This is a genomic window from Streptomyces lucensis JCM 4490 (assembly GCF_014650035.1).
Lineage (GTDB): Bacteria > Actinomycetota > Actinomycetes > Streptomycetales > Streptomycetaceae > Streptomyces > Streptomyces lucensis.
Window position 1 is genome coordinate 57,672 of sequence record NZ_BMUE01000007.1, and the last position, 55,985, is coordinate 113,656.

General features: G+C 71.3%; 51 protein-coding genes and 4 pseudogenes (2 of these 55 cut by a window edge). 33 read left to right on the plus strand and 22 right to left on the minus strand.

Annotated features, from left to right (window positions below; all coding sequences use genetic code 11):
* Nucleotides 1-768 carry the 3' portion of a LysR family transcriptional regulator gene (locus tag IE177_RS17425; protein WP_190016278.1) on the plus strand. It extends 150 nt beyond the left edge of the window, so 768 of the gene's 918 nt are visible here — the last part of the coding sequence; its start codon lies off the left edge, out of view; it ends in the stop codon at nt 766-768.
* Here the strand turns inward: IE177_RS17425 and IE177_RS34835 are convergent.
* A pseudogene (locus IE177_RS34835) lies at nt 765-1,102 on the minus strand (mycothiol transferase); the annotation flags it as partial. The gene IE177_RS17425 and the pseudogene IE177_RS34835 overlap by 4 nt on opposite strands.
* 250 nt (nt 1,103-1,352) lie before the next feature.
* Here IE177_RS34835 and IE177_RS17435 point away from each other — a divergent pair.
* The gene (locus IE177_RS17435) at nt 1,353-2,435 is read left to right on the plus strand and encodes a DUF8094 domain-containing protein (protein ID WP_190016279.1); all 1,083 of its coding nucleotides are present in this window, start codon (nt 1,353-1,355) and stop codon (nt 2,433-2,435) included.
* Nucleotides 2,436-2,473: 38 nt separating this feature from the next.
* A complete protein-coding gene (locus IE177_RS34840) occupies nt 2,474-2,872 on the plus strand; it encodes a GNAT family N-acetyltransferase (RefSeq protein ID WP_268253174.1) in 399 nt (132 codons plus the stop codon).
* 20 nt (nt 2,873-2,892) lie between these two features.
* On the opposite strand, the gene IE177_RS17445 is transcribed toward IE177_RS34840, so the two are convergent.
* Nucleotides 2,893-3,762, minus strand: a complete 870-nt coding sequence (locus IE177_RS17445) for a class II glutamine amidotransferase (RefSeq protein WP_190016280.1) — start codon at nt 3,760-3,762, stop codon at nt 2,893-2,895.
* 270 nt (nt 3,763-4,032) lie between these two features.
* Nucleotides 4,033-4,935, minus strand: coding sequence for an NAD-dependent protein deacetylase (locus IE177_RS17450; protein WP_190016281.1), 903 nt, complete (start codon nt 4,933-4,935; stop codon nt 4,033-4,035).
* Between the two features lie 157 nt (nt 4,936-5,092).
* Between IE177_RS17450 and IE177_RS17455 the strand changes: the two genes are divergently transcribed.
* Together IE177_RS17455 and IE177_RS17460 are read left to right on the plus strand one after the other, a co-directional pair.
* Nucleotides 5,093-5,407, plus strand: coding sequence for a hypothetical protein (locus IE177_RS17455; protein WP_190016282.1), 315 nt, complete (start codon nt 5,093-5,095; stop codon nt 5,405-5,407).
* 267 nt (nt 5,408-5,674) lie between these two features.
* Nucleotides 5,675-6,613 carry a L,D-transpeptidase gene (locus IE177_RS17460; protein WP_190016545.1) on the plus strand — a complete coding sequence of 313 codons (939 nt, stop codon included), beginning with the start codon at nt 5,675-5,677 and terminating at the stop codon, nt 6,611-6,613.
* A gap of 159 nt (nt 6,614-6,772) precedes the next feature.
* On the opposite strand, the gene IE177_RS17465 is transcribed toward IE177_RS17460, so the two are convergent.
* Nucleotides 6,773-7,336, minus strand: a complete 564-nt coding sequence (locus IE177_RS17465) for a Dps family protein (RefSeq protein ID WP_190016283.1) — start codon at nt 7,334-7,336, stop codon at nt 6,773-6,775.
* Nucleotides 7,337-7,716: 380 nt separating this feature from the next.
* Here IE177_RS17465 and IE177_RS17470 point away from each other — a divergent pair, with 380 nt between their 5' ends.
* Entirely contained in the window at nt 7,717-8,052 is a 336-nt protein-coding gene (locus IE177_RS17470) for a WhiB family transcriptional regulator (protein ID WP_190016284.1), read from the plus strand.
* 127 nt (nt 8,053-8,179) lie between these two features.
* Entirely contained in the window at nt 8,180-9,553 is a 1,374-nt protein-coding gene (locus IE177_RS17475) for an FG-GAP-like repeat-containing protein (protein WP_190016285.1), read from the plus strand.
* A 120-nt stretch (nt 9,554-9,673) separates the two neighbouring features.
* Here the strand turns inward: IE177_RS17475 and IE177_RS17480 are convergent, their stop codons facing one another.
* The gene (locus IE177_RS17480; protein WP_190016286.1) at nt 9,674-10,513 is read right to left on the minus strand and encodes a hypothetical protein; all 840 of its coding nucleotides are present in this window, start codon (nt 10,511-10,513) and stop codon (nt 9,674-9,676) included.
* Nucleotides 10,514-10,597: 84 nt separating this feature from the next.
* Nucleotides 10,598-11,878, minus strand: a complete 1,281-nt coding sequence (locus tag IE177_RS17485; RefSeq protein WP_190016287.1) for an MFS transporter — start codon at nt 11,876-11,878, stop codon at nt 10,598-10,600.
* Nucleotides 11,879-12,012: 134 nt separating this feature from the next.
* Between IE177_RS17485 and IE177_RS17490 the strand changes: the two genes are divergently transcribed.
* The 4 genes from IE177_RS17490 (at nt 12,013) to IE177_RS17505 (ending at nt 14,416) form a co-directional block, all read left to right on the plus strand.
* Nucleotides 12,013-12,948 (plus strand): LysR family transcriptional regulator, encoded by a 936-nt coding sequence (locus tag IE177_RS17490; protein WP_190016288.1) that lies wholly within the window; start codon nt 12,013-12,015, stop codon nt 12,946-12,948.
* A gap of 116 nt (nt 12,949-13,064) precedes the next feature.
* Nucleotides 13,065-13,274 carry a hypothetical protein gene (locus tag IE177_RS17495; protein WP_190016289.1) on the plus strand — a complete coding sequence of 70 codons (210 nt, stop codon included), beginning with the start codon at nt 13,065-13,067 and terminating at the stop codon, nt 13,272-13,274.
* Between the two features lie 199 nt (nt 13,275-13,473).
* Nucleotides 13,474-13,971 carry a hemerythrin domain-containing protein gene (locus IE177_RS17500; RefSeq protein WP_190016290.1) on the plus strand — a complete coding sequence of 166 codons (498 nt, stop codon included), beginning with the start codon at nt 13,474-13,476 and terminating at the stop codon, nt 13,969-13,971.
* Nucleotides 13,972-14,023: 52 nt separating this feature from the next.
* Nucleotides 14,024-14,416, plus strand: coding sequence for a DUF2267 domain-containing protein (locus IE177_RS17505; RefSeq protein ID WP_190016291.1), 393 nt, complete (start codon nt 14,024-14,026; stop codon nt 14,414-14,416).
* 66 nt (nt 14,417-14,482) lie between these two features.
* On the opposite strand, the gene IE177_RS17510 is transcribed toward IE177_RS17505, so the two are convergent.
* The 4 genes and pseudogenes from IE177_RS17510 to IE177_RS17520 all read right to left on the minus strand — a co-directional run bounded on the left by IE177_RS17510 (nt 14,483) and on the right by IE177_RS17520 (nt 16,387).
* Nucleotides 14,483-14,908, minus strand: coding sequence for a DUF6003 family protein (locus tag IE177_RS17510; RefSeq protein ID WP_190016292.1), 426 nt, complete (start codon nt 14,906-14,908; stop codon nt 14,483-14,485).
* 140 nt (nt 14,909-15,048) lie between these two features.
* Nucleotides 15,049-15,797 (minus strand): annotated as a pseudogene (locus tag IE177_RS17515) (serine protease).
* On the minus strand, nt 15,784-15,954 hold the full coding sequence (locus IE177_RS34845; protein ID WP_229816089.1) for a hypothetical protein: 171 nt from the start codon (nt 15,952-15,954) through the stop codon (nt 15,784-15,786). The pseudogene IE177_RS17515 and the gene IE177_RS34845 overlap by 14 nt, the downstream one beginning before the upstream one ends.
* 58 nt (nt 15,955-16,012) lie before the next feature.
* Nucleotides 16,013-16,387, minus strand: a complete 375-nt coding sequence (locus tag IE177_RS17520) for a winged helix-turn-helix transcriptional regulator (protein WP_190016293.1) — start codon at nt 16,385-16,387, stop codon at nt 16,013-16,015.
* Between the two features lie 96 nt (nt 16,388-16,483).
* Here IE177_RS17520 and IE177_RS17525 point away from each other — a divergent pair, with 96 nt between their 5' ends.
* The 3 genes from IE177_RS17525 to IE177_RS17535 all read left to right on the plus strand — a co-directional run bounded on the left by IE177_RS17525 (nt 16,484) and on the right by IE177_RS17535 (nt 18,300).
* Entirely contained in the window at nt 16,484-17,365 is an 882-nt protein-coding gene (locus tag IE177_RS17525; protein WP_190016294.1) for an NAD(P)-dependent oxidoreductase, read from the plus strand.
* A 123-nt stretch (nt 17,366-17,488) separates the two neighbouring features.
* Nucleotides 17,489-17,668, plus strand: coding sequence for a hypothetical protein (locus IE177_RS17530; protein ID WP_190016295.1), 180 nt, complete (start codon nt 17,489-17,491; stop codon nt 17,666-17,668).
* 50 nt (nt 17,669-17,718) lie between these two features.
* Nucleotides 17,719-18,300 (plus strand): hypothetical protein, encoded by a 582-nt coding sequence (locus IE177_RS17535; RefSeq protein WP_190016296.1) that lies wholly within the window; start codon nt 17,719-17,721, stop codon nt 18,298-18,300.
* A 148-nt stretch (nt 18,301-18,448) separates the two neighbouring features.
* Here IE177_RS17535 and IE177_RS17540 read toward each other — a convergent pair whose 3' ends face one another.
* The gene (locus tag IE177_RS17540) at nt 18,449-18,862 is read right to left on the minus strand and encodes a thiol-disulfide oxidoreductase DCC family protein (RefSeq protein WP_190016297.1); all 414 of its coding nucleotides are present in this window, start codon (nt 18,860-18,862) and stop codon (nt 18,449-18,451) included.
* A 277-nt stretch (nt 18,863-19,139) separates the two neighbouring features.
* Between IE177_RS17540 and IE177_RS17545 the strand changes: the two genes are divergently transcribed.
* The 3 genes from IE177_RS17545 (at nt 19,140) to IE177_RS17555 (ending at nt 23,355) form a co-directional block, all read left to right on the plus strand.
* Nucleotides 19,140-20,951, plus strand: coding sequence for a stealth family protein (locus IE177_RS17545; RefSeq protein ID WP_190016298.1), 1,812 nt, complete (start codon nt 19,140-19,142; stop codon nt 20,949-20,951).
* A gap of 464 nt (nt 20,952-21,415) precedes the next feature.
* Nucleotides 21,416-22,027, plus strand: coding sequence for a DinB family protein (locus IE177_RS17550; protein WP_190016299.1), 612 nt, complete (start codon nt 21,416-21,418; stop codon nt 22,025-22,027).
* 176 nt (nt 22,028-22,203) lie between these two features.
* Nucleotides 22,204-23,355 (plus strand): S1 family peptidase, encoded by a 1,152-nt coding sequence (locus tag IE177_RS17555; protein ID WP_190016300.1) that lies wholly within the window; start codon nt 22,204-22,206, stop codon nt 23,353-23,355.
* Between the two features lie 48 nt (nt 23,356-23,403).
* On the opposite strand, the gene IE177_RS17560 is transcribed toward IE177_RS17555, so the two are convergent.
* Nucleotides 23,404-24,084: an adenosylcobinamide amidohydrolase gene (locus tag IE177_RS17560; protein ID WP_190016301.1), complete on the minus strand. Its 681-nt coding sequence runs from the start codon at nt 24,082-24,084 to the stop codon at nt 23,404-23,406.
* Between the two features lie 132 nt (nt 24,085-24,216).
* Here IE177_RS17560 and IE177_RS17565 point away from each other — a divergent pair, with 132 nt between their 5' ends.
* The 5 genes and pseudogenes from IE177_RS17565 (at nt 24,217) to IE177_RS17580 (ending at nt 28,976) form a co-directional block, all read left to right on the plus strand.
* The gene (locus IE177_RS17565; protein WP_190016302.1) at nt 24,217-24,474 is read left to right on the plus strand and encodes a hypothetical protein; all 258 of its coding nucleotides are present in this window, start codon (nt 24,217-24,219) and stop codon (nt 24,472-24,474) included.
* A gap of 191 nt (nt 24,475-24,665) precedes the next feature.
* Nucleotides 24,666-25,439, plus strand: a complete 774-nt coding sequence (locus IE177_RS17570; protein ID WP_190016303.1) for a L,D-transpeptidase family protein — start codon at nt 24,666-24,668, stop codon at nt 25,437-25,439.
* A 131-nt stretch (nt 25,440-25,570) separates the two neighbouring features.
* A pseudogene (locus tag IE177_RS34850) lies at nt 25,571-25,894 on the plus strand (DUF6193 family natural product biosynthesis protein); the annotation flags it as partial.
* A 123-nt stretch (nt 25,895-26,017) separates the two neighbouring features.
* Nucleotides 26,018-26,335 (plus strand): nuclear transport factor 2 family protein, encoded by a 318-nt coding sequence (locus tag IE177_RS17575; RefSeq protein ID WP_190016546.1) that lies wholly within the window; start codon nt 26,018-26,020, stop codon nt 26,333-26,335.
* A gap of 484 nt (nt 26,336-26,819) precedes the next feature.
* A complete protein-coding gene (locus tag IE177_RS17580) occupies nt 26,820-28,976 on the plus strand; it encodes a SpoIIE family protein phosphatase (protein WP_190016304.1) in 2,157 nt (718 codons plus the stop codon).
* Nucleotides 28,977-29,067: 91 nt separating this feature from the next.
* Here IE177_RS17580 and IE177_RS17585 read toward each other — a convergent pair whose 3' ends face one another.
* Nucleotides 29,068-30,249 (minus strand): beta-ketoacyl-[acyl-carrier-protein] synthase family protein, encoded by a 1,182-nt coding sequence (locus IE177_RS17585; protein ID WP_190016305.1) that lies wholly within the window; start codon nt 30,247-30,249, stop codon nt 29,068-29,070.
* A gap of 602 nt (nt 30,250-30,851) precedes the next feature.
* On the opposite strand from IE177_RS17585, the gene IE177_RS17590 reads away from it, so the two are divergent.
* Nucleotides 30,852-31,598: a dienelactone hydrolase family protein gene (locus IE177_RS17590; protein WP_190016306.1), complete on the plus strand. Its 747-nt coding sequence runs from the start codon at nt 30,852-30,854 to the stop codon at nt 31,596-31,598.
* A gap of 199 nt (nt 31,599-31,797) precedes the next feature.
* Nucleotides 31,798-32,874 carry a fatty acid desaturase family protein gene (locus IE177_RS17595; RefSeq protein WP_190016307.1) on the plus strand — a complete coding sequence of 359 codons (1,077 nt, stop codon included), beginning with the start codon at nt 31,798-31,800 and terminating at the stop codon, nt 32,872-32,874.
* 15 nt (nt 32,875-32,889) lie between these two features.
* Here IE177_RS17595 and rph read toward each other — a convergent pair whose 3' ends face one another.
* On the minus strand, nt 32,890-35,487 hold the full coding sequence (gene rph / locus IE177_RS17600; RefSeq protein ID WP_190016308.1) for a rifamycin-inactivating phosphotransferase: 2,598 nt from the start codon (nt 35,485-35,487) through the stop codon (nt 32,890-32,892).
* A 485-nt stretch (nt 35,488-35,972) separates the two neighbouring features.
* Here rph and IE177_RS17605 point away from each other — a divergent pair.
* From IE177_RS17605 to IE177_RS17615, 3 genes and pseudogenes are all read left to right on the plus strand, one after another.
* A pseudogene (locus IE177_RS17605) lies at nt 35,973-36,572 on the plus strand (LysR substrate-binding domain-containing protein); the annotation flags it as partial.
* A 384-nt stretch (nt 36,573-36,956) separates the two neighbouring features.
* Nucleotides 36,957-37,973, plus strand: coding sequence for a zinc-dependent alcohol dehydrogenase family protein (locus IE177_RS17610; RefSeq protein ID WP_190016310.1), 1,017 nt, complete (start codon nt 36,957-36,959; stop codon nt 37,971-37,973).
* 199 nt (nt 37,974-38,172) lie between these two features.
* Complete coding sequence (locus IE177_RS17615; protein WP_190016311.1) at nt 38,173-38,373, plus strand: hypothetical protein; 201 nt, start codon at nt 38,173-38,175, stop codon at nt 38,371-38,373.
* A 97-nt stretch (nt 38,374-38,470) separates the two neighbouring features.
* On the opposite strand, the gene IE177_RS34860 is transcribed toward IE177_RS17615, so the two are convergent.
* A complete protein-coding gene (locus IE177_RS34860; protein WP_229816090.1) occupies nt 38,471-38,902 on the minus strand; it encodes a hypothetical protein in 432 nt (143 codons plus the stop codon).
* Nucleotides 38,903-39,040: 138 nt separating this feature from the next.
* On the opposite strand from IE177_RS34860, the gene tap reads away from it, so the two are divergent.
* Complete coding sequence (tap, locus tag IE177_RS17625; protein WP_190016312.1) at nt 39,041-41,221, plus strand: telomere-associated protein Tap; 2,181 nt, start codon at nt 39,041-39,043, stop codon at nt 41,219-41,221.
* Between the two features lie 9 nt (nt 41,222-41,230).
* Complete coding sequence (gene tpg, locus IE177_RS17630; RefSeq protein WP_190016313.1) at nt 41,231-41,788, plus strand: telomere-protecting terminal protein Tpg; 558 nt, start codon at nt 41,231-41,233, stop codon at nt 41,786-41,788.
* 316 nt (nt 41,789-42,104) lie between these two features.
* Here tpg and IE177_RS17635 read toward each other — a convergent pair whose 3' ends face one another.
* Entirely contained in the window at nt 42,105-42,491 is a 387-nt protein-coding gene (locus IE177_RS17635; RefSeq protein WP_190016314.1) for a VOC family protein, read from the minus strand.
* Between the two features lie 103 nt (nt 42,492-42,594).
* On the opposite strand from IE177_RS17635, the gene IE177_RS17640 reads away from it, so the two are divergent.
* On the plus strand, nt 42,595-43,380 hold the full coding sequence (locus IE177_RS17640; RefSeq protein WP_190016315.1) for a TetR/AcrR family transcriptional regulator: 786 nt from the start codon (nt 42,595-42,597) through the stop codon (nt 43,378-43,380).
* 57 nt (nt 43,381-43,437) lie between these two features.
* Here the strand turns inward: IE177_RS17640 and IE177_RS17645 are convergent, their stop codons facing one another.
* The 3 genes from IE177_RS17645 to IE177_RS17655 form a co-directional block, all read right to left on the minus strand.
* On the minus strand, nt 43,438-45,291 hold the full coding sequence (locus IE177_RS17645) for an ATP-binding cassette domain-containing protein (protein WP_190016316.1): 1,854 nt from the start codon (nt 45,289-45,291) through the stop codon (nt 43,438-43,440).
* 459 nt (nt 45,292-45,750) lie between these two features.
* Entirely contained in the window at nt 45,751-47,274 is a 1,524-nt protein-coding gene (locus IE177_RS17650) for a chitinase (protein WP_190016317.1), read from the minus strand.
* Between the two features lie 247 nt (nt 47,275-47,521).
* Entirely contained in the window at nt 47,522-47,923 is a 402-nt protein-coding gene (locus IE177_RS17655) for a DoxX family protein (RefSeq protein ID WP_190016318.1), read from the minus strand.
* A 426-nt stretch (nt 47,924-48,349) separates the two neighbouring features.
* Between IE177_RS17655 and IE177_RS17660 the strand changes: the two genes are divergently transcribed.
* Nucleotides 48,350-49,057, plus strand: a complete 708-nt coding sequence (locus IE177_RS17660) for a lytic polysaccharide monooxygenase (protein ID WP_190016319.1) — start codon at nt 48,350-48,352, stop codon at nt 49,055-49,057.
* Between the two features lie 149 nt (nt 49,058-49,206).
* On the opposite strand, the gene IE177_RS17665 is transcribed toward IE177_RS17660, so the two are convergent.
* Nucleotides 49,207-49,713, minus strand: coding sequence for a hypothetical protein (locus IE177_RS17665; protein WP_190016320.1), 507 nt, complete (start codon nt 49,711-49,713; stop codon nt 49,207-49,209).
* A gap of 300 nt (nt 49,714-50,013) precedes the next feature.
* On the opposite strand from IE177_RS17665, the gene IE177_RS17670 reads away from it, so the two are divergent.
* A complete protein-coding gene (locus IE177_RS17670) occupies nt 50,014-53,541 on the plus strand; it encodes an nSTAND1 domain-containing NTPase (RefSeq protein ID WP_229816091.1) in 3,528 nt (1,175 codons plus the stop codon).
* Between the two features lie 613 nt (nt 53,542-54,154).
* Here IE177_RS17670 and IE177_RS17675 read toward each other — a convergent pair.
* Entirely contained in the window at nt 54,155-54,655 is a 501-nt protein-coding gene (locus IE177_RS17675) for a MarR family winged helix-turn-helix transcriptional regulator (RefSeq protein WP_190016322.1), read from the minus strand.
* 78 nt (nt 54,656-54,733) lie between these two features.
* On the opposite strand from IE177_RS17675, the gene IE177_RS17680 reads away from it, so the two are divergent.
* On the plus strand, nt 54,734-55,579 hold the full coding sequence (locus tag IE177_RS17680; RefSeq protein WP_190016323.1) for an SDR family oxidoreductase: 846 nt from the start codon (nt 54,734-54,736) through the stop codon (nt 55,577-55,579).
* Nucleotides 55,580-55,702: 123 nt separating this feature from the next.
* Here the strand turns inward: IE177_RS17680 and IE177_RS17685 are convergent, their stop codons facing one another.
* Nucleotides 55,703-55,985: the end of a quinone oxidoreductase family protein gene (locus IE177_RS17685; protein WP_190016324.1), read on the minus strand. Its footprint extends 695 nt past the window's final position; 283 of the gene's 978 nt are visible here — the last part of the coding sequence; its start codon lies off the right edge, out of view; it ends in the stop codon at nt 55,703-55,705.

Consider the following 55,985-nt stretch of genomic DNA (forward strand, 5'->3'; position numbering starts at 1 on the left):
TCCAACAGGTCGGTCACGCCGACCGAGGTGGGCCGGGCGGTCCTGCCGCATGCCCGCGCCGCACTGGCCGCGGCGGAGGCGGTACGGCAGACGGTGGACGCGTACACGGGCCTGCTGCGCGGCCGGGTCACGCTCGGGCTGGTGTCCGGGGCCACCGGCCACACCTTCGACATCGCCGCCTTACTCGCGGACTTCCACGACGACCACCCCTCGGTCGACCTGGCGCTCACCGAGGACACCACGGAGCGGATGCAGGCTGCGCTCCTGGCCGGCGAGCTGGACCTCGCCGTCCTCGGGCCGGCGGACGCGGTGCCACCGCCCGGAGTGGCCTTCCGGACGGTGATCGACGTGCCGCTCGTTGCCGCTGTCGCGCCCGGAGTCCCGTTCTTCGACCGCATCGACGGCACGAGCGTCCCGCTCGCCGATCTCCGCGACAGGCCGCTGATCTGCCTCCCGCACGGAACCGGCGTGCGCGCGGCGCTGGAACGCGGATGTTCGCAGGCGGGGTTCCGGCCCCGGGTCGCCTTCGAGGCGGCAGCCCCGCATCTTCTCGCACGGCTCGCCGCACGGGGCCTCGGCATCGCCGTGCTGCCTGCCGAGGAGGACGGATCTACCGTCGACGCCCGGGTCCGCACCCTGCGGCTCGTCCGGCCCGAGATCCGCGCTCGTATCGCGCTCGCCTGGCGGGCCACCGGTCCCGCGAGCCCCGCGGCCCGGGTACTCCTCGACCGGCTGCGCGAAGCCCTCCCGAAACCGCCCGAAGCCTAGATCGGACCGTGCGAGCACCGTGTGTGCTCCGCGTCCGCGGAGCCCGGGACGCTACTGCCCCCCCGGCCGTCGATGCACTCGCGCAGCAGATCGGCCTGCCCGCAATGCCGGGCGTACTCCTCGACGCGGTGGACCCACAGGCCCGGACGGCGATGCCATCGGGACCCACCCGCGCGCCGAGATCCGGGTACCCGGCCGGAACCGCGTCGGTGACCGCCTGTTCGCGGGCGAGGTCGGCGCATGCGCCCTCGACCGGCTCCGGTCGCGCGACGGCATCGTCGAAGTCTCCGTCACGCGCTCCGTACAGTTTGGATCCTCGCCAGGATCGGTCCACATGTCGGCACGGACACTCGCCTTGGTCCACCGCTCGGGCACGTCGCTCACCATGCGCATGGTTCTCCAGAAGCGGCTCGGCAGGCGAGTGGATGTCGACGCGAACAGGGCCGGAGAGCAACGGTCCGGTTCCGCGGTGGGGTGGAGTTGCGGCGCGGGTGAGCGCGGTCGATACCGTGGCACGGCGATCGTCTCGTGCGCGCTGCACGCAGCGGTCGCGACAAGCACTCGAGAAACGGGGATACCTCGCCATGGCCCACTCGGCCCACTCGGCCCGCTCCGCTCGCACAGCGCGTGCCACGCGCATCGGCGTGTTCACCGCGGCCGTACTCTCAGTCGCGGCTTCCCTGGCCGGCTGCTCCACCGCCGGCACGGCCCCTGACCGCGCGGGTGCCGCACCGGCCGAGAGGCCGCTGCTCACCAAGGCCGAGGCGAACAGGACGGTGGACGCCTATCAGAAGGCCAACAACCGGGCGAACGCCGAGCGTTCCCCCTCACTCATGGCCAAGGCGGAGGACGGCGCCGTCCTGGCGATGGACCGGGCGTACTTCACGCAGATCCCAGCACTCGACAAGCGCGACGTCGCGAACAACCTCGCTCCGTTCGTGTACGTCCACCGCACCTTCTACATACCGCCCGCCTCCTCGAACGCCGACTGGTTCCTGGTGCGCGCCCAGGGCGCGCAACTCACCCACGGCAAGCCCGGCAAACCGTGGTCAAAGGACATCAGGTTCCTCGTGTTCAAGCGTTCCGGTGACGGCTGGCGGATGGTCGCCGCCCGGGACTTCAGCGGTTCGGACCTGGCCAAGGCGCCGCACGTCGCCCTCGACGGAGCCGGTCTGATGAAGATCGCCGACCCCGGCACCAAGATCGGCGGTACGGCGCCCTCGCGGTTGCCGGAACTGGTCGCCGATCTGTGGGTGACTGGCGGCCGCGACACCCCGCTCGCCGATACCTCCGCCCGACGCACCGGCAGGTCCTGGTACACGGAGCGGGCCGACAACCTGAGCGGGCACGCCTGGGTCGACTTCAAGAAGGCCGCCCCCCACACCGGGGACGTCTTCGCGGCGAAGACAGCCGACGGCGGCGCCCTCGTGCTGTCCGACAGTGCTGTCGACGAGACCTTCCTCGCCAAGGACCTGCAGTCGTACATCAACCTCGGCGACTCGGACAAGCCGTTCGTCGAGCGCGACCCGGACGCGCACATGTACAAGGTCGTCCGCCACTACGTACAGACGGAGCTCGGCATCATCTCCGCGGACGGCGAACCCGCCGTCTACTCCATCGGCACCCAGGTGACCAAGGTGGACGCCACGCCGACAACCGACATCTGAGACACGACGGCCCACTCACACGCGGCGGTGGCCCGGCCCTGCCAGGGACCACCGCCCGCGTCCGGCACGACTCGGAGCACACGGCCGGCTCGTCACCCGCGGGCGGCCGCGGAACCGAGGCCCGGGGGTGGAGGCTCGGTTACCGGCTGCACCCTGCGGCCCTCGGTCAAGGCATCGCGACGAGAGCGACGGCAGCCTTGGTCGCCGAGATGTTCGCCCTGCCGGACGTGCACTACCTGGAGATCACGCACGACGAGGCCAACGCTTCCAGCGGCGGCGTACCGCGCCGCCTCGGGTTCACCGAGATCGGTCGTGAGCGAGCGGAACCACCCGCGGCTCCCTCGGGCAGCGGCATCGACGTGGTCTGGCGTCTGAACCGCCCGTGTCCGCCCGCCGGTCGAAGTCCTCGCTTGGGCGCTCCTGAAGGCCGTCGGTGACCCGATCGGCCGGCCTGGTTCTAGGCGGCCGTCTGAGAGGCGGCCGCGTCGGGGTGCAGGTCGTCGAGGGTGAGCTGGTGTGCCGGCGGATCCGGCAGGGCGACCTGGTGGGTGACGTGCAGGTCGGGCCCTGCGTGGAGCAGTTCGCCGGGCTCCATCCGGCGCCAGTGGGGATTGTCGTCCATGCGTTCGCTGGCGACGACGACGCAGGGCTGACCGGCCAGGTGCGCCGAGTGGATGCGCATGCGGCCGTGACTGCCGCTGTGGTCGAGGTGCCGGCTGCCGTGCTGGCCGCCCGCCGGGCGCTCGAGGACGTAGAGATCATGCGTGTCCGGGTAGCGCAGCGCCCACAGTCCCCGAGGGGTGACGAGGATCAGGTTCAGGGCGTAGACGGGCAGGTGCGCGGCGATCCAGCCGGCGGCCTGCCGGATGCCCGCTGTGACGTCGCCGTCATGCCGCCGCGTCTCCCGGGTGATCAGCGCGAAGAAGCGCTCGGAGTCGGTGTCGCCCCGGACCAGCGACCGGTCCTCACCGAGGTGGTCGTCGAGCTCGTCGAGGCCCTCGATGACCCCGTTGTGCGCGAAGAGCCGCCCGTCCTGCTCGAAGGGATGGGTGTTGCGCATCTCCAGGCTGCCGGTGGAGGCGAAGCGCACGTGGGCGACGAACGTCGCCGACTCCACCTGCCGTGCCTCCTGCGCGAAGGAACGGTCGCGGTAGGCGGCGATGGGCGCCTTGTCGACACGGGGGGTGCCGTCGGCGGCGAAGTGGCCGAGGCCGGTGCCGTCCGGGTCACGATGGCTCTGCCGGCTGAGGCTGTCGGGAGCGTCGAGGAGCCAGAAGGTGGCGTGTGTACGTCGCGGGGCGCTGCTGAGGCCGAAGAGACGGCACACGTGATTCCTCCGTGATGGCCGGCCGGCCCGCCACGGCTCTCGCGGGAGGTGCTGCGTGCGGGGCGGACGGATCCGTGATGTGTGGTCGATTGCAGCCGGAGCTGCAGGCAAGTTACTCCGAGCCCCGGGCGAAGGCGCGGGTATCCGTCCGTGTCGCGGTGCCGTTCACCCTGTCGGTGCGGTCCGGGCAGGACGCGCCAGCGCTCCGGGCGCACCGCCGTGCCGAAGGGCCGGCGCGGGAGCACCCCGACGCCGCTCACCGCCGTCGCGTCATCCGGCCCGCCGCCCGTCCTCGAGTGGGATGCCCAGTTGTCCGGCCACGGCGGTGAGGGCCGAGCCCAGCGGGAGTGCGACCCGGGTGAAGGCGTGCCGGTCGCCCCGGGTCGGGTCGCGGTTGACGATCAGTACCGGCTTCCCCGCCTGGGCTGCCTGGCGGACGAACCGGAGCCCGGACATCACCGTCAGTGAGGAGCCCAGGACCAGCAGCGAAGCGGCCTCACGGACCAGCTCGCGGCAGTGCTCGACCCGCCCCGGCGGAACGGCTTCGCCGAAGAACACGACGTCCGGCTTGAGGATGCCGCCGCACACCGTGCAGGGCACCACTCGGAAGTCCCCGACCTGGTCGTCGGTGAGATCGGCGTCACCGTCCGGATTGATGCCGGCGGCGACCGGCGCGAATCCCGCGTTGGCCGCCTGCAGCCGCCGGGCCAGTTCGCGGCGCGGGCTGAAGGCGCCGCAGGTGAGGCACACGACCCGGTCGAGGCTGCCATGGAGTTCCACCACGCCCTCGCTGCCGGCGTGCTGGTGCAGACCGTCGACGTTCTGGGTGATCACACCCGACAGCAGACCGTGCCGCCCGAACGCGGCCACGGCCCGGTGCCCGGCGTTGGGGCGTGCGCGGCCGAAGGTGCGCCAGCCGAGGTGGCTGCGCGCCCAGTAGCGGCGACGGGCCTGGGCGCCGGCGGTGAACTCCTGGAAGGTCATCGGGGTGTGCCTGCTCAGGCTCCCGCCCTCACCCCGGTAGTCCGGGATGCCCGACTCCGTGGAGATGCCCGCCCCGCTGAGCACCAGCACCTTCCCGGCGCCCAGCGCACGGGCGACCGGCGCGAGATCCGTCGTGCCCGGTGGAAGGTCCTCAGCGGGGGTCCAGCTCAAGGTGGGACGCGTGCGCATACCGCCAGAGTACGGTTGCGGTCACGGAACGCACGCTCGCCCTCGTGCGCCGCACGGCCTTCGGAACGTCCCGTGCCGAGCGGCCGCTCCGCATGCTTTCGGCCAGTACTGGCTGGTAGGGGCAATGAGGCAGGCGGTCCAGGGCATGATCGCAGCCATGCCCCATGAGAGTGACGCCGACTGCCTTGTGTGGGAGGTTCAGTTATACGAGCCGTTCAGCCATGTGTGGATCTGCCAGGGCTACGGCCGTGCGACCACCGACGCCGACCCGGCCGAGCTGGGCCGCGCCGTCCTCGCCGGCCATCTCGCCCGCGGCCCGGCCCGTCGCGGGGAAACGTTCCGGGCCGTCGTCCGAACCGGCGACGGCGACCGGCTGACCGTTTCCGCGGACGAAGTCCCCGCCCGGGGCTGGACGGCGGACAGAGCCGTCCGCCAGGCGCTGCCCGCCTACCTCCGCGACGCCCTCACCTGACCGCGCCAGGTCGACGCGGCCACTTGCCGGCGTACGGCGACCGTGTCCGAGTGACCGGGCGAGCACCGGAACACCGGGGTCGGCCATCGCGCTCGACCCGCCGCGCACCGAGTCTTGAGACACGTTTTACGCAAGCGCATGGAACTGCGGCGCCCACTTCGCTGTCTGAGAGGGAGTCGGGCTCCTCGAGGGCCGAAGAACGAGAGAACGGGGCGGATCGTGGGACGGCGCAAGGTCGGCATAGGGGCCGCACTCGTCACGGGTGCGATGCTGGTGGGCGTGAGTGCCTGCGGCGGGGGCGGCAGTGACAAGGCGAGCGGTGACGACGGGAAGGCGCCGGGCAAGCCGAGCGTGAGCGCCACCCCGTCACCGACGAAGCCCGCCGGCCCGCCGATGCTGCTGGAGACGATCACCCCGCAGACGGGAACCAAGGTCGGTGTGGCCATGCCGATCTCGGTGGTCTTCACGAACCCGGTGGCGCCGAAGGCACGGGCCACGGTCGAGAAGCACATGAAGGTGAGCGCCTCGCAGCCGGTGGCCGGCGCCTGGCACTGGTTCGGCGACAAGCGCGCCGACTGGCGTCCGAAGACGTACTGGCCCTCCGGTACGAAGGTGAAGATCGACGCCGACCTGAAGGGTGTCAGCAACGGGAACGGGCGTTATGGCGTGCACGGCTACACGCACACCTTCCAGATCGGTGACGACGTGCGCGCCGATGCCTCGGTGACCGGCCACACCATGAAGGTGACCCGCAACGGCAAGGCGGTGCGCACCCTGTCGATCAACGCGGGCAGCCCCCAGTATCCGACGTGGAACGGCACCATGGCGGTCATCGACAAGCAGGAGAAGGTCCACATGACCTCCTGCAGCGTCGGCATCAGCTGCGACAAGGGCAGCCCCAACTACTACGACCTGACGCTGCCCTGGGACGTCCACCTGACCCAGTCCGGCACCTACGTGCACTACTCGACGGGTGACCCCAATCCGGGCAGCGGCAGCGCCCGCGGCTCGCACGGCTGCATCCACCTGTCCATGTCCGACGCCAAGTGGTTCTACGGCCAGGTCAAGCAGGGGGACCCCGTCACCATCACCGGCTCGTCCCGTGCCAAGGCCCCGGCCGACAACGGCTACGCCGCCTTCAATCTGAGCTGGGACGAGTGGCTCGCCGGCAGCGCGTCCGGGATGGGGACGACCGCGTCGCTGTGAGGTGAGCCCGGAGCCGGCATGTCCGGTGCGTCGGCCACCGGACGTGCGGCAGGCGTTCTGTACGAGGCGGGCGCGGGATCGGGCGTACGGAGGTTTTCGAACGCCGATCCCGCGGCGTCCCCGCGAGCCGGCGAGGCGGACCGGCAGGCGCCGTCGGCCTCAGCTCAGTTCGGCCCCCTTCGCGGCGGCCTCCTCCTCCGTCCGTGCCCGGCCGGTGGCGAGGGTGCCGCCCGAACTCTCCAGGTGGGCCCGGACGAACCACTGGAACTGCTCCAGGTCGCGCAGCTGCTCGATGAGCAGGTCCTCCGTCGCGGCGTCGATCTCACCGGCCTCCTTGATCGCGGCGCGCACGCCCTCGATCACGCCGGTGTAGACGAGGTCGAGTGCGCCCAGGTGGGCGATGGCGTCCGCGCGGCCGAGGGAGTAGTCGTCCCAGGTGCGTTCGGCCACCAGCTTGCCGGGCGTCCCCTGCGCCACCCCGCCGAGTGCGGCGATCCGCTCCGCCGCGTCGTCGGCCATCTCCCGGACCCGGTCCACCTGCGGATCGATCATCTCGTGCACGGCGATGAAGTGCGGCCCGACCACGTTCCAGTGCACGTGCTTGAGCGTGAGGTGCAGATCGTTGAGTGCGTGCAGCCGCAGCCGCAGCAGTCCGATCAGCCGCCCCGCGGCCTCGCGCTCGATGCCGGGCACCGTGTACTTCGGGGTCAGATCCTGCGTCATGGCTCACCTCGGTTGTCGACGGAGTGTGTACAGTGCACCTGCACTGCTGCCCCGTTTCGACCATGGCAGACATACCCGCCCCTAGCGCGCTGGACTGTCCTCGACGGACGACCGGCACCGGCGCCAGCGGTCGCCGCCGGCATGCGGCGTCGCAGGCCGAGCCGCCGCCGCTCACCCAGGTGAAGCCCGTCGCCGGAGATCCGGTCCGCCTACGCTCGCACCCGGCGCGACACGGCCGCCCGCTGCCAGGGCCGGGCACCGAGAGACTTACGCAAACCGGACATGTGCACTAGCATGGCCGGAACCTCTGCCGGGTCCGCGGCCCCCGTGCCGCAGCCGCCAACCGACCTGGGAACGGTCGGACCGACCAGAGGTGCGCCATGCCCGGCCCCAGCGAACGTCCGGAACCTGCCGACTGGCGTGATCACGCCGCGTGTGTCGGGGAGGATCTGGACATCTTCTTTCCACTGTCCGGTTTCTCCACCCCCGGAGCCGAAGCCTCCCCGGCGCTGGCCGTGTGCCGCAGGTGCCCCGTCATCCTCCCCTGCCGCACCTGGGCGATCGACCACGGTGAGGACGACGGTATCTGGGGCGCCACGACAGCCGCCCAGCGCCGAGCCATCCGGCGGGCGACGGGGCGGACCGGTCCTGAGGCCCGCCCGGCAGCACGACGCCGCAGCGGTGAACCGCTGGACGACTCGTCGCCGCCGGGCTGACTCGGCGTCGGATGGTCACGTGCACTCGCGACCTCGGACCGGTCCGCTGCCCCGAGCCGTACAACCCTTCGAACGCGGCGCGAGTCTCCTGCGGTGATCCATCAGCCTTGCACCTGGGGGTACTTCGTTGTTCCACTCGTATGCGCGCGTGCGCTGGGCGCTGCCGCTGTCGTTCGCCCTGACCGCACTCGCCTTCACCGTACCGGCCGCGTCCGCCGCCCCGCACGAGAGCGCCCCGGTCCGTGACGACTTCAACGGCGACGGATACGCCGACCTCGCCGTCGGCGCCCCGAACGGCACGGCCGGCGGCCAGTCCGCGGCCGGATACGTCACCGTGATGTACGGCGGCCCGCACGGCCTGTCCACCAGCCGCCGCGCGAACATCAGCCGGGCCACCACCGGCATCCCCGGTGCCTCAGTCAAGGGGCAGGGCTTCGGGCTCCAGCTGTCCAAGGGCGACCTGGACGGCGACGGCTACGCGGACCTCGTCATCGGCAGCAAGGCGCAGCAGGACGGCGCCGTCGTGGTCTGGGGCGGGCGTAGCGGCCTGTCCGGCGGCAGGTCGCTCCCGGCCACCGCCAGCCAGACCGCCGACTTCGACGGCGACGGCCGCCTCGACCTCGCTCTGTTCCGGGCCGGTTTCGCCGGGGGAGACGACCCGATCGGCACCACCGCCACGATCTGGAAGGGCCCGCTCAAGCGCAGCGGCGTCCCGGCGGCGAAGACCCCGCTCGACCCGGGCTACCTGCAGTACCTCGACGTCCGCGACGGCGACACCGGCGACATCAACGGCGACCACCGCGCCGACCTCGTCCTGACCGGATACTGCGGCGACGGCAGCCACTGCAGCACGCTCTACCTGAGCAGCCCCTCCGGCCTCAGGCGTGTCACCGGCCAGCACCCGGGCGGTGACGGCGCCGTGGCGATCGGCGACGTCAACGGCGACGCGTACGACGACCTGCTGACCGGGTTCGAGGACGACAACTCGGTCTGGGTGATGTACGGCAGCGCTGCCGGGCTGGGTGGGCAGGAGACCTGGGCGTCGTACACGCAGAACACGCCCGGCGTCCCCGGGAGCAAGGAGGAGTACGACAGGTTCGGCGCGGCGATCGCCGTCGGTGACATCACCGGCGACGGCATCGACGACGTGGCGGTCGGCGTGCCCGGCGAGAACGACGAGGGCGTCGTCAACGTGCTGCGCGGCAGCCGCGCGGGGCTGACCGGGACCGGCGCCCAGTCGTTCGGGCAGAACACCAGGAACGTTCCCGGCACCGCCGAGAAGTACGACGCCTTCGGCGGCACCGTACGGCTCCTCGACATCGACGGCAACGGCCACGCGGACCTGGCCGCCGACGCGCCGTGGGAGGACAACGGCAACGGCGCGGTCTGGGTCTTGCGCGGAAGCTCCTCCGGTGTGGTCACGGACGCTGCCCTCAGCTTCGGCGGGAAGGCGGTCGGCGCGCCGTACAGCAAGGCGGCGTTCGGCTTCGCGTTGAAGTAGGAGCAGCCCCGGTGAGGGCGCCCTCCCTCCCGCGTGAAGCGGCCTGCCCGGGCCCGGTGACGGACGCGGACGCGGTGGGAGGGCGCGCCGCGGCTTCCACCGCGGTCTCGCCGCCCGCGCCTAGGGATGCTCTCGGAGCTGGAGGACGCCGGCGAGCGAGAAGCACAGGGCGCCGCTGAACGTGCCCCAGTCGGCGATGCGGGCGTTGACCAGGTCGCCGGTGGCCGGGCGGGTGAAAGCGGCGAGTGCCGAGACCATGAACAGCACGGAGCCGAGCTGGTTCACGGCGACGATCCACCAGCCCAGGCTGCGCGGGCGGACGCAGGGCCGGCCGTGACAGATCTCGACGAAACCCAGGTGCCCGGAGACCAGGAAGAGCACGCAGCCGACCACGTCGGGTGCCCAGACCAGCCGGTTGACCTGCTGGACGCTCAGGCCGCTCAGGAAGCTGTCGAGCAGGTTGACGGCGAAGACGAGCGTGCCCGCGAAGAGAGTGAAGGCGCACGTCCAGTCCACCCGCATCGGCTCGTAGCTCCACCACCGCCAGCGGCGGGTGGTCAGCCGGTCCCCGCCGCCGGCGTGCCGGGGTGCGTTGATCACCTGGAGCAGTGAGACGTATCCGCCCGTGTTGAAGAAGAGGCCGCCGGCGAAGTAGATCGAGGCACTCTCGACGGCGTCGCCGGACCCGGACCGGGCGACGGCCGCACCGGCCGCGAAAAGGGCACCGCCGATGACGAAGGCGATCGCCGCGATGACGTTGAGCGTGCGCAGCCGGCCGATGGCAACGGCGTCCGCACGGACGTGACGACCTTCCGCCGCGCCGGACGGACGAACGACCAGCGTTCCGCGCCGCCGGGCGGGCCGTGACTCCCACACCGCCAGACCACCGCCCGGAAGGCGCCACGTCAGTCTGGTGACGAACGGTCCCACGCCCTCGGCGCGCTGCTCGGGATGTCCCACGGGCCGAGCCTAGACAGCCGACCGGAGCGGAAGGCCGGCGCAACGCCGTGCCGCCGAGCGGACGGCGAACGCCTTCCGCCCCGGTCAGTCGACGCCTTCGCGAGCACGGCCCGGTGCCGGTTCCGGCCGGGAGGGGACTGCCGCGCCGCGGGGGAGCAGCAGCGGGGTGGCCAGCAGAAGCGCGCCGGCCAGGCCGATCGCCGGCCGGGGGCCGAGCAGGCCGCCCAGCACGCCCCAGACCGCCGTGAGGAGCGCGGTCGACGCCTTGGTCGTCACCGCCCAGGCGGACAGCGTCCGGGTGACCCGCTCCGTCGCGGTGCGTTCGAGGCGGTAGGTGGCGTGGACGGGGTTGAAGACCCCGCAGCAGAAGATGAGCCCGGACTCGACGCCGATCACCAGCAGCAGCCCGCCCGTGCCGGGGCCCAGAAAGACCAGTCCGACGGGCCAGAGCGCGCGCAGCGCCCCGGACATGACGAGGACCTGGTGCTGCCCGAACCGGGTGACGAGTGGCCGGGCCAGCCGCGAACCGAGCAGCCCGCCGATCGACGGCACGGCGAAGGCCAGGCCGTACTGCCACGGTGTGAACCCGAGCCGGTCGAGCATCAGGACGGCCAGCAGCGGCGAGGTGGCCATGACCAGGGCGTTGAACACCGCGGTGTTGAAGAACAGCGGGCGCAGCGTCGCGTCGGCGAGGAGGTACCGCCAGCCGTCGAGCAGGTCCCCGGCCCGCGTGCGCGCGGCCTTCCGGGGCTCCGGTCGCGGCTCGTGCCCACCCACAGCACGGATGCCCATCGCCGAGAGCAGATAGCTGACCGCGTCGGCCACCACCGTCGCCACCGGGCCGAGCAGCCCGATCGCCGCGCCGCCCAGCGGCGGTCCGATGATCGTCGTCGTCCAGGCCGTGGACTCGAACCGGGCGTTGGCCACGAGCAGGTCCCCGGCCGGCAGCAGTGTCTTCAGATAGGCGCCGGAGGCCGCGCGGAAGGTGATGTCGGCCGCCGCGACGACGACCGAGACCAGCAGGAGCTGAAGGAAGCCGAGCACGCCCAGCGCGTACGCGGCGGGCACCGTCAGGAGCGCAGCGAACCGCACCAGATCCATCGCGATCAGCACCCTCCGCCTGCGGCGGAACTCCACCCACGGGCCGAGCGGCACCGCCACGGCCGCGCCCACAGCGGCCCCCACGGAGGAGAGCGCGGCGACCCCGGCCGGCCCCGTGTGCAGGACCCTGATGGCGATCAGCGGGAAGGCGCCGAAGGCGAGCCAGGTGCCGAGCGCGCTGGTTCCGTACGCTGCCCAGAGCCACCCGAACCGCCGCCCGAGCCGGTGCCCGGGCGCCTCTCCCAGCCGGTTCCCGGTCCTCATCCGCATCGCCCCTCGCCACTCCTCCGACAACCGACTCGCGATCGGAAACATCAAAGCGAGCCTCATACCCGGGGATCAAACAACCGCAGAGCCACCCCGTCACAACCGATGGTTGTGCCCATAGGGTTGTCGGCATGGACCTCGACACCGTCCGGACCTTCGTCGCCGCCGCCGACGCGGGGCAGTTCCAGGAGGCCGCCGCCGAGCTGGCGGTCACCCAGCAGGCCGTCTCCAAGCGCATCGCCGTGCTGGAGCGCGGCCTCGGCGTGCGGCTGTTCACCCGGACCCCGCGCGGTGCCGAGCTCACCATCGACGGGCAGGCGTTCCTGCCCCACGCGCGAGAGCTGCTGCGCGTCGCCGAGCGCGCTGCGGCGTCCGTGCACACCGGCCGCCGTCCACTGCGCGTCGACATCATCGCCTCGCGCGGCGCGGCGTCGGGCCTGATGCGCGGTTTCCACCAGGCGCACCCCGAGATCGACCTCGACGTATTGATGCTGTTCGACATCGAGACGGCCGTCGCCGCCATCCGGTCGGGTGCGATCGACGCGTCCTTCCGCGCCGTCGCCGCGCCCGGCCGGCCCCTGCCCGAGGACATCGCGTCCGTCCGCGTGCTGGACGAGCCGCTCCAGCTCCTCACGGGCCCCGCCCACGCGCTGGCGTCCGCCCGGTCGGTCACCGTCGCCCAGATCGTCGGACACCGGATCTGGATGCCCGGCATCGTTCCCGGAACCGAGTGGGCGGCCTACTACGACGACCTCGTCGCCGCATTCGGCCTCACCATCGAGGCGACCGGCCCCAACTTCGGCTCCGACGCGCTCCTCGACACCGTCGCCGACACCCCTGCCCTGGCCACCTTCATGAGCGAGCGGACCCGCCTCGTCTGGCCCGCCGACCACGGCCTGCGCCGCATCCCGGTCACCGGTCCGACCCCCGTCTACCCGCACTCGCTCCTCTGGCACCGTGACAACCCCCACCCGGCGCTGGCCACGCTGCGCGCCCACCTCGCCGCCACGGCGGCAGGGCACCACGACGCCGGAACCTGGATGCCCGACTGGGTGATCCCGCGTTGACGGGCCGTCGGCCGACGCCTGGAGGACAACCAGGTGAGTTCCTGTGCATGTGTTGTCCCCACGTGCCTGCCCGGGGAGCCGGATGACTTACCCTGCCGGGATGGGCGGGCGACGCGGTGCTGACCTCGGCCGAGGTGCGCGGCCGTCTGGGCGTGGTCGAGTCGGTGCTCGCACTGTCCGGAGCGGAGCGGGAACGGGTGCTGGGCCGCATCGACGACTGGCCGGGGGACAAGGACTCCGCCGACGTCCTCGACCAGCCGCTGCGGGTGTGGAGACAGGCCGCTTCGGCGGGCCTTGGGCTGCTGTCCACCCGGATCTGGTTCTGAGCGCAGCCGTTCGGCATCCCGCCTGCCATGGGGCGGACGGGACCGGCCAGGGCACAGGCTTGGGATCGGCCCCGGTGCCTGCGCCGGAACGAGGACCCGCTTCACCTGGGTGAATCGGGCAAAAGGGGCAAATGATGGATCCTTGGAGAGGGTGCGGGTATCGGGAGGTGAAAGCAACTCCAGGGAGGAGGCACATCCCGTGACACCGGCCCAGGATGTCGTCGAGCTGATCCTCGAGGATCACCGGACGATGGAAGATCTGCTCCGCCTCATGCGCAACACCGAGGCCGACCGCGAGACCGCTCTCCATGACTTCGCACACCTGATGATCGCGCACGGTGAGGCGGAGCGAGCCTCGGTGCACCCCGTTCTCGTCTCCTTCGAGGACGCCGACACCGTCGAACGCGTCGAGGCCGTGCACCAGGAGGCCGTCAAGGTCCTCTTCGCGATTCTGCAGGTGCGGGAGATCGGCTCCGCCGAATGGGACTGGAGGCTGCAGCAGTTGGCCTCGGTCACCGCCCGGCACATGGACGAGGAGGAGCGCACTCTCGTCAACAGGGTGCGTGAAGGCCTCGGCCGGCGTTGCCGGGAGGAACTCGGCGTCGGCTTCGCCAGGACGGAAGCCGACCTCTTGACGGCGCGATGCGGCAGCGTCGCCGGCGTGCACCGCATGGTGCACGCCGGCGCGTCCGCGTGAGGTCCGCGGAGCGGACCCCAGCACAGACAAGAGAGCCACGACAGGAGCTGCCATGGACTGGAGCCTTGACGCCTTCCTCACCCAGGTCACCGAACGCGCGGGCTATGACAGGCCCCAGCAGGGTGCCAGAGCCGTACGGAACGTGCTGGAGGTGCTCGGAGCCCACCTGGTGGGTGACGACCGCACCGACCTGGCCACCCTGCTGCCCGGAGGGTGCGGATCACTGCTGACCGCAGGCGAGCCGGCCAACGAACCGCTGACCCCCGAGCTGTTCGTGGAAGCCGTGGCCGACCGAAGCAACGAGGACCTGGTCGAGGCGAGGCGCGAGATCGACGCCGTACTGCCCACCCTCGCGGAGGTCGCGGACAACGCGCTCCTGCGGCGTCTGCTCACCCAGCTGCCCCCGGGACACGCCGGTTTGTTCGGCTGTACCGACCCGGGGTGACCGGCAGGGCCGCGAGGCCCAGGCCGGAGACGGCAGGGACGGCCGCGGTCCGCACTCGTCGGCGGATCAGTCGCCGACCGCCTGGACGATGTCCTGCGGATCCAAGCCGGTGAGCTGTGCGATGCGCGGCGCGGGGATGCCCGCGGTGAGGGCCCGGTGGACCAGCGCCTGCCAGTCCTGGGTGGTGTCCCGGAAACTGAGCAGCTCGGACTCCACGTCCGCCACGGACCCGGGCGAGCACGCGTGCTCCACCCGCAGCCTCTCCTCCTCGCCGAGGGGAACCGGAAGCCGCTCGGCTCCCTCGGGGATGAGCACCTCGGCGTCCGCCGGGACGATCCTGACGCGCTCGGAGGAGCGGGGAATCCCGTGGGCGTGCAGCCAGCCCAGCACCGCGGGGCTCTCGGCACACTCCAGCTCGCCGACCGCGGACAGAGCCGCCCCCAGACGCGGATGACGCTCGGGAAGGACAAACAGCAAGGCGTCGTCGGCCATGGCCAGGAGACCCCTTTCGAAGAAGTTGGGCGGGACGTCATCACTATTCCCGTAAAACGGCCTGTGCCCGCATCGGCATGCCCACTCACCGAGGAGGAAATCCGGGTCGATCGCGTGTACGCCCCTGCATCCCCGTGCTCTCACGCCGAGGAAACCCGCCGCCCGCCCGGCATGACCCCCGCCCATCGGGTCAGCATGCCGATGGCCTGCGCACGGTCGGCGGGGGAGAGCTCGGCCAGCGAGGTGCCGTGGTTGGCGTCTGGGGCCCACAGGACGCGGGAGTCCCGCCTGCCGGGCCGGAACGGCTCGGCCACCGAGGGGTCCTGGGCGCCGTTGACGAACAGCAGACGGCTGCCGTGGCGGTGGACCCAGCGGTCGATGTCCGGCATGGCGTCACGGTCGAACCGCATCGGGATGTCGCGCGGGACGAACGTACGGGGCTCGCCGGCGTCCGGGTAGCGCAGCAGACCGGACAAGTGCCGGGTGGGGAAGCCGACGTAGCCCAGCTCAGTGCCGAGTTGGTAGAAGTACGGGACGTAGCGCTGCAGGGCCGTGTCGGCGTAGAGGGCCAGGCCCGTGATGTCGTCCAGCCACGCGTACAGCTCGTCGGGACCGCAGCCCGGGCCCGGTATGGAGGCGCGGTCCGCAGCGGTGTTGCGTTGCCAGAACATGAACGGGGCGCGCAGCACGGCGATTTCCAGGGCCTTGTCGGCGCTGCCGACGACACGGAACGAGGTGCCGTTGGAGGCGGCCCAGGACTCGTAGCGGGCGACCGGTCGAAGCGGCGCAGCAGAGCCTGCCGCTGCACGGTCCGCAGGGCCTCCCGGCACTCCCGGCTGCCCACACGGTCCAGGAACCGCGCGTACGCGGTGTCGTCACGGTCGTCCACGTTGTCCGGGGACGGTGGGGCGGTCGACCGAGGTGTGCAACAGGGTCAGGCGCTGCTCGAAGGTCCCGGCCGAGGGGTCCGTGTGGTCGGCCGGCTGGCGCAGGCCGAGGACGAAGAAGCGGTATCCCTGCTCGGCGCCCTGGCGTTCCTCGATCAACCTCAGCCCCGGCAGGGCGCGCAGGGCGTGACATCGCCGAAGCGCGCGGTTCGCGCGATCACGAACGACTTCGGCCTGCGCCCTCCTCCAGCCCCCCGGTGACCGGCCGTCGGCGCCCCCAGGCGGCCAGCGGCTGGAGTGCGTCGTTGAGGCGCTTGCCGTCCTCGGTCAGTGAGTACTCGACGCGCGGCGGCACCTCGTCGTACGAGACGCGATGCACGACGCCGTCCGCTTCCAGCTCACGCAGATGAGAGGCCAGCACCTTCTCGGTGATCCCCGGGAGCAGCCGACGCAGCTCGCCGAAGCGACGGCGGGGGTGTTCGTGGAGCGCCCAGAGAACCAGCACCTTCCACTTGCCGCCGATCACCTCCATCGCCGCGTCGATCCCGCAGACATGTCCGTCCGGTGCGCCCGGCCGGTTCAGCGTCGTCATGCCCCACCCTTCCGACGTGCTCGCTCACCCAGGGGTAACCACCCACTGCCAAGTGCGTACTTGATCACCCCCGGACCCGCGGTCAGCCTAATGGGCATGGCACAGAACACTGTTGAGAGAACTCCCGTCACACTGCTCGGCCTCGGCGCGATGGGCACCGCGCTGGCCCGTGCATGGCTTGCCGCCGGCCACCCGCTCACCGTCTGGAACCGCACCCCGGCCGCCGCCTCGGCGCTTGCCGCCGAGGGCGCAAGGATCGCGGACACCGCGGCCGAGGCGGTCGCGGCGAACGCTCTGGTCGTCGTCTGTCTGCTGGACGACGACTCGGTCGACGCGGTGCTGGAGGGCACCGACCTGGCGGACACGGACCTGGTCAACCTGACCACCAGCACGCCGGCCCAGGCACGCGCCCGCGCCGAGTGGGCCCGCGAGCGCGGCGCACGCTACCTGGACGGCGGCATCATGGCCGTCCCTCCGATGATCGGCGCCCCGGAAGCCGGCGGCTACGTCTTCTACAGCGGCTCGCGCGGCCTGTTCGAGCGGCATCGGCAGACCCTGGCCGTCCCGTCCGGCACCACCTACGTCGGTGAGGACGCGGGCTTCGCGGCGTTGCACGACGTAGCCCTGCTGAGCGCCATGTACGGGATGTTCGCCGGTGCGGCGCACGCCTTCGCCCTGATCCGCAAAGAGGACATCGACCCGGCGGCGCTCGCCCCGCTGCTGGCCGACTGGCTGGTCGCGATGGCCCCCGCGGTTCACCAGACCGCCGACCATCTGCGCAGCGGCGACTACGCCCAGGGCGTCGTCTCCAACCTCGCCATGCAGGTGGCCGGCACGCCCACCTTCCTCACCACCGCGGAGCAGCAGGGTGTCAGTCCCGAACTGCTCAGCCCCTACTTCGATCTGATGAGCCGACGTCTGGCCGTGGGCAGCGGCGAGGAGGGCCTGACGGGCGTGGTCGACCTGCTGGTGCGCTGACCGGCCGCGAGGCCGTCGCCGAGGTGACCGCCGTAGGCTCAAGATCAGCTCAAGACGGCGGTGCCCGGTTCGGCGGTTGATGCATACTTCCCGCGAAGACCACCTACACAAGGGGGAGCGAAGATGAAGGTGCTGCTCAGCCGAGCCGCCGGCGCCGTGCGGGACGTCGTTTCCGGCCGTCAGCGTCTCGAGAAGTACGGTGATCCGCAGGCCCGCTACACCCACAACCGCGACGCCGACCTCGCCCGCCACTACATCCCGACGGCACCGCAGATACCCGTCAGCGGACCTGGCGGCATGTAGCCGGTGCTCATCCGACGCGGCACCGGCACCACACCCCCGAAGGAGGAACCGTGCACCGCGCTGAGGTCGTTCCCGGACTCACCGTCGACCGGGACCTGTACGAGACGGCCGTGAAGGGTCTGCGGGAGCACGCTCCGGACGAGAACCTCACCTGGGAGGCGTTCACCAGCCCCGGGAGCTGGACCCTCGTGCCCGACGCGCAGGGGAGGGGCTACAAGGGCGAACTGGTCCTGCGACGGGAGGAGTCCCGCACCAGGAAGATCAACCTGTGGTTCGCCCCCGACCTCCGCGACGGCCAGACACCGAAGCCGCACAACCATCCCTGGGGATTCACCTCGCACGTGCTGTCGGGCGGCTACACCGAACAGCGTTACGCACTCCGGGACGGCCGAGTCGTCACCGAGACCCGGACGCACACGGCCGGCGGATCCAACCATGTGCCGTTGGACGTGTACCACGAGGTCACGGCGATCGCGGAGCCGGGAAGAACCCTGACGCTGATGCTGTGCGGCGCCGGGCGGCAAGGCGCCTGGGACTACCTCGATCCGGAGACCGGCCGGACGTACGGCAGTGCAGCCGACCCCGGCTTCCGGGACCGGCTGGTCGCCCTGAACCCCCGGTTGCGGCCGTGAGGTAACGCGCCGTGTCGGGGGCCCTCGGGCGACTGCGGGCCCCCGACACGAGCCGGCGTGCCGCGCAGCGCCGCGCTGTGACTTTGTTCGGTGGCCGGGCCGGACCGGGCCGCGACGTCAGGTCTTCACGGAGGACGACGTCAGGTCTTCACGGAAGACGCGGGGGAACGTACACCGCATCCGGTCCGCGGCCGGCAGTCAGGGCACAGGCCGGTGTGCCGCCGGGGAGCCGATGACGGTTGTGGGCGATGGCGCGGTAGATGCCGTGGGCCATCCAGCGCATGGGCGCGACCTGGAGAACCGCCCCCACGACGGCCCAGCCGCCGCCCGCACTCGCCAGCAGCTTGGCGACCGCTCGGGCGCCCCCGTACACCGTCCCGTCCGGGGTGACCCACAGGGCCTCGTACTCGGCCCGCTGCCGGCTGACACCCAGGGCTCCCAGATCGGTCCACTGGCGTGCCGTGATCTCATAGCGCGGTCTGACCCATCGCCGCACGACGGTCACCGAGGACGTGCAGAAACCGCAGTCACCGTCGTAGACCAGCACAGCTCGCGTTCGCATGTCCTCCATGGTGCCGCGCTCCCGGGGCCGGCGCGACGGCCCGGGACATGGCGAGAGGGACTGCCGGTCGAACAGACGTCCAGGTGTGCCGTATCCGGCCGAGTAGGACTCCCCATCGAGACGTACGCCGATCGGCATCCGTATGTAATGAGCGAAGAAGATCACAACCGAGAACCGGATTAGTGCGCTCTGCGCATTTTATGATCGATCTGGTTCGCCAGGGCTCGCAGGACCGGCTGAGAAGCCCGGTTCGCCGGAAGAAGGAACTGAGCACGTCATGCCGTCACGACTGAAGACCGCGGGTGAGCGGCTCCTTCCCGCCCCCGTCCGCGAGCGCCGGGAGCGAGAGCGCGAGGAGCTGCTTCGCCGAACGGAAGCGGAGGCGGCCGAGCGGAAACGGCGCGTGGCCGAGCACGAGCACGCCGCTGAGATCGCGGCTCGCCGTGCGAGGCTGCTGCGGGGCGACGCCGACCTGAGCGAGATCCGTGTGGAAGGCCGCACGTACGTCGGCCGCCGGGTTCGGTCGTTCACGGCCGCCGGTGCGTCGGCCCGGAATCTGTCCCTCGTCGCGGACGCCCTGGACCACGCGGGCGTCCGGTACTTCCTGGTGCCCGGCCGTTCACCGCTGCGGCACGTCGTCGGAGTGCGCCTGCGGGACCGCAAGGCGCTGCTGGACGCGATGCGGGAACTCCATGCGTCGACGGCGCTCTACGCCATGAAACCCGGCAAGAAGGCCTGGCCGGCCGAGGCCGCCCTGTACGCGGACGGAGCCCTGCCCGCCGCCCTCAAGAAGAACGACACCATCCGCTTCGGTGAGATCCTGCTCGGTCCCGCGGACCAGGTCCTCGCGGACCTCTCCCAGGGCTGCGACGTGGAGTTCTGGCGCGAGGGGGACGAGCTCGACGACGCACGGGAGAACGGCGACGAGCGTGCCGCCGAACGGATCGAAGCCCTGCGCACCCAGGCCCCGCCCGCCCTTCTCCGCGGCTCCCTGGTCGCTCCTCGCGCCAACGCCGTCTCCGACGTCCTGCCCGCCGACGCGCTCGAACCGGCAACCCGCGAGATATCCGGCCGGACGTACCCGACCTGGGCCGACTTCTTCCGCCCCACCATCGACGCCGTCGAATTCCCCGTCGACGTCGTCTACACCTGGGTCGACGGGAACGACCCGCTCCACGCCGCCAAGCGCCAGGCCCACCGCGGCGGCGCCGCCCCCCGCATCCACGCCCGCGAGACGGGCGCGTCCCGCTACACGAGCCACGACGAACTGAAGTACTCCCTGCGCTCACTGCAGATGTACGCCCCGTTCGTCCGTACCGTATACCTGGTGACCGACGGCCAGACCCCGGACTGGCTCGACACCGGTGCCGCGGGCATCCGGGTCATCGACCACAAGGACATCTTCAGCGACCCCACCGCGCTGCCCGTGTTCAACTCCCACGCCATCGGAACCCAGCTCCACCACATCGACGGGCTGTCCGAGCACTACCTCTACTTCAACGACGACGTCTTCCTCGGCCGCCCCGTCACCGCCGGCCACTTCTTCCACGGCAACGGCATCGCCAAGCTCCCCTTCTCCCCCTTCCAGCTGGGCCTGGGCGCCCCGCACCCGGACGAACCCGCGCCCAACTCCGCCGGCAAGAACGTCCGCCGCCTCCTGCTGGGCGAGCACGCGCGGTTCACCGTCAACAAGTTCATGCACACGCCGCACCCGCAGATCCGGTCCGTCATGCGGGACATCGAGGAGAGGTTCGCCGAGGACGTCGAGCGCACCAGCCACTCCCGATTCCGGGCCACCACCGACATCGCCATGGGCGCCTCGCTGCACCACCACCACGCCTACCTCACCGGCCGTGCCGTGCCAGGGACGTTCAAGCTGCGCTACGTCGACGTCGCCCGGCCCGACGCCGCCGACCGCATGGCCGAGCTGCTGGCCACCCGCGGCTTCGACTTCTTCTGCCTCAACGACGTGAACACCCCGGCCGACCGGCAGGACCACATCGCCGGCCAACTCCGGGCGTTCCTGGAGTCGTACTTCCCGTTCCCCAGCCGCTACGAGCGGCCCACACCCCGAAGTTCCGCCGCCTGAACACGCGTGTATCACCGGACCCGGTGACGGACCGGCCACCAAACCCACCTTGCCCCGGTTCTCCCCCGTGATTCCTTGCATGACCTCCGCAGGGTTCTCAGCTGCACAACTTCCCTGTGCGCGAGAGGGGTTGACCCGTGTAGTTGCGCGCCGTACGGTCTCAGCCGCAACCGCTTGCAGCAAGTGCCAACGCGCTGCGGGCGAGGCGATGCCGTATGGGGGCGCTGGAGGTCTCGAGGCGCGTCAAGACCTCCGCCGGCGCCTGGCCCTGCGGGGCGACGAACTCCGCCCGGACGCCGGCACGAACATGGCCCGACAGGTGGAGCGCGACGGCTGCCCGGCCCGAGACATCCGAACGGTGAGGCGGTGACCGGTTGATCTGCCGGGTGTACGCCGTCGGGAAGTGGCAGTAGAGTCCAGCCGAAACTTGCTGCAAGGAATTGCAACCTGGAGAGGGTTCAGCCATGCCGGGATTCGCCCCGCCCGTAGCCGATGAGCGCACTGCGCTGACCGCCTATCTCGCCCACCAGCGGCGCGCGCTGCGGGTCACCGCCCATGGTCTGACGGAAGAGCAGGCCCGCACGGCGGCCTCCGCGAGCGAGTTGAGCATCGGCGGGCTGATCAAGCATGCCGCACGGTGCGAGAACTTCTGGACCGACCTCATCCTCCAGCAGCGGCGCGGGCCGCAGCGCACGGCGGACGAGTCGGACGCCGACGAGTTCCGGCTCGCCCCGCACGAGAGCCTGGCCGATGTCCTGGCCGCGTACGCCGAGGCGGCCGAGCGGACCGACGCGGTGATCGCGGGCATCGCGGACCTCGGGCAGGCGGTTCCGGTGCCGCGGGGACTTCCGTGGTTCCCCGAAGAGGTCGGGGAGTGGTCGGTCCGCTGGGTGCTGCTCCACCTGATCGAGGAGACGGCACGGCACGGAGGGCACGCCGATGTCATCCGCGAGAGCATCGACGGCGCGACCCTCTACCCGCTGCTCGCCGCGGCCGAAGCGTGGCCCGACCCCTGGTTCGAGGCCTGGGCGCCCGCTTCCCCGGGCGTCGGCCGGCAGCAGGCGCCGGTCGATTGACCACGCATCGGCGCGGAAGGTGAAGCGGTTCGGGAAGGCCCCGTTCCGCAAAACCTTCCGTGTTTGACATGGACCTGATCTACAAGCGCCGCTAGGCTCTGCCCCCGCAAGTGTGAGAGCGCTCTCAGGCACCGCTGGTTCCACCCCCACTGCTGGAACGACGAAGGGCCAAGCCCATGAGAACCGCACGACTCAAGCATGCCGTCGCCACCGTGCTCCTCCTCCTCGGCGGCCTGGGCGCGGGCACCCTCCCCGCCTCGGCGAACGGCACCGGCACGACCGCGAAGCCCGCCTCCGACGGCATCGTCACCGCCATGCAGCGGGACCTGGGCCTGACGCGGAAGCAGGCGGAGACGAGGCTCGCCGCCGAGCGCACCGCCGCGAAGCTCGACCCGGCACTGCGCCGCGCCGCGGGCGACGCCTACGCCGGCTCCTGGTACGACGCGCCGAGCGCACGCCTGACGGTCGCCCTGACCCAGGACGCCCCGGCGGCCACGCGACGGACGATCACGGCGGCCGGGGCCGGGCTGCGCAAGGTCGAGCACAGCGCACGGCAACTGGACGCGGCCAAGGCGCACATCGACCGGCTGACCGCTCCCTCCGGCGTGAGCGGCTGGCACGTCGACCCGAGAGCCAACACCGTCGTCGTCGAAGTCCTCCGCGGCGACCGCTCCGACAACGATGTCCGGCACTTCCTGTCCCGGGCCCGCAAGGCGGGACCCGTCACCGTCAGGACCGTCTCCGCCGCGCCGCGGACGTTCGCCGCCGGAACGGTCGGCGGCGACCCCTACTACACGGGCAACGTCCGCTGCTCCATAGGCTTCTCGGTGTACGGCGGCTTCGTGACCGCCGGGCACTGCGGCCGGCCCGGCGCCGGAGTCAGCGGCTGGGACGGCTCCCACATCGGCACCTTCCAGGGCTCCTCCTTCCCGGACAACGACTACGCCTGGGTGAGCGTAGGCAGCGGCTGGTGGACGGTCCCGGTCGTGCTGGGCTGGGGCACGGTCCCCGACCAGCTGGTACGCGGCTCGGCCGTGGCGCCCGTCGGCTCCTCCGTCTGCCGCTCCGGATCGACGTCGCACTGGCACTGCGGCACGGTGCTCGCCCTGAACGAGACCGTCAACTACAGCCAGGGCGCGGTGCACCAGCTGACGAAGACGAGCGCCTGCGCCGAACCCGGCGACTCGGGCGGCTCCTTCATCACCGGGGACCAGGCCCAGGGGGTCACCTCGGGCGGCTGGGGCAACTGCGGCAGCGGTGGCGAGACCTGGTTCCAGCCGGTGAACGAGATCCTCAACCGCTACGGCCTGACCCTGCACACGTACTGACCGGACCGGACCGCGCCGAGGGGTTCCGCCCACAGTGCCGCTGTCGCCTCAGGCGCGACTGGCGGCGGCGTGCACGGCCTGGTGGACGGCGCGGGCCACGCGCGCGCCCCACAGCGAGCGGGGACCCGCGAAGGCGTGGACCTCGCCGCCGGGGCGCGGCGACCGGGCGGCCACGCACACCGCGTCGGTGGGAGTGCCGGAGCAGTCGTAGCCGGCGTCGAGCAGTGCCTGCACCTTGGCCTCGGTGGTGGTGGCCACGGCGTTGACCAGTGCCGCGTCGGTCAGCGCCGCCGGAACCGCGACGACGATGTTGACCGTGCCGGGGCGCGCGGCCGTGGTCACGCCCTCGGCCGGGGAAGCGGCCCACCCCCGCACCCCGAGTCCCGCGGTGGCCACGGCGGTGACTCCCTGGTCGCTCGCGTGACCGTGGGCGCGGACGTCGGCGGCCGTCATCAACCCGACCCCCGGACCGCCGGCGCCGGCGTCGCGCGCCAGGCCGGCCAGGTGCCGCTCGGGGTCGGTGCGCCGATAGCCGTGCGACACCTGGGCGTTGAGGACCCAGGACCGCTCCCCGATGCCCCCGCCGAGTACGGCGCTGCTGATCATCCGCCAGCCGGCGCCCGCTCGCCACAGCAGGCCGTGCAGCCGCTCGCCGTCCTCGACACGGCTGAACTGCCGCACCGGCAACGGACCGGCAGCGGTATGGGGTGGTGGCAGGACGGCGGTCACCGCAGGGGTACTCCTTCGCATCGGGAACCGCCTGATCGTACGATGCGCCGCGGCGCCGGGTTCCGGCCGCCGGAACGGTGAATGTCGCGTCACCACCGGTGTCCGAAAAGCGGCAGAGTCGTTCAAACAGTCATGAAGCACTCCAAGCTGGCTCTTCTCGCCATCACTGCCACCGTCGCCGCCCTCACGATCGCGGCCCCCGCCGAGGCCACGGTGCACACGGCCGAGCCGACCCATCCCGCCGCCGCCCAGCCCCTCCCTCCGGTGACCGAACCCGTGCAGGAGAGGGGGTTCGTCGGCAACGTCCTCGACCTCCTGCTCGGCACGCCGCCGAAGCCCACCGTCACCTCCGCCGGCCTCACGCTTCCCCCCGGGACCGCCCCGAACTGAGCCGCTGCTCCTGGACTCTGCCGCTCGGTGAACGAATCCGTGCCGCGTCAGGAGACGGCCAGGGGACCGCGACAGGCGGAGCCGTCGTGCACGAATGACAGTCAGATCCCCGACGAGCGCTCAAGAGAGCCGTTGGGCCGGATGCCATGTACGGATGCGTGTCGCGTCCGTCTCGTCACAGGATCCTGACCATGCGGACATTCACGGTGACCCTGTCCTGTCGTCGGCCGGTGCGGCGCGGAGCCGTGCGGCACGGCATATCCACGGTCCTTGCCTGCGGCGTCCTGCTGACCGGTGTCACGGCGTGCGACCGGGGGAGCGAGCGGGAGGTCTCCGGCGGAGCGCCCGGTGCCGCGTCCGCCCGTCCCGGTCAGGCAGTGGGCATGCGCCTTCCGGGTGTGGGGGACCGGTTGTGGAGTCAGGTTCCGGCCGGTTCCGGGCAGGCGGTGGTCGTCTACGGGGAGCGCCGGGATTCCCCGGACAGCCTCGTGGTGCTCTACCAGAAACAGGGTTCGACCTGGGTGCGGACGGCGAGCTGGCCCGCGCACAACGGCAGGCTGGGCTGGACGGACGACCACCGCATGGACGACGGGCGCAGTCCCGTGGGTGTGTTCACGCTCACCGACGCGGGAGGCGCGCTCGCCGATCCCGGGAGCCGCCTGAGGTACTGGTACGACGACAACGCCTACATGACCATGCTCCCCCCGGAGCAGGAGCACGTGCATGACTTCGACTACGTCATCGCCATCGACTACAACCGGCTCAAGGGTGTTCCGCCGTTCGACTGGAGCCGCCCCGACGGGGTGGACAAGGGCGGCGGGATCTGGCTGCACATGGACCACGGCGACGGCACCTCGGCATGCGTCACCGTCCCCGAGCCCGGCATGAAACACCTCCTGCGCACCCTGGACCCGGCGCGGCATCCCGTCGTCGTGATGGGGGACCGCGAACACCTGGCATCCTGACGCCCACGGGCCCGTCGCTGTCCCGGGGCGGCCGCTCCGCGCACCTCTCCGCGCCCGAGCAGTTGCCACGGGGAGGACGGCGGCACCGTCTGCCCCGGCCCGGACCGAGTCCTCCTGCAAGGATGCTGATCATGACGGACCGTGCTGCTTCAGACATCACCGAGACCGCGTGGCGTGACCTGCTGACCGCGCGTCACATCGACCAAGGGCTGGTGCGGGCGGCGCACGCCGAACCGCGGCTCCGGCGGCTCTTTCCCTGGGCCGGTATGGGGGAACTGCACTTCAGCCGGTGCACCGAGCACCCCTGGTCGTGGGACGTGCCGTTCATACGCCCCCGGAACGGTGGGGGGTTCGAGGTGTGGGGCCCGTCCCGGGGCGACTTCGTCGGTGAGGCCGACACGGCCGAGGCGGTCGTGGCCATGGCGGCCGACCATCTTCCGGGGGGTTGCGAACGCGTGGTCGCCGGCAACCGGGAAGCCCTCGCCGCGGCGGACGTGTGCCCCGGCGAGCGGCGTGCGCAGGGTGCCGGTACGACGGATGAGAGCGACTGGGCCGTGCGAGCGGCCGTCGAAGGGGAGATGCGGCTCCTCGACCCCGGGGTGCGGGCCTCCCCGGCCCGGGTCCTGGAGCTCCTGGACCCGGAGTTCACCGAGATCGGGGTTTCCGGCCGCCGGTGGGACGCGGAGTCGGTCCTCGCGGTGACGAGCGGAGGGTCGGTGTCCGCGGAGTCCCCGGTCGAGGTCAGCGAGATGTCCGGAGTCGTTCTCGCTCCGGGCGTCGTCCATCTGACGTACTTCGCCGACAACCAGGGCCGTCGGGCATGGCGTAGCTCGTTGTGGCGCCTGACGGAGACGGGCTGGCGGATGTACTTCCACCAGGGCACGCCGACCGGCTGAGCGAAGGGGGCAGCCGCTCGCGCGGCGTCGTGCGCGGGGTGGTGTGCGGCGCTGCCGTGCGGAGACGACGGAGGGCCGCACACCGGCCGGGCCGAGCGGGCCGGAAACCAGGGGCGAGCGGGTCGGGCACACCCTCGAGTGCCTGACCGGCGCGGGGTGCGGTTCCGCACGGCACACCCGCCCGCCGTACCACGTGCCCGGGGACTTCCAGCTTCTTGCCGGTGCGGGTGTGCGGCAGGGCGAGCACCTCGATGATCGCTGCCTTCTACGCCGAGGCGCTGCAATGGCTACGGGGCTGAGCCAGCCCGGCTTGAGGCAGCCGCAGCCCGTTGCCCACCACGGCTCTCGGTCCGCTGATGTGGGCGAAGCCGCCCCCGGTGTTATTCAATGAGGTGTGCGGTCAGGGATCTCGGGGCCCCGCCCGCACGGGTTCGGGTACGACCCCGGCACCGTGCCGGGCACTGGCGAGCGAGCTGAGAGCCGCATGGAGTCCACACCCTCCCCCTCGTCGCCGTTCGAGCTGGTCAGCAGCGCCCTGGGACGGTACATCCCGCGTGGTGGAGCGGCAGCGGCCGCCGGTCCCGCCGACGCGCAGGGCGACCGCGCCGCCCGCGAACGCGTGCCCGACGACCCGGAAGCCGGACGTCAGGAGCAGATTCTCGGCGCGGTCAACCTGGACAGGGACCTCAGGATCACCCGCTGCAATCTGGACGCCCCCGTCTTCGCGGGCCTGGACGCCGTGATCGGGAGTCCTTTCATAGATCTCCTGCCCCCGGGGGACGTACCGGCGGTCACAAGGCGGCTGCGGCAGGTCCTGGACACCGGTGAGGCGCACGTCGCCCGGATCCAGCGCCTGCGGCGCGCTGACGGGTCGGAGCTGGTGGTCTCGCTGAGCATCCTGCCCGCCGCGGTGCCGCAGGAAGGCCTGACCGTTTCGGTGATCGCCATGGCCACGCGGCTGCACTTGTACGCGGCCGAGACGGCGATCGGCACCTCGCTGGACATCGGCGAGACAGCGCAGTCGCTGGCGGAGTCCCTCCTGGCCTGGGGAGACGTGGCCGCCGTCGATCTCGACTACGCCGTGTGGACGGGCGAGGGGGTCAGCGAACAGGCGCGGGGGCGCATCCGGCTGAGGCGGGCGGCCCTGGTGCCGGACCGGGCGTGGCCCGAGGGCTACGTGACTCCCGGCGACGATCTCCCCGGCGACGCCAGTCGCCTGCTGGCCCAGGCGGTACGGCGGGACGACGCTCCACAGGCCATCGTCATACCCGACCGGGAGGCGGTCGAGCGGGTACTCGGCAACCCGCGCGTGATGCGTGCCCTGGTGCCGGGTGACCGGTCGGCCGGTGTGGCGTGCATACCGCTCGTCCTGGAAGGCACACCGCCCGTCGTGCTCGGTGTGGCCGAGGTCTGGCGGCGGTCGGACCGCCCCTTCCGGGACAGTGAGCTGTTCGACCTGCAGGAGTTGGTGGCCCGGACCGCCCATCACGTCGATCTGGCGCGTCAGCACCAGCGCGAGCACACGCAGGTGCTGGCGCTGCAGCGCAGGCTGCTGCCCCGGACCGGCGGCGACACCGTCGAGATCGCCAGCGTCTACCAGCCCGCCACGCCCGACAGCGCGGGCGTCGGCGGCGACTGGGTCAACAGCTTCCCCCTGCCGGACGGGCGGACCGCGCTCGTGGTGGGCGACGTCGTCGGCCACGGCCTCGGAGCCGCGGCGACCATGGGCCAGCTGAGCATGGAGGCCCGTGCGCTGCTGTCGGCGGGGCTTGCGCCCGACGAGGTGCTGGAGCACCTGGACGAGACGGTGACACTGCTGGACGACGCGGAGTCCGGGCTGGCCGCCGGCTACAGCGCCCTCGGCTCCACCTGCTGCATCGCCGTCTACGACCCGGTCAGCCACCACGTGGCGCTGTCCAGCGCCGGCCACCTCCCCCCGGTCCTGGTACCCCCGGACGGGCGTGCCGGCCCGCTCGCCGTCCGCCCGCACCCCGGGCTGGGCGCGGAGTTCGCGCTGCGGGAGCCGTTCCACGTGCACTCGTTCGCCGCACCCCCGGGCTCCCTGCTCGCCCTCTACACCGACGGTCTGGTGGAGGACCCCGCCGTGCCGATCGACGAGGGCATCGGCAGGCTGGCGGACACCGTGTCCGCGGTGCACCCCTGGGACGCCCTGCAGCAGGCCGCCCGGCACGTGGTCTCCGTCCTGGCTCCCGCGCGTCAGCGCGACGACGTGACCCTGCTGCTCGCGCGCATGATCGGCTACCGCGAGGGCGACACCGCGACCTGGCGTCTGCCGGCCCGCGACGACGCGCCCGAGAGGGCCCGTGCGCTGGTCTCCGCCCTGCTGCGGCGGTGGCACACCAGGGACGACACCCGCCACACCGTGCTGCTCCTGGTCAGCGAGCTGGTCACGAACGCGGTCCGCTTCGCCACCGGTCCTGTCACGGTACGGCTGATCAGGGCCGGGCACGGCCTGCTGTGCGAGGTGGGCGACACCGGCAACGGCAGGCCGCGCCTGGGCCGGGGCGGCCTCCTGGACGACGGCGGACGCGGCCTGTACGTCGTACACCGGCTCACCACGCGATGGGGTGTGCGGTGGACGGACACCGGCAAGGTGGTCTGGGCGGAAGTGGTGCGGTGACACGGGTGGGGGGATGAGGCGAGCGGGTCGTCCCGCCGAAGGAAGGGCCCGCCGGCAGCACACCTGGATCCAACCTGTCCGGTCAGCACACCTAGAGCCACTCTCCCGCCAGCGCGGTGGCGCTGAGACCCGGTGCGGCCGCGTAGAGGACGGCACGGCTGCCCGGCTTCTGCCCCGCGTCGTGCGCCCGCCGCAGGATGTCGAACACGGCGGCCCCGCCTCGGTTGCCGCTGGTGTAGCTGGCCCGGCTGTGCTCCAGCAGTCCCGACGGCCAGGTGTCGGGCATCGTCTGCTCCATGTACTCCAGCACACGTGTCCCGCCGGGGTGCGCGAGCAGCACGTCGGGGTGCCACGCTTCGGGGTCGTCCTGATGGCGGACGCGCAGCCACTCCCACATCGCGGTGACCGTCTCCTGGACCGCGCGTGGCCCGCGCCGGTCCATCACGAAGTGGTTGCCGTCCGCCCGCGTCTCCAGACGGTGCAGGTCCTGGGTACCGGGCAGGGTGTGGTGCCAGGCGGCGTCCAGCCGCAGCACCGACTCGCGCCTGCGGCGGCCCGTGACCACGGCGGCGACCGCGGTGTCCGCGAACAGCAACCGGACGATCAGGGACTCGAGGGTGTCGTCCGCGGGCTGGTAGGTCGTGCTCAGCGCCTCCGAGATCACGACCAGGACCACGCGGTCGGGGTCCGCTGCCACGAGATCCGCCGCCAGTGCCAGCGAGCGGGTCCCGGCGACGCAGGCCCACTGCGTCGCCGGCAGCAGCATCACGTCGTCGCGCAGCGAGAGCCTGTTGGCCAGAGCCACGTCCAGGCCCGGCAGCGCCGGGGTGGTGGAGTTGCTGGTGATCAGGCAGTCGACGTCCGCGACGTCCAGCCCGGCGATCTGCAGGGCCCCGCGCGCCGCGTGCTCGCCGTAGGACTGCACGGCCTCCCAGGCCGGCGCGGTGCGCTCCTGGACCGTCTGCGGCGCGGGTATCGCCTCGAGGGCGGCGATCGCGCGGTCCACGTCCTGCCCGGTGAATCCCTCCCGGGCCAGCGCCTCCTGGGCCCGCCCGATGCCGGCGGCCCGCAAGGCGCCGCCGCCGGGCGCGACGGCGGCCTCCAACGGCAGCATCCACCCGCGGGTCTCGATGCCCGTGCTCGCCGCGATGCCGTCGATCCGCGGCGCCCACGCCGCATGCGGATGCCGGTCGCGCACCTCCGCCACGATCTGGCTGGTCCGCACGGCGTGCTCGCCGTGTATCACGGCAGGGGGGCAGAGGTAAGCGGCCATTGTGGACACCTTTCCGGGGGACACGGGGGGACGTCACGAGTGCTATGGCGTGGGTCACTTAGGCACTTCGCACCCAAATTGATGCCGATACGTACCACTTCGTGGCCCGGCATCCGTTTCGAGAATGGACGCAAAGGGACATTTGCGCTGTGATGCGCGCAACTCGGACGGCATTTCGGGCACGTGACACGGAGCACACCTGAGAAGCACGGGCATCCGGGGCCGGTTGGCCGGCCTCCACCGGCGCGCCGCCGGCCAGAACCAGAAGGTGCGACCTGGATGTGACGCAGGGACAGATCCACGGCCTCGTCGGACCGAACTGCGCATCGAGGCCCTGTGCAACGAGGTGACGGTCATCGCCGCCGGGCGGGCCCCTGCGGGCCGCGGAAACTGGTAACAGACCTGTCGTTGGGCTAGGTTGTACGGCCATGACTACCGGGACGGCCTCGCGCCACACACGGATCGGTGACCCGGTGCTCCACTGAGCGCCGTACGGGCCTGTGCCGGCCCGCTGGTGGACCGAGGATCCCGCGCCGCCGCGCGGGATCCGCCTCCTCTCGTGTTGATCAACGTTCGACGCGTCAACCACGACAGGAGAATCCATGCCCGCCAAGATGCTTCACGTTCCCACCGCGGACGGTCGCGCCGACGCCTTCGCCGCCTTTCCGGGCCACGGCGAACGGCACCCAGGGGTGCTGATGTATCCCGACGGCTTCGGGATCCGGCCCGTGCTGCGGGAGATGGCCTGCGAACTGGCCGGTCACGGGTACTACGTACTCGTCCCCAATCTCTTCTACCGGCACGGCCCGGCGCCGGTGATCGAACTGCCCGAGTACATCGGGGAAGAGGCCCGGCCCGCGGTCTTCGCCCAGCTGATGCCCCTGCTCGAGGCGCATACGGCCGAACGGGTCCTGAGCGATGCCGCCGCCTACGTCAGGTTCCTCACCGCCCAGCCCGAGGTCGGCGCCGGGCCGGTCGCGGTGACCGGCTACTGCATCGGCGGCCTCCTGGCGATGCGCACGGCCGCGGCCCATCCCGGCCAGGTGGCAGCCGTCGCCGGATTCCACGGCCCCGTCGGCATCGACGGGCCGGACGCCCTGCACCACCTCCTGTCCACGGTCACCGCCGAGGTCCACCTCGGCCACGCCGAGACCGACATGACGCCCGAAGCCCTCGGCGGGCTCAACCGGGCCCTGGAGGCGGCGGGCATCGGCTACACCTCCGAGATCTACCCCGGTACCGTCCACGGCTTCACGATGTCCGACACCGACGCCTTCGACCCCGCGGCACTGCGGCACCACTGGGACCGGCTGCTGCCCCTCCTGGCCCGCACCCTGGCCCGCGGCTGAGGGCAGGACGAGCGCGGCGCGCCGCATGGCCCGCGCGTTCGTCGAGGGCTGGTGGCGGAAGCCCGGAGGGGGGTTCTGCCTGCCGTCGTATCCGGGGGACCGGGGGGTAACCCCAGGTGTCCCGGGGGGGAATGCCTCGCACGCGGAGGGTGGCTGGCAGGCTTCTTCGGGCGGCGGCACCGACAGGAGACTTCCGGGCATGACGACTTCGCCCCAGGTCTCAGTGACCCCCGATACTTCTCCGGCCGTCGCGGAACGGCCCGGTGCCGGCGGCGGCAGCGACTTCGCACGGCTCTCCCGGCGGATAGCCGACGCCGGCCTGATGCGCCGGCGTCCCGGCTACTACGCGGCGCGCATCGGCTCGGTGACCGCGCTGTACGTGGCGGGCTGGGTGGCCTTCAGCCTCCTGGGCGACAGCTGGGTGCAGCTGGCCGTGGCGGCTTTCCTGGCCTTCGCGTTCGGGCAGGTCGCCCTGCTCGCGCACGACCTGGCCCACCGGCAGGTCTTCCGGCGGCGCCGGCCCAGCGAGATCACGGGCATGCTGTTCGGGAACCTGGGCGTGGGTATGAGTTACGGCTGGTGGATGAACAAGCACACGCGTCACCACGCCAACCCCAACCACGAGGACCTGGACCCCGACGTCGCCCCCGACATCCTGGTGTGGTCCACCGACCAGGCGCGCGCCAGCCGAGGTCTGGCGCGTGTGATCGGTGGACACCAGGCCCTGCTCTTCTTCCCGTTGCTGACCCTCGAAGGCCTCAACCTGCATGTCGCGAGCCTGCGGGCGCTGCGTTCGCCGTACATGAGGAGGCGAACGCTGGAAGGCGCCCTCCTCCTGCTGCACATCGCGGGTCTGCTGTCCGCCCTGTTCCTGGTCCTTCCGCCGGGCAAGGCGGTGGCGTTCCTGGCGGTGAACCAGTGCCTGTTCGGCGTGTATCTCGGCTGCACCTTCGCCCCGAACCACAAGGGAATGCCCACCTTCACGGGTGACGAGCGGCCCGACTTCCTGCGGCGCCAGGTCCTCACCTCCCGCAACGTGCGCGGCGGCCGGTTCACCGACGTGATGCTCGGCGGCCTCAACTACCAGATAGAGCACCACCTGTTCCCGAGCATGCCCACGCCCCATCTGCGCCGCGCCCAGGCCGTCGTGCGGCGGTACTGCGCCGAGACCGGAGTGCCCTACCACGAGACGGGACTGATCCGCTCCTACCGAGAGGCCCTGGCCCACCTGCACCGGGTGGGGGAGCCGATCAGGCGGCAGCGCAGGGGACGGTGACACCGACGTGGCCGGTCAGGAGAGGATCTCGACGTACCCGTCGGTTCCGTGCACCCGGATCCGCTGCCCGTCGCGGATCAGCCGGGTGGCCCGCTCCACACCCACCACGGCAGGCAGACCGTACTCCCGGGCGATCACCGCGCCGTGCGTCATCAGGCCGCCCACCTCCGTCACCAACCCGGCGATTCCGACGAACAGCGGGGACCAGCTCGGATCCGTGTAGGCCGTGACCAGGATGTCACCCGCCTGGAGATCGGCCTCCGCGATGTCGAGGATCACGCGGGCCCTCCCCTCCACGGTCCCGGCGGAGACCGGCAGGCCGGTCAGGGCACCGGCCGGCACGTCGTCGCGCCGGTACGCCCCGGTGACGGACTCACCGTCCGACGTCAGTACCCGGGGCGGAGTGAGCGCCCGGTACGACCGGAAGTCGTCCTTGCGCCGCTGGATGAGCCGGTCGTCCACCTGGTTCGAGCAGACGACGTCATGGAACTCCTGGAACGTGAGGTAGAAGACGTCCTCCGTCGCGGCGAGCACACCGGCCCGCACCAGGCGCTCGGCCTCGCCCAGCAAGGCCTGCTTGTAGACGAAGTAGCGGCTGACGATGCCGTACTTCGGGTACTCCCGGTATCCGATGAAGGTCCGGACCCGGTCGATCATCCGCTTGGCCTCACGGGCCTTCTGCTCCCCGTCCGGCAGGGCGCTCAGGCGGGACAGCACGTCCTGCTCCTTCTTCCACGCCTCCTGGCGCCCCTGCTCGAAGCGCCGCTCGGCGGCACCGGGTTCGAAGTTCCTGATGTTGTCGAGGATCACCGGCACGAGCATGCCGGGGCGCTCGCGCCAACGCGGCCTCGTGATGTCGATCTCGCCGACGCAGCGCATGCCGTACCGGTCGAGGTAGCCCTCGATGGCGTCGCGTGCTTCCGTCCCGCCCGTGAGCTTCGGCAACTCGGCCAGGAAGTCCTCGTCCCCGACGCCCCGCAGGAAGGCGACCACCTCCGCGTGCGGGCGGATCGCGTCCGCCACGTCGAGCAGCGCGAGTCCCATCTCCGACGTGACGTTGCCGGGGGCGGACAGCGTGAGCGTGTCGGCCGCGTTCTTCTCGCCGAGCCACTCCCGCAGCTTGTCATTGAGCCACCACGTGGCCTCCATCCCCGCCATGATCACCTGAATGCTCAGCGGGTCACCGAGGGCTCGTTTGTGCTCCTCGAAGGACTCCAGCAGGAACGCGAACAGCGCCGGCCCGGTCTTCGTCCGGATGTCGCGCTCCAGCGCGGTGACGGACGCCTCGCTGCGCTCGATCAGCGCGGTGACGATGGCCGGATCCGTCTCGATCGGCGCGGAGGGGCCGCCGGCCGGCGGCCCGCCGGGACCCTCGTCCGGGAGCGACGGGACGAAGCCGTCGCGGTCCAGGACGGTCTCCAGCGCGTCCCTGGTCAGTGGATCGGACTTCCCCACGAGGTCCAGCAGAGCGGCTCGGCTCGCGGGCGAGGCCAGGCGCGACGTGACATCGACGAACAGCCTCCCGCCTGCGGCATGCATCGGCACCATGGCCGTCAGCTGCCACATGGAGAGCCCCAGAGGCTTCATGGGGTCGGTCATCATCTGCTGGTGGCCGACGGAGACGTACACGTGATTGCCCTGGTCACCCGCGTCGGGGACAGGGAACAGCGTCGTGATCGGCCGGCTCTGGACGATATGGAAGTCGTCGTCGACCAGGCACCACTCGATGTCCTGCGGGCGGCCGAAGTGCGCCTCGATCCGCCGCCCGAGCCGCACGAGCCGGAGGACCTGCGCATGCGTCAGCGCGGGCTGCTCCTGCCGCGGCGAGTCGATCGCCACTTCCCGCGTACCGCCGTCCGGCAGGGCACGAACGGCTCGCCGCTTGGAAGCGATCGCCTCGGCGACGACTTCACCGTCACGCACCTTGAAGACGTCCGGGTTCACCAGCCCCGACACCAGTGCCTCACCGAGACCGAAGCCGGCGTCCACGGTGGCGACCTTCCGGTTGCCCGTCACGGGGTCGGCCGTGAACAGGACGCCTGCGGCGTGCGGGAAGACCATCCGCTGCACGACGACGGCCATGCGAACCGTACGGTGGTCGATTCCGTTGCGCCCACGGTAGGTGACGGCCCGCTCGGTGAACAGCGAGGCCCAGCACCGGCTGACGTACTCGAGGACCGCCGTCGCCCCCACGACGTTCAGATACGAGTCCTGCTGGCCCGCGAAGGAGACGGTCGGCAGGTCCTCCGCCGTCGCGCTGGACCTGACGGCGTAGGCGGCCCGCTCACCGTTCCGGACGAGCGCACGGGTGATCTCCGCCGCGACATCGCCGGGCACGGCGATCCCCTCGATGCTCCGTCGGATCTGCGCGCTGACCGTCCGGATCGCCTCCCGGTCGTCCGGGTCCAGACGCGACAGCCGGTCGAGCCCGTCGTCGATCGAAGGCGCCTGCTCCACGATCCGCCGGAAGGCGTCCGTCGTCACGCAGAACCCGGCCGGCACGCGGAGGCCCGCGATACGTGACAGTCCGCCCAGGTTCGCGCCCTTGCCGCCGACGGTCCCGACCTGCCCGCCGTCGACCTCATTCAGGTCCAACACGTACTGCTCGATCACTGGGACACCTCCGCGGCGGCCGTGCTCCGGTGCACTGCGCCGGCCGATCGATTCACCGGCGGCTCCAACTCCGTGGAACCCCGTGGTGGGCACGTACTCATCTCCGCCTGCCTTCCCGCTGACGAGCCGGAAGGCCACTCCGCCCGGTCGGGGGCCGCGCACACCCGCGCCTTCGCCCCGAGCACCCGTAACCGCACTGCCTCTCCTGCCACTGGTACGACATCGCCGCGCCCCCGTACGGCGGCCACGACAGAGAAGTCGTGCGCCGTTTCCGCAGGTTGTGGGCTCGGCCGACGATTCTGCGCCATGCCCCGGGCCTTGCCGCAAGCCCCCCGGTGCGCTATAAGTTGAGAGAGGCAAGGGGATGGATCTCCTTGCCTTTTCCTGTCGCCGTCCGCTCCAACCGCCCCTGCGCGAGGTTCCGGTGCGGCGCTGACCGCGATACGCGTCGTCGCCGCGGACAGACATCGGCCGCGGCCCTGCGGGCGGGCCACCGCGTGCCGCGGATCGGTTACGCCTGGTCGGCGGTCGGCCGCCACACCCCCGCGTTCCAGCGCCGCTGGGCCCGGACGCACCCCGACACGGACCTGCACCTGGTCCGCGTGAACTCGGCGACCGCCGGACTGACGGAAGGCGCCTGCAACCTCTCCGCCGTCCGCAAGCCGCTGGAGGGCCGTCGCTTCGACGCGGCCATCATCGGCCTCGAGCGACGCCTGTGCGCCCTGTCCGCCGAGGACCCCCTGGCCGCGCGCAGAACCCTGCGCCTGGCCGACCTCGGCGACCGCGTCCTGCTGATCGACAGGCGGACCGGCACGACCACCCCCGAGCTGTGGCCGCCCGGTTCCCGCCCGGAGACCGAGGACACTCGCGACATCGACGACTGGCTCACCGTGATCTCCAGCGGACGCGGTGTCGGCATGACGGCGGAATCCACCGCGCACCAGTACCCCAGGCCCGGCGTCCTCTACCGGCCGGTCCGCGACGCCGAGCCCATCGCCGTACGCCTCGCGTGGTGGCGGAACGACCCGCATCCCTCGACCCAGGCGGCGATCGAACTGCTCACCGCCCTCTACCGGGGCGAATGACACACCCCGCGGGCTCACCCGGCCGCCGGTCGGCCCGCACCGAGGGAACGGGGCCGTCCATCGCAGGCTGCGGTGCGGGGCCCACTGCCTGCCGGTGGCACGGCGCCGGGGCGGGCGAGCACGTCGGAGCCGTCGGCGGCCTGGGCCAGCCGCAGCAGGTGGGCGCGTTCGGCGTCGTCCTGGTGACTCGCCGGCCGCCGGGATGAGCGGTTACCTGGAGCAGAGGCATTCCCCGGGCGGCGCGCAGCCGCCCCGAACGGGTACCCGGCCGGGCAGCGCGCGCAGGACGAAGGCGCCCTCGCGCGTCCCCGGTGCGCCTCCTCACGGCACGGCGGCCCGCGGCCCGCCCCAGGCCCGCCCCGCAGCGAACGAAAGGACTCTCCCATGCGCGGAGCAGTGATTCACGCCCCCGGCGATGTGCGCTTCGAGACACTCGGCGACCCCAAGATCCTGCAGCCCACCGACGCCATCATCCGTACGGCGGTCACCTGTGTGTGCGGCTCCGACCTGTGGCCCTGGCGTGGCCTCGACGCGACCGACGAGGCACACCCGATGGGGCACGAGTACGTCGGCTTCGTGGAGGAGGTAGGGGCCGAGGTCACCGCGGTCGAGCCGGGGCAGTTCGTCGTCGGCTCCTTCGCGACCTCCGACAATACCTGCGCGAACTGCCGCAACGGCTTCCAGTCCAACTGCCTGAACCGCGAGTTCATGAGCACCTGCCAGGCCGAGCACGTGCGCATTCCCAACGCCCAGGGCACCCTGGTCGCCACCGGCGACGTGCCGGACGAGGAGTTCTGGCCCGGCCTGCTGGCCGTGTCCGACGTGATGGGCACCGGCTGGTACGCCGCCGACGCCGCCGAGGTCAGGCCCGGATCCACCGCCGTGGTCGTCGGCGACGGCGCGGTCGGCCTGTGCGCGGTGATCGCGGCGAAGGAGATGGGAGCGGAGCGGATCATCGCCATGAGCCGTCACGAGTCCCGCCAGCGGCTCGCCCGCGAGTTCGGCGCCACCGACATCGTCACCGAACGTGGCGAAGACGGCGTCGCCCGGATCAAGGACCTCACCGACGGCATCGGCGCCGATTCCGTCCTGGAGTGCGTCGGCACCGCCCAGGCCATGCGCCAGGCCCTGCACGCGGCACGGCCGGGCGGCAACGTCGGCTTCGTCGGCGTTCCCCACGAGGTGGCGATCGACGGCCAGGAGCTCTTCTTCTCCCACGTCGGCCTGCGCGGCGGCCCCGCCCCCGTGCGCCGCTACCTGCCCGACCTGATCGACCGCGTCCTGAGCGGCCGCATCGATCCGGGCAGGGTCTTCGACCTCACGCTGCCCCTGGACCAGGTCGCCGAGGGCTACAAGGCCATGGACGAACGCCGCGCCATCAAGGCGCTCCTCCGGCCCTGACCCCCGCCGCCACTCCTGCGGCACGCGCGCCGTCGCGTTCGACATCCCGTGAGCCGGCGGCCCGACCGTGTGGGCCGCGGCGCCGAATCGTGTCGCGGAAGCCGGGCAGGAGGGATCGTAACCAGCAGCGCGGTCTCAGGAGGACGGCGTTCGGCAGGATGGGGGAGCGCATGCCTGAACTGGAACTGAACGGGAGCGCATGCCTGAACTGGAACTGAACGTGGGGCAGAAGGCCACGGTCCGCAGGTACTTCCGGTTCGCGACCACACTGATGGTGATCGGCGTCGTCGCTCTGACCGCAGGAGCTGTCACCGGCTACACCCGAGCCTGGATCGGTGTGGCCATCATCTTCTTGATGTGGGCCCTGTTCGCCGTGTGGTACAGAGCGCTGGAGCGCTGACTCGACCAGGGCCTGACAGCGGATTGCAGCTCGTGTGCCGGCCGGAGTCCCGCAGCCGGTGGCGGCCCGGGTGAGCGGGAACCGTCCGGGGGAGGGGTCAGAGGTCGGCGCAGATGTCTCGGGCCTTCGCCAGCTCCTTCCTCACCTGGGCGTCGACCTCGAAGACCAGGCGATGGCGGTTCACCGCGCGGGAGATGGCCCTGGCGAGCGGCTTGTACGAGGAGTCGCCCGCGGCCGCCGCCGTGGCCAGGTCGAAGGCGCCCGCGAAGCGGTACAGCGACTGCTCGCCCGACGGCCCCTTCGCCGAAAGCTTCGACTCGTGCACGCCGGCCAGCGCGTCGCACGCGCCCCGGGCGTCGCCCCGTGCGCTGCTGTCCGCGTCCGAGGTGCCCTCGGCCAGTGCCCAGGCCGCGCCCACGCCCGCGCCGCCCACCACCAGCCCGAGAACGAGAGCGGTCACCAGCGGCCCGCGCTTGCGGGTCGGCGTGGACGGGATCGAGGGGGCCTGGTCCGGCTGCTGTGCTTGCATGTACACGACCATAACGGGTGCTCCCCTATGCGCTCCGGTGCGTCGTCGCCCTTGCCTGCGCCCTCTGCGCGATCCAGGGAGCGTTTCACCGAGTGATCCGCTGTGTCACCGGTGTAGGGTGCTGCTGGAGGTGGCCCGGTGCCCACGGAGAACGAGCTGTTCAGCGCGGTCGATGCTCTGCTGGAGCAAGTCACGCAGGACGATCTTCCGGCCCCTGCCGAGCGAAAGCGGTTGCGCGAAGCCGCCGGCCTGAGTCAGGACCAGGTCGCCAGGGTCCTGAAGACACGTCGTGAGGCGGTGGGGAACTGGGAGGCGGGCAGGACCGAGCCACGCCCGCCGAAGCGTGCCGCCTACGCCCGGCTCCTGGAAGGTCTCGCCACCCGGTTCCCCGCCCCCGAACCGGGTCCCGTCCCCGCCGCGGTCCCGGAGGCGTTCACCGGAAGTGAGCCCGCTCCCGCCCCGCCGTCCGAAGCGCCGCCGCCCCCGGTCGTTGCCGCGAGCCCGGCACAGTCCGCCGAGCCGGTCGCGTCGCCCCGCCGCTCGGGTTCGAGGAAGGCGGCACCGGTCGACGCGACGGCACGCGGCACCGACCCGCGCTTCGAGAACGGCCCGCTCGCGGTCGTCGACGCCGACGCCGACGGACACGTGCTCGCCTACTGCACCGGCGGCCTGGTGCTGGACGTGCCGGCCAAGTCCGTTCCGGCTCTTGTGGAGTGGACGCTGGCGGAGGCGAGGCTCGGGCAGCCGAGGCTGTCGGGTCCGGGCAAGGACGCCGACCCGCTGCTCGTACTCACCGAGGCCGCGCTCGAGCGCTACGGCCTGCCCGTCGCCCTCACGGACGAGGAGCGGCTGGCCGGACGGCTCCCGGAGGCCCACAAAGTCGTCAGGCAACTGGCACGCGCGGACTGGCGGCTGACCAAGAGGGGCTTCGGGCCATGGGCGCGGATCTACCGCCCGGCGCAGCATGCGCAGCGGGCCTGCGTGCAGCTGTGCATCCCGGCCTGGCACGCGCTCGACTCCCGTCACTGGGGCGGAGCCGGGCAGCTTCCGCCGGCGGAACTCGCCCGCCTTCTGGGCGTGTACGCGACCCGCGTGATGACGCCGCGCGGCTCGACCGCCGTCACCGGCCTGGAACTGATGACCGCGCTGCACCCGCCGACCCGTGCCTCCGCACCGGACGCCGAGGGCAAGCGGTACTCCGAGCACAATCCCGGCTCACTGGGGAAGGACCCGGTGGAGTGCGCGCCGTGCGAGGCCCCCGACGGCCACCCACTGCTCAAGGAGCTGCCGCGCTTCCATGTGCGCGGCCCCGGCGAGAAGCTGTTCGAGGAGGCGTACGACTGGGCGAGGCCGATGAGCGACGACGAGTGCACCCTGCGGCACCTGGTCGGCATCGACGTGAACATGGCCTTCGCCGCCGGCGCCAACGGCCTGGTCGTCGGCCTCGACGCGCCCACTCACGTCGAGAATCCGGTGTTCGACCCGAAATTGCCCGGCTCCTGGCTGGTCGACCTCTCCCATGTCGACTTGTCGAGGGTGAAGGTCGGCAAGGAGCGGGTGGAGCTGGACGGCAGCCTGCTGCCCAGTCCGTTCACCCCGAAGGGGGAGCGCCCGCGCGGCCCCGCCTGGTACGCGACACCGACCGTGGCGTACGCCCAGGAGCTGGGCTACGAGGTCCGGCCGGTCGAGGCATGGGTCCGCTTCGAGAACGGCCGTTACCTCGACGCCTGGTACAACCGGCTCCGCGACGCCTACCTCGCCACGATGGCCGACCTCGGCGTGCACGCGGACTTGGCGCCGGCCGACTTCCTGGCCGCGATGGGCCGTCACAAGGACCGCGACCCCGGGCTGGCGATCGTCGTCTCGGCGATCAAGGCGACGGTCAAGGGCGGCCTGGGGAAGCTGCGCGAGCGCCCGCGGGGGGAGGGCTGGCGACCCGGCGAGCCGTGGCGGGCGCTGTCCCGGCCGACCTGGCGGCCGGACATCCGGGCGGCGGTCATCTCCCGTACCCGCGTCAACCTGCACCGCAAGATCGTCAAGCACGCCGCGTTCACCGGCCAGTACCCCGTCGCGATCCTCTCGGACTGCGTCGTCTACGCGACCGACGGGACGTCGCCGCTGGATTTCCTGCCCTACCGGAACGGCAGGCCGCTCCCTGGCGGCTTCAAACTCGGCGTCAACCCGGGCCTGGTCAAACACGAGGGCACCCAGACCGTCCTGTGGGGCGAAGAGGTCCGCGAGCGGTTCGACGCCCCGGAACTCAACCTGGCCCGCTACATCAAGGACGGCACCGTCACCGACGCCGACAACGGAGAGTAGGAGAGGGTGATGACCGTCTTCGGGGACGGCCTGGAAGCCGCGGTGCAGAGGGCATTCACCCGGCCGGCACCCAAGAGCGCGCCCGCGCAGATGCGGTACCTGGTCAAACAGCTCAAGGGCACCAAGCCGGTCGCCGAGATGCTGCGCATCTCCCAGCGCACCGTCGAGCGGTACGTCAAGAACCAGATCCGAAGGCCCCGCGCCGAACTCGCCGCACGCCTCGACCGCGAGGTGAAGAAGCGCTGGCAGCCGCAGATCAGGGCCAGGGCGCGGCAGAAGGCAGCGACAACCGGCGGCATCGTCATCGACACCCGCGCCCGACTCGGCTACACCGCACCGATCGGCTCGACCGACGACGCCCGCATCCGGCACCTGACCGTCGCCCTGCCACCCCACTACGCCGCCCGCCTCTTCGACGCCCAGCAGTCCGGTGCCGGCGACCGGCAGTTGCAGCAGATCGCCGCCGAAGGCCTGAAGGAGATGTACTTCCAGGACGACGGCCGCCGCGCCGGTTCCCTGGAGGAGGTCCGCTTCACCGACGTCGAGCACGTGGAATTCGAGCTGTAGCCCCCCCCGTGGAGATCGACGAACACGACGGCCGCGGGGACGCCTGAGGCGGCTCTCGACGGCTCTGTCACCGGCCTGTTCCAGAGTGCCGGCCGTGACGACCCTCGGTTCCGTTCGGGCGGTCGGCTTGGTGCATGCGGACGAGCCCGTACGACCGGGCCGGCGAAGAGCGGGCGGCCAGGAGCGGCCGACCCGCGTCATCCGTGCTTGGCCGGCTCGGCGGAAACCCCGCCTGGATCCAGGACGACGAGACCCCCGATCTGCCCGTCATGCGCCTTGCCCATGCCACTGGTCGTCCAGCTCGAGGAAGGAGGTCTCACTGCTCGTCAGGTGCGGCCCAGGCGACGAGCTGGAGGATCACACCGTTCGGGTCGGTGACCTGGAAGAGGCGCTCACCCCACGGTTCTTCGCGCAGCGGCATGGTTATGGGGACGCCCTCGCCCCGCAGTCGCTCGTACTCGGCCTCCAGGTCGGCCACGGTGAACGCGACGATCAGGCCGGCGGCGTGCTGATCCCGGAAACCCTCGGGCAGAACCTCGATGCCGCGCCGCAGAAAGATCACGTTGACGGCGTCCTCTCGGACCAGGGAGGCGAAGCCTTCGGCGGCCATAGCCTCCCTGAATCCGAAGTGCCTGGTGAGAAACGCGGCGGAGGCCTGCACGTCGTCGACGGTCAGGGAGATGGCTACGGAAGTGATCTTCAAGTTTCCTCCTGGACTCCGGTTCTTACTTTGTACATAGTACTTTATACGCTGTACAGAGCAAGCGGTGTGCGGAACCGGAGCCCCCAGCGGCGAGGATGGGTGCATGGCCAAGGAACGAAGTGGGGCGGGCGACCCGGCCCGCACCCTGGAACTGCTGTGGCGCGAGCCCGGACACGCCGGTCCCCGGCGCGGACCCAGACAGGGCCTTACGGTCGACGCTGTCGTCCAGGCCGCCATAGAGCTCGCCGACTCCGGTGGGCTCGACGCCCTGACCATGCGGGGCGTCGCCCAGCGGCTGGGCGTCACACCGATGACCCTCTACACGTACGTCCCGGGCAAGGCCGAGTTGCTCGACCTCATGCTGGACGCCGTCTATCTGCGGATGCCGCGTGCCGATCACACGGCCGTCCCATGGCGGACGAAAGTGGAGGCCGTCGCGCGCGAGAACCGGGACCTGTACAGGCGCCACACCTGGGTGGCGACCCTGCCCACCACGCGCCCGCCGCTCGGACCCGGGCTCATGGCCAAGTACGAACACGAACTGGCCGCGTTCGACGGCCTCGGGCTCGACGACGTCGAAATGGACGCGGCCCTCACCTTCCTGCTCGGCTTCGTCCAGTCCGTCGCCCGCGCCGACTTCGACGCCCAGTCCGCCGCCCGTGACAGCGCCATGTCCGACGGGCAGTGGTGGGCCGCCAACGAACCGCTCCTGGCCAAGGTCTTCGATCCCGCCCGGTTCCCCCTCGCCACCCGAGTCGGAAGCGCCGCGGGCGCGGCCCATCAGAGCGTGTACAACCCTGAGCACGCCTTCGACTTCGGGCTGCAGCGGATTCTGGACGGCCTCACGCACCTCATCGCGGATCGGTCCCGACAGGGGAGCGGTGCATGAGCCTCATCAAGGGCCGCCGGTTCCGCTGGGACTGCGGAACCGGCGGGGAGCGGGCGGTCAGCGGTCCTGGGAAAGCTCAAGCAGTTCGGCGAAGGTCCCGCCGGCACGGACGAGGTCGTCGTACCGGCCCTGCTCGGTGATCCGACCGTCCTCCATCACGACGACATGGTCGGCGATCCTGGTGTTCTCGAGGCGGTGCGTCACCACGATGGTGATGCGGTCGGCGGCGATGGCCTTGATCTGCTCGAAGATCCGGTGCTCTCCGCGTGGATCCATCTGGGACGTGGGCTCGTCCAAGATCAGCAGCCCCGGGCGCCGGTACAGGGCCCTGGAGCACGCCAGGCGCTGCCACTGGCCGCCGGAGAGCTCACAGCCGCCGAACACCTCGCGGGACAGCAGGGTGTCCAGACCCGCGGGCAGGTCGTCGACGGCTTCGCGCAGGCCGACGGCGTCGATGGCCTCCCACACCGGGACGTCGTCGTGGGTACGGGGCTGGCCGAGGGTGACGTTCTCACGGACCGGCATCGGCCACTGGGCGAAGATCTGCGGCACCAGACCGGTGTGCGCCCAGACGGTGATCGGGTCCATGTTGGCGAGGTCGGTGCCGTTCCAGGTCACCCGGCCCTTGTCCGGGAGGTAGATGCCGGTGAGCAGCCTGGTGAGGGTGGACTTGCCCGAGCCGTTCGCTCCGACGATCGCGAGGATCTGACCGCGCTCCAAGGTGAGGGAGACACCGTCGACGGCGGGCTTGTCCTTGCCCGGGTACTGGTAGACGACTTCCTCGAGCCGGATCTGTTCGGTCGGCGCGGAGTGCCGGCCGGGTCCGCGCTTCGGGCTGCGGGCCGCGGCGTCGTCGAGGAAGGCCTGCATGTCGCTCAGGTAGAGGCTGGTGTGGAAGACCGCGGCGCCGTTGACGACGACCTGGGAGAGCGCGGCGAGCGTGGTCTGCACGGCGATGACGGCCGTGGCCGCGACCGCGAGTGCGATCCGGCCCGACATGGCCAGCCACGCGAGGGCTGCCCAGGTCGCGACGAGGAAGACACCGCCGGCCAACGCGGAGAGCAGGGCGATCCTCAGGGTTCGCGGCGCGGCGGCGAGGGTGCGCCGGTCGCATCGGCCGGACAGGGCCCGGTACCAGTAGACGATGTATCCGGTCATCGAGTTGGCGCGGACCTCGTCGCCGTACTTCGATGTGGTCGCCCACCAGCGCATCATGCCGCGCACGTTGCGATCGGCGATGTTGGCGTAGTGGATCTCGTAGTCGACCCGGGCGGTCAGGACCGCGCCCACACCGGCCGGCAGCACGGCGAGCAGGAGCAGTGGCAGCATCAACGGGTTCAGCACCGACAGCACACCGCCGGCGGTGACCATCCGGATCAGCGCGGACACGAACCGCTGGGCGTCGGTGACCATCACCTGGGTCCTGATCACCCCCATCTCGGCGGCCTCGTGCCGGTCCGGGAATCCGTCCTCGGCGTACGCCGAGGCCTCGACCCGGCAGACCGCCTCCACCAGAGCACTGTCCGTCTCCGTCGTCAGCCTCGGGGTGATCCGTCGTAGTGCGGCCGCGACCGCGACCACGAGCAGCGCCGGCAGGGCACCGCGCAGCCGGTCACCAGCGGAGCCGTCACCGAGGACGGGTCGCATGGCTCGGGCGGTCGCGGTCAAGAGCATGGCGGCCGAGACGCCCGTGACCACCTGGCAGACCAGCAGGAGCCGCACGGCCCGCCGGTCGGTGTGCCACGACAGCCGGGCGATTCGGCCCAGGACGGCCGGGATCTGCGCGCACATGCGCCGGAAGGAGACCTCGGCGAGCGGATTCACGGAGTACTGCCCGCTGTAGGTGATCTCCGCCGGCGGTGGCGGCGGAGGCACGGCGCCCTGCTGTTCGTTCGTAGCGGCCCAGGTCAAGGTTGGTCCCCTTAGACGGTCGTCGGCTGGTCGTGAAGCTCAACGACCTGGCGGGGATATCGAACACATGTGTTTCGGTCGCTTGCCGAACCCCGGAACGCAGCGCGTGGCGGCGCATGGAGGATGCATGGATCCAGCACTCCCAAGAGAAGTGCGGGACCGGGCGGTTGGCCGAATCGCCGACGATGGCGTTCATGGTGCCGGTGTGGGCGCGCACACGCGCACCGGCTCGGGCCGCCGTTGCGAAGTGCGCCCCCCGAGCGCGTGACCGCGCGGGTGCCGACCTCCGGCATGCGACTCGCCCGGCCGGGCGGCCGGCACTGTTCTGACGGCCGCCCGGCAGTTTCGGGCTGTTCCCCGCGCTGCCGGCAGCGGCCGGACGGTCGCCGCGCAGGGCGGCGGCCGCCCGGCCGGCGGCCGATGCGTCGAGGGCGCCTGGGACGCGTATGGGCGGCCGGTTCAGCAGGCGCCGAGGTCCTGCCAGACGCCCCACTCGCCGGTGGTCCCGGGCTCCTCGCCCGTCGTCCACCACTTGGCCTTCCAGATGTGCCCCTTGTGCGACACCCGCTGGCCGCCCGTGTACACCTTGTCCTTGGCCCATGGGGCGTCCGCGCACTGGTTGCCCGACCCGCCGGTGATGGTCAGGGAGTAGGTCGCCGAGTGGCTGCCTGAGGTGCCCGCGCCGGTCACGGTGACCGTGTAGGTGCCCGAGACCGCGGAAGAGGTGGTGGCCAGGGTGAGCGTGGAGGTACCGCCCGCGGTGACCGACGCCGGACTGAGAGAGGCGGTGACGCCCGCCGGAGCCCCGCTGACGCTGAGCTTCACGCTCTGGGCGTCCCCCTTGGTCACGGCCGTCTTCACGGTGGCCGTGGCGGACTGGCCGGCCGTGACGGACCCGGAGGCCGGGTTGAGCGCGACGGAGAAGTCGTTGGACGGGGTGGTGGTGCCGCCGGTGAACGGCGCGAAGATGTGGGTGAAGTCCCATGTGTTCTGCTGGATGCCCGAGCAGTTGTCCGCGGCGGCGCCACCCGGGCAGCCGCCGTTGTCCCGCTGCAGCGCCCAGAAGGAGAGAGTGTTGATGCCCTTGCTGACCGCCCAGTCGTACACGGTGCGGGCGTTGGCCAGGGTGAAGGTCTCCGCCTTGCCGAAGTCGTCGACGCCCGGCATCTCGGTGACGCCGACCATGTTCCACAACTGGGCGGGGCTCTTGCCCGGGTACAGCTCGGCGAGCAGGTCGTAGAGCCCCTGGGCGGCCGTCTGGGTGTCCTTCGCCATGTCGTGGGCCTGGTTGTCGTAGTAGTCGAACGTCATGAGGTTCACGACGTCGACCCGGGTGCCGTTGCTCACCGCGTTGCGCAGCAGTGCCTCGCCGTTGTCCGCGAGGCCGTGTGTGGTGGTCGGCAGGGTGTAGGAGATCTCGACCTTGCGCCCGTTGGCCGCCGCCCAGTCCTCGACGAGCTTGATCGCCTTGTTGCGGCGGTCGATGGCGGCGGTGTTGTCGAGCGAGTCGACCTCGATGTCCATGTCGAGCCGCGAGATGTCGTAGGTGGTGATGGCCTTCTCGTACGCGGCCGCGATCTGTTGGACGTCGGTGCAGCTGTCGGCGATCTCGGTGCCTGTGGTGTCGGCCGTGTAGCCCCCGAACGAGGGGATGACGTCGCCGCCGTTCGACTGGATCGTCTTGATGTCGGCACCGAAGGTCGAGGCGGCGATCGGCATGCTCGTGTCGCCGTTCCAGTACGGCGTGCAGGAGCCCTTGGTGGCGGTCTGCAGGAACGCCATCGTCAGATGCTTGGCGCCCGACTCGGCGGACAGGGCGGCGGGGCTCTCGCCGGTCCATGCCTCGAAGTAGGGGGCGAAGACGTGGTTCGGCAGTGGCGTCGCGGCATGGGCGGTGCCGGTTCCCGTGAGGGCGAGGCCTGTCGCGGCTGCCGCGGTGGCGGCTGCGGTGACGGCCGCGCGGAAGGAACGCACGAGTCTCATGTCAGTCCCGGTGTGTGGAGGGGGTGGCCAAAGTCCTTGAGTGGACAAGGTGTTGCCGATTACTGGGATAGCGCCCGGCGCAGGGGCGGGTCAATGGTCTGGACCAAGAAGGGACTAGACCAATTTTTGGTCCCCGGGCGCCCTTTCCCAGCGCAGGGCGCCCTGCGGGGGCCTGGACCACGCCGACGGGAGCGACTGCGTCACGGCGCAGGTGGTTCGATGACGGGTGAAGCGCCATGGGCCCCGGTCACACGCCGGCGCCGGAACCGCCGGCGTCTGGTCGTCGGCGGACTGGAACCAGGGATGCGAGTGCCCATCGACCTGGTCCGAGGGCGGCGATGAGGAGGAAGGACCAGCAGAACATGGCTGCCGGTTCGCCGCCGTTCTCGATGGGGAGTGCGGCGTGGGCCTGGTGCACGTCGAAGTAGGCGTAGGTCATGGACCCTGAGCACAGTACGGCGGCGACGCGCGTTCCGAGGCCGCACAGGACCAGTGCCCCGCCGGTCAGTCGAATGACCGCGGCCCACCAGCCGGGCCATGCGGCGAAATGCGGCGCGGCGCCGTGCGGGCCGCCCAGGACGCCGAACAGGGTGGCGGCACCGTGGCAGGCGAACAGCAGTCCCACGACGATCCGGAAGAGTCCGAGCACGTACTGGGGATGCTCCTCTCCGGCGCGGCGATCTCGAGGGAACCGCGCCGCGGTGGTGGGGGGCGAGGATGGGTTGCGCTTGCCGGCGCCGCTCTCCGGGCGGCCGCTACTCCGACGTAGGTCTTCGGTGCGGGCAGTTCACTCTGCCCAAACTCTTGACCGGACCAAGTCTCGGGCTATGGTCTAGACCTAGTTGGCCATAAGGTCCAGACCAGCGTCGGGGTATCCCTCCTGCCCCACGGCGCATCGGTCACGCGTACGGCGGCACGCGTGTCACGCGCGCCGGGGCGTCGGCGTGCCCACGTGCCTCACCCGGCCCGCCGGGATGCGCGAAAGGCACGGACCGCGCGGTGCCCACCGGGCACGACCGGCGAGGCCGGACCTCACGGGCGCCGTTTCGAACACTCCGAAGGAAAGTGACAAGGCATGAACACAAAAAGACGAACGGCCTGTGCGATCGGCGCGCTGGTCGCTCCGGTGCTCGCCGTCAGCCTCCCGGCGAGCACGGCCGGCGCCCACGGATGGGTGACGCTGCCCACGAGTCGCCAGGAACAGTGCGCCGAGGGCATCGTCGACTGCGGCCAGATCAAGTACGAACCGCAGAGCGTCGAGGGGCCGAAAGGTCTGCAGAGCTGCAGCGGCGGACACGCGGAGTACGCCGAACTCGACAACGACAGCAAGAGCTGGAAGGTCACACCGGTCGGCGCGACGGCGACGTTCACGTGGCACAACACGGCCCGGCACTCCACCGCCAACTGGCAGTACTTCGTCGACGGCCGGAAGATCGCCGAGTTCGACGGCCGCAACCAGCAGCCGGCCGCGGACGTCAGTCAGCAGGTGGACTTCGGCACCCTCACGGGCCGTCACAAGGTGCTCGCGGTCTGGAACATCGCCGACACCGCCAACGCGTTCTACTCCTGCGTCGACGTCAACATCGGTGGGGGCAGCGGCGGGGGCACCGGTGGCGGAGGGGACACCTGCACCACGCCCGCCTGGGACGCCGCACGGGTCTACAACGGGGGTGACACCGTGTCCTACGGCGGCCACAACTGGCGCGCCAAGTGGTGGGTGACGGGCGACAAGCCCGGTACCACCGGCCAGTGGGGTGTCTGGGAAGACCTCGGGGCCTGCTGAGGGAGACGGCCGGCTCATGACGGCACACCAGCAGCCGGCCGAGTGCTGATCGACCCACGATCCCTGATGGGCGGAGAACACCGGGAAGGAGAAGAGGTGCGGTACCGGTCGGGTAGTCCGGTACCGCACCCCAGGTCGCTCGCCCTACGTCACCACCAGCCGCCGCAGTAGGAGACGCCGCCGCCGGGGCGGTGCAGGCACAGCCGCATCAGAGCCTTCCGGGTGTAGCGGTACTTGTTGCTGAAGGGCTTGTTGCCGTAGGTCGCACCGAGGAGGAACTTCCTGCCGTCGAGGCTCGCCTGCACGACGACCTGGCGGTTGGAGGGGGCGTGGTAGTGGTGGACGGTGCCCGACAGCGTGCCGTGGTACCGGCCGGGGTAGCCGCTCTGGTGGTACCAGGTCTTGCAGACGTCGGCGTATCCGTAACTCCGCTGCGTCCACAGCCTCGTGCACGCTCCGCTGCTGGGCGCGACCGACGCGCCGGGGACCGCCTCCGCGGCCAGTCCGGTGGCCGTGTCGGTGGTCGGCACGTTCGCTGCCGCAGTGGTGACGGCGTCGGCCGGCGCGGGAGCCGCTGTTGCAGGTGCTCCGAGGGCGAGGCCCACGCCGAGCGCCGCGGTCGACAGGACGACGGTGGCGCGTGTGCGCACGTTCATACTCGTGATTCCTCCGTTGGTGGTTGAGGCCGGGCCGGCTGCGGCCCGGTTCGTGCCGTGCGTCATCGAGTTCACCGCCCGGGCCGTTGTTCAGCAGGCCCCCTCCGTCACAGTGAACAATCACGGTGATGCCGATTCGCCCCCCCAGTAGGGGCTGAATCGGTACTTGTCGGGCGTGTGGCGGACTCTTAGTGTGGGGGCGCGGGTGACCTCTCCGCATTGCGGGGGATGCCAGGGGCATGGGGGGGAAGCGGACCGGTGGGGCGTCGTGAGAGGCCGGTGGACCCAGGTGCAGGGCCGGTGCAGCGATTCGCGTACGAGCTGCGCAAGCTGCGCCAGGAAGCGGGTGGTCTCACATACCGGGAGATGGCGCGCCGTGCCCACTACTCGCTCACCGCGCTTTCCCAGGCCGCCGCCGGTGAACAACTGCCGTCACTGGACCTCGCTCTGGCCTACGTCCGGGCCTGCGACGGCGATGCGGAGGAGTGGGAGCGGCGCTGGCACGACACCGCCGAGGAGGCGGCGGTGCGAGACCGCGAGGAGGATGCCGCCGAGTCCCCGTACCTGGGTCTGGTGCGCTTCGAACTCGGCGATCACGAGCGGTTCTTCGGACGGGACCGGCTGGTGGCCGATGTGCGGGACCTGGTGTGGCGGCGGCGCTTCGTGGCCGTCGTCGGCCCCTCCGGCAGCGGTAAGTCGTCGCTGCTGCGAGCCGGGCTGATCCCCGCACTGCGCGCCGAGGGCACATCCTTGGCGGCGATCCGTGTCTTCAGCCCGGGCGACCACCCGCTGCACACTCACGCCGATGCGCTGCGGCCCGAAGACGCCGACGGCGACACCATCCTGGTCGTGGACCAGTTCGAGGAGGTCTTCACCCTCGGGAACGACCCGCGGGAGCGCACTGCGTTCATCGACGCCCTGCTCACCGCCCAGCACCCGGACAGCAGGCTGCGCGTCGTCATCGCCGTACGCGCCGACTTCTACGGGCGCTGCGCCGAGCACGGCGAACTCGCCGGCGCTCTGAGCGAGGCCAACCTGCTGGTGGGTCCCATGAGCCCTGCAGAGTTGCGCGAGGTCGTCGTCAGGCCCGCGCAGACGGCCGGACTGATCGTCGAACGCGATCTGACCGCCCGCCTGGTGGAGGAGGTTCACGGCGCGCCAGGTGGCCTGCCACTGCTCTCGCACGCCCTGCAGGAGACATGGCGGCGGCGTCGGGGCAGGGCGCTGACCCTGCAGGCGTACGAAGCGGTGGGCGGAGTGCACGGCGCGATAGCGCAGAGTGCCGAGGAGGTCTATGGCCGGCTCTCTCCCGGCCACGCGGAGCTGGCCCGGCTGATCCTGCTGCGGCTGATCGTCCCCGGAGAAGGCGCCGAGGACACCCGGCGCCCAGTCGACCGCAGCGAACTCGATGTCGGCGCGGCCTCCGAGGACGACATCGCCCTGGTCCTGGACCGTCTGGCCAACGCCCGGCTGCTCACCCTCGCCGACGGCACCGTGGATCTCGCCCACGAGGCACTCATCACCGGCTGGCCCAGGCTGCATCGGTGGATCGACGACGGCCGAGCACGCCTGCGCGTTCACCGCCAGCTCACCGAAGCCGCGAGCGTGTGGAACGCTCTCGACCGCGACCCAGGAGCCCTGTACCGGGGGGTGCGGCTCGCCGCCGCCGAGGAGGCCTTCAGCGACATCGGTACGTTGAAGGAGCTGACCGGCTCGGAACGGGACTTCCTCACCGCCAGCATCACCGCTCGCGAGCGAGAACAGCGCGTGGCTGCCCGCATGGCCCGCCGCCGACGCCAACTCATCGCCGCGCTGTCCGTTCTGCTGGTGGTGGCCATGGCCGCAGGCGCGATCGCATGGAGCCAGTCCCACGTCAGTGAACACCGGCGAAAACAAGCCGTCGCCGCGCAGAAAGACGCGCTGTCACGGCAGTTGGCCGCGCAGTCGACCGCTCTGCTGGACTACAACCCTGATCTCGCCTCGCTCCTGGCCGTCCAGGCGTACCGGGTCAGCCCCACGGCAGAGGCCACCTCAAGTCTCTACTCGGCCGCAGCACTCCCACTACGACGCCTTCTGACCACAGACGCCCGTTCCGTGGAGTCGGTGTCCTTCAGCCCCGATGGCCGGACGGTCGCCGCCAGTAGTTCTGACGGCAGGGTCGCGCGATGGGACGTGGGCACAGGCGCGGCACGTACAACCTTGCGCAGCGCCGCAGGTGAGGTGAGAGCGATCACCTACGACAGGGCGGGGCACCTTCTGGCCGCCAACGACGCCGACGGAACGCTGCACGTGAGCAATCTGACGCGGGGGAAGGCCTGGACGGCGACGGACCACGCCGAGACCGGACCCCTGGCATTCAGCCCCGACGACCGGACCGTGGCCGTCGGCTCCTCCGACGGCAGAATCAGGCTGAGGGACCTCGCCACCGGCGCCGTCCGGACCACGCTGCCCGTCTCCGTCGGCGGAACAACCGCCATTGCCTACAGTCCCGACGGCCGTCTGCTGTCCGTGGCGGGTGCGCGCGTGATCGAAGTGTGCGACCTGCCCAAGCGTGAGACCCGGGCCATCAAGTTCACGGGACTGGCTCCTCCCACATCGATGGCCCTCAGCCGCAGCGGCGACCTACTGGCCGTCGGCGACGCGCTCGGTCAGGTACGGCTGTGGGACTCGGGGGCAGGCAGATGGCGCGCCCGGTTCGCCGACCACAAGGGGCCGGTGAGCGCCGTGCAGTTCAGTCCCGACGGGCGCCTGCTGGCCACAGGCAGTGACGACAGCACAGCGCGGCTGTACGACGTGACCACAGGCGAAAGCCGCGTCGTGCTCACCGGACACACTCGCAGCGTGACCTCCGTGTCGTTCAGCCCTGACGGGACCACGCTGGCCACCGGCAGCCGCGACCGCACAGTCCGTTTGTGGGACGTGTCACGAGGGGCGGCCAGCGTCACCCGGAGGACCGAGAACACTCCGACGTCCACGGCCTTCACCGCAGACGGCCGCGCACTGGAAACCGGCGACGGCGCCGGCAGGGTCAGTACATGGGACACGGTCCGCCTGCAGAACCACAGCACCCGCGACGTCGTCTTCGGCACCACGACCAGATCAGTGAGCCTGCCGCCGGGCGGTCACGTGACAGCCGCCTTGAGCAGCGACGACGGCCGCACCGTCCAGGTCTGGGACGCGACCAGCCACCTGCGCCGAACGACAGTGCACAGCGGCTCCCGATCCGAACTCTTCGTGACGGCCGCTCTCGATCCGCACGGCCGTGTCCTGGCCACGGGCGACACAGGCGCGAACGTACGCCTGTGGGACGTGGCCACCGGCAGGAGCCGGAGAGTGCTGACCGGGCATACGGACGCCGTGGTGGCACTCGCCTTCAGCGGCGATGGACACACGCTCGCGTCCGCCGACGGCTCTGGATCGATCAGGCTGTGGGAGACCGCCACCGGCAAGAGCCGCGCCCTGCTCACCGACAGCGCCACGTCGCTCGCACTGAGCCCTGACGGCCACACCCTTGCCGTCGGCCACGACGACGGAACCGTGCGCCTGTGGGACCTGTCCACCCTCACCCTCCGCGGTGCGCTGAAAGGACGTCGGCTCCCGGTGACTTCCGTGGCCGTGAGCGCCGACCGACGCACACTGGCCGCCGGCACCGAAGACGGGACGATCCAGCTCTGGACGCTGACCGTGCCCAGCCCGGCCGGCGTCATCGACGGAATCTGCCGGGCCCTGCACCGTGACTTCAGCCAGCAGGAACGAGCTCAGTACCTCCTCGGCCAGCCGCAGTACCGAGGGTGCGCGTCCCGCTCGCAGGGGCGCCATGTCCCATGAGACGGCGGCGGCCGGCATGCCCCGGGGCACTCCCGAACCACCATCACCGGTGTGCGCCGCGCACCCTGAGCCGCCTCCGCTTGAGTCAGACTCAGGTCGTACGCCGGTCGCGACCTCAGGCGGACGCACGGGTGAACGGGACAGCGCCCTGCCGGCCTTGGCGGGGAGGGCCGGGAACCCCGTGCCGACCGGGACATCGGGGGAGACCGCGCAGGAGTTGTTCATCCACGTGATGAACTAGTCCGGCCTCGCCACGCAGTTGCGTGCTTCACTGCGCTGCCCGCGTTACCCAGACGAAGAGAAAGCAGACCCAGCCTTGTTCCAGGACACGCCCATATACACCCGCCTGGTCGCCGAGCGCGGTGACGTTCCCGCCCGGGTGCGCGGTGAAGCCGAACGCATACATCACGACCTGGCACGGGTGATGCCCCCGCCAGCACCGCACAGCGCCTCCGGTCCGAGCGCCGCTCCCGCCGCCCAGTGGCTCCCGGCACCCGGCCTGCCGGCCGGCAGGCCGTGACCCCGTAAGGGGAGAGCTTTCCTCGACCTGGCTGGTTCCACCCGGACACGCGACGCTCGCCCCGCCACGTGGCGGGCCGAGCGTCGCGGCGGCTCACCGGGGCGGACGGGTGGCCCTGGCCGTCGGCTCCTGCCCCAGCTTCTCCTTCTCCGCCTTGAGCTTGCGCCACACGGTGCCGAGGGCCTCGATGTCCTGTTCGTCGAGGAGGTCGGTGAAGACCGGCGCCAGGACCTCGCGACGGGTGGCGTCGGCCCGCTCGAAGACCCGGCGGCCTTCGGCGGTGAGCGAGACCTCGACCGACCGGGCGTCGCGTGCCGATGGCGTACGGGTCACCAGGCCCCTGGCCTGAAGGGCGTCCACGACCCTGGAGACCTGGCTACGGCTCAGCATGGTGCTGTTGCCGAGGACGGATGCGGGCACGGGCTCGGGACTGGACGCCAGCCACAGCATGACCTCGAACCAGGAGACCGGTAGATCGTGCGCCCTGACGAGGGCCCGGTCCACGCGCTCGGTCATCACCGTGCCCGCCCAGACGAGCCCGTAGAAGGCGTAGTCGGCGGCGGGCATGTCGGCCTGGGGCAGCTTCTTCGGCATACCTCGAGTATAGGTTGCGTGCGCACACACACAAAGGTATGTTGTGTGTGCACGCACACAAACCTGAAGGGTTCCGTCATGGCCACCACCCCCCACACCGTCCTCATCACCGGTACCTCCTCCGGTATCGGCCTCGCCGCCGCCGTCGCCGCCGCCCGTGCGGGCTGGCGTACGGTCGCCACCCTGCGCGACACCACCCGCGCGGATGCCCTGCGCAAGGCCGCCGCCGACGCGGGCGTCGAGCTCGACATCCGTCAGCTCGACGTGACCTCGGAGACCTCCGTCGCCGCCGCCGTCGACGGCGTGATCGCCGACCACGGCCGCCTGGACGCCGTCGTCAACAACGCGGGCGCCGGTCACCTGGGCACCCTGGAGAACGACTCCATGGAGGACATCCGCAAGGTGATGGAGGTCAACTTCTTCGGAGTGCTGAACGTCTCCAAGGCCGTGTTGCCGCACCTGCGCGCCTGCGAAGGCCGTCTGATCACCGTCACCAGCGTCGGCGGTGTCATCGGCCAGCCGTTCAACGAGGCCTACTGCGCGGCCAAGTTCGCTGTCGAGGGCTACATGGAAAGCCTGGCCCCCGTCGCGCGGACCCTGGGCGTGAGCGTCTCCGTCGTGGAACCCGGCGCCGTGGCCACCGAGTTCGTCAACAACATCGGCGTCGACCTCGGTGCCGCCGTCGAGGCCGGGCAGTACACCGACGCCCTGCGCCGCTACATCGACCGCACATCTCGGCAGTTCCTGGACGGCAGCGCCCAGACTCCCGCCTCGGCTGCGGAGGCGGTCATCGAGGCTCTCCACGCGGACCGGCCCGCCTTCCGCATCCAGACCACCGACTGGGCCCGCGCCTTCGTCGGGAGCAAGCTCGCCGACCTCGACGGGTCCGCGGTGCAGGGCCTCACCGCCGCCTGGGTCGCCTGACCGATCCCGCACCGCGCCGGCCGGCGCCGTACCGAGCCGCAACCGCCGTGCTGAGCGTCCCCCACGACCGCGACGGTGGTCCGGGGTGGACCCCTGGCGGCCCGTCGAGCGTGGAGTCCGCGGTCAGCCGGCGATGCGCAGCAGCAGCTTGCCCGTGGACGCGCGTCCGCCGATGAGCCGGTGTGCGCCGGCCGCGTCCGACAGGGGGAACTCGGCGGTGACGGGAAGGACGACCGCACCTTCGCGGACGGTGCGCAGGGCGCGTTCGGTCAGCACCCGCAGCGCGTCGGGTGCGGACCGGGCGAGGGCGAGCACCGAGAAGCCCCCGACGGAACGGCCCTGCGCGTACAGCTCGCCCTGCCCGGCCCGCCAGGGCTCGGCGCCGCCGGCGTTGCCGAACGACACC

Excerpts from the sequence above, each read along its gene's own strand:
- IE177_RS17470 (WP_190016284.1), top strand. The coding sequence starts at position 7,717 with ATGCCCGGCCCCAGCGAACGTCCGGAACCTGCCGACTGGCGTGATCAC.
- IE177_RS17540 (WP_190016297.1), bottom strand. The coding sequence starts at position 18,862 with ATGCGAACGCGAGCTGTGCTGGTCTACGACGGTGACTGCGGTTTCTGC.
- IE177_RS17550 (WP_190016299.1), top strand. The coding sequence starts at position 21,416 with ATGCCGGGATTCGCCCCGCCCGTAGCCGATGAGCGCACTGCGCTGACC.
- IE177_RS17575 (WP_190016546.1), top strand. The coding sequence starts at position 26,018 with ATGCGGCTCCTCGACCCCGGGGTGCGGGCCTCCCCGGCCCGGGTCCTG.
- IE177_RS17545 (WP_190016298.1), top strand. The coding sequence starts at position 19,140 with ATGCCGTCACGACTGAAGACCGCGGGTGAGCGGCTCCTTCCCGCCCCC.
- IE177_RS17505 (WP_190016291.1), top strand. The coding sequence starts at position 14,024 with ATGGACTGGAGCCTTGACGCCTTCCTCACCCAGGTCACCGAACGCGCG.
- IE177_RS17570 (WP_190016303.1), top strand. The coding sequence starts at position 24,666 with ATGCGGACATTCACGGTGACCCTGTCCTGTCGTCGGCCGGTGCGGCGC.
- IE177_RS17455 (WP_190016282.1), top strand. The coding sequence starts at position 5,093 with ATGCCCCATGAGAGTGACGCCGACTGCCTTGTGTGGGAGGTTCAGTTA.
- IE177_RS17510 (WP_190016292.1), bottom strand. The coding sequence starts at position 14,908 with ATGGCCGACGACGCCTTGCTGTTTGTCCTTCCCGAGCGTCATCCGCGT.
- IE177_RS17610 (WP_190016310.1), top strand. The coding sequence starts at position 36,957 with ATGCGCGGAGCAGTGATTCACGCCCCCGGCGATGTGCGCTTCGAGACA.
- IE177_RS17660 (WP_190016319.1), top strand. The coding sequence starts at position 48,350 with ATGAACACAAAAAGACGAACGGCCTGTGCGATCGGCGCGCTGGTCGCT.
- IE177_RS17520 (WP_190016293.1), bottom strand. The coding sequence starts at position 16,387 with ATGACGACGCTGAACCGGCCGGGCGCACCGGACGGACATGTCTGCGGG.
- IE177_RS17675 (WP_190016322.1), bottom strand. The coding sequence starts at position 54,655 with ATGCCGAAGAAGCTGCCCCAGGCCGACATGCCCGCCGCCGACTACGCC.
- IE177_RS17555 (WP_190016300.1), top strand. The coding sequence starts at position 22,204 with ATGAGAACCGCACGACTCAAGCATGCCGTCGCCACCGTGCTCCTCCTC.
- IE177_RS34860 (WP_229816090.1), bottom strand. The coding sequence starts at position 38,902 with ATGCAAGCACAGCAGCCGGACCAGGCCCCCTCGATCCCGTCCACGCCG.
- IE177_RS17460 (WP_190016545.1), top strand. The coding sequence starts at position 5,675 with ATGCTGGTGGGCGTGAGTGCCTGCGGCGGGGGCGGCAGTGACAAGGCG.
- IE177_RS17650 (WP_190016317.1), bottom strand. The coding sequence starts at position 47,274 with ATGAGACTCGTGCGTTCCTTCCGCGCGGCCGTCACCGCAGCCGCCACC.
- IE177_RS17590 (WP_190016306.1), top strand. The coding sequence starts at position 30,852 with ATGCCCGCCAAGATGCTTCACGTTCCCACCGCGGACGGTCGCGCCGAC.
- IE177_RS17595 (WP_190016307.1), top strand. The coding sequence starts at position 31,798 with ATGACGACTTCGCCCCAGGTCTCAGTGACCCCCGATACTTCTCCGGCC.
- IE177_RS17565 (WP_190016302.1), top strand. The coding sequence starts at position 24,217 with ATGAAGCACTCCAAGCTGGCTCTTCTCGCCATCACTGCCACCGTCGCC.
- IE177_RS17485 (WP_190016287.1), bottom strand. The coding sequence starts at position 11,878 with ATGAGGACCGGGAACCGGCTGGGAGAGGCGCCCGGGCACCGGCTCGGG.
- IE177_RS17580 (WP_190016304.1), top strand. The coding sequence starts at position 26,820 with ATGGAGTCCACACCCTCCCCCTCGTCGCCGTTCGAGCTGGTCAGCAGC.
- IE177_RS17435 (WP_190016279.1), top strand. The coding sequence starts at position 1,353 with ATGGCCCACTCGGCCCACTCGGCCCGCTCCGCTCGCACAGCGCGTGCC.
- IE177_RS17525 (WP_190016294.1), top strand. The coding sequence starts at position 16,484 with ATGGCACAGAACACTGTTGAGAGAACTCCCGTCACACTGCTCGGCCTC.
- IE177_RS17640 (WP_190016315.1), top strand. The coding sequence starts at position 42,595 with ATGGCCAAGGAACGAAGTGGGGCGGGCGACCCGGCCCGCACCCTGGAA.
- IE177_RS17615 (WP_190016311.1), top strand. The coding sequence starts at position 38,173 with ATGCCTGAACTGGAACTGAACGTGGGGCAGAAGGCCACGGTCCGCAGG.
- tpg (WP_190016313.1), top strand. The coding sequence starts at position 41,231 with ATGACCGTCTTCGGGGACGGCCTGGAAGCCGCGGTGCAGAGGGCATTC.
- IE177_RS17490 (WP_190016288.1), top strand. The coding sequence starts at position 12,013 with ATGGACCTCGACACCGTCCGGACCTTCGTCGCCGCCGCCGACGCGGGG.
- IE177_RS17530 (WP_190016295.1), top strand. The coding sequence starts at position 17,489 with ATGAAGGTGCTGCTCAGCCGAGCCGCCGGCGCCGTGCGGGACGTCGTT.
- IE177_RS17680 (WP_190016323.1), top strand. The coding sequence starts at position 54,734 with ATGGCCACCACCCCCCACACCGTCCTCATCACCGGTACCTCCTCCGGT.
- IE177_RS17665 (WP_190016320.1), bottom strand. The coding sequence starts at position 49,713 with ATGAACGTGCGCACACGCGCCACCGTCGTCCTGTCGACCGCGGCGCTC.
- IE177_RS17585 (WP_190016305.1), bottom strand. The coding sequence starts at position 30,249 with ATGGCCGCTTACCTCTGCCCCCCTGCCGTGATACACGGCGAGCACGCC.
- IE177_RS17465 (WP_190016283.1), bottom strand. The coding sequence starts at position 7,336 with ATGACGCAGGATCTGACCCCGAAGTACACGGTGCCCGGCATCGAGCGC.
- IE177_RS17450 (WP_190016281.1), bottom strand. The coding sequence starts at position 4,935 with ATGCGCACGCGTCCCACCTTGAGCTGGACCCCCGCTGAGGACCTTCCA.